Origin of the sequence: Oribacterium sp. KHPX15 (genome assembly GCF_900107835.1) — a bacterium.
In the GTDB taxonomy this organism is placed as follows: Bacteria; Bacillota; Clostridia; order Lachnospirales; family Lachnospiraceae; genus Oribacterium.
This window is the reverse complement of sequence record NZ_FNRG01000003.1, coordinates 57,672-115,342: the sequence shown is the minus strand read 5'-3', so window position 1 is coordinate 115,342 and position 57,671 is coordinate 57,672. Positions and strand designations below refer to the sequence as shown.

At 40.1% G+C, this 57,671-nt stretch carries 48 protein-coding genes (2 of these 48 cut by a window edge); 9 read left to right on the top strand and 39 right to left on the bottom strand.

All coding sequences use genetic code 11. The annotated features are described in order from the left end of the window. Positions 1-504: the 5' portion of a TIM44-like domain-containing protein gene (locus tag BLV86_RS03170; protein WP_175456427.1), read on the bottom strand. The gene continues 465 nt to the left of window position 1, outside the view; the window shows 504 of its 969 coding nt (coding positions 1-504); its start codon is at positions 502-504; the stop codon falls past the left edge of the window. Positions 505-656: 152 nt separating this feature from the next. Here BLV86_RS03170 and BLV86_RS03165 point away from each other — a divergent pair, with 152 nt between their 5' ends. Together BLV86_RS03165 and BLV86_RS03160 are read left to right on the top strand one after the other, a co-directional pair. Beyond that, positions 657-1,553 (top strand): tRNA modification radical SAM protein MnmL/YtqA, encoded by an 897-nt coding sequence (locus tag BLV86_RS03165; RefSeq protein ID WP_090815095.1) that lies wholly within the window; start codon positions 657-659, stop codon positions 1,551-1,553. A gap of 191 nt (positions 1,554-1,744) precedes the next feature. After that, positions 1,745-3,064, top strand: coding sequence for an EAL domain-containing protein (locus BLV86_RS03160; RefSeq protein ID WP_090815094.1), 1,320 nt, complete (start codon positions 1,745-1,747; stop codon positions 3,062-3,064). A gap of 122 nt (positions 3,065-3,186) precedes the next feature. On the opposite strand, the gene BLV86_RS03155 is transcribed toward BLV86_RS03160, so the two are convergent. Continuing rightward, positions 3,187-4,344 (bottom strand): hypothetical protein, encoded by a 1,158-nt coding sequence (locus BLV86_RS03155; RefSeq protein ID WP_049962163.1) that lies wholly within the window; start codon positions 4,342-4,344, stop codon positions 3,187-3,189. A 345-nt stretch (positions 4,345-4,689) separates the two neighbouring features. Here BLV86_RS03155 and BLV86_RS03150 point away from each other — a divergent pair, with 345 nt between their 5' ends. Next, positions 4,690-5,082 (top strand): barstar family protein, encoded by a 393-nt coding sequence (locus BLV86_RS03150; protein ID WP_031547469.1) that lies wholly within the window; start codon positions 4,690-4,692, stop codon positions 5,080-5,082. A gap of 367 nt (positions 5,083-5,449) precedes the next feature. Beyond that, on the top strand, positions 5,450-6,559 hold the full coding sequence (locus tag BLV86_RS03145) for a PspC-like choline-binding domain-containing protein (protein ID WP_031547471.1): 1,110 nt from the start codon (positions 5,450-5,452) through the stop codon (positions 6,557-6,559). A gap of 58 nt (positions 6,560-6,617) precedes the next feature. Here BLV86_RS03145 and deoC read toward each other — a convergent pair whose 3' ends face one another. Next, a complete protein-coding gene (deoC, locus tag BLV86_RS03140) occupies positions 6,618-7,259 on the bottom strand; it encodes a deoxyribose-phosphate aldolase (protein WP_090815093.1) in 642 nt (213 codons plus the stop codon). A gap of 232 nt (positions 7,260-7,491) precedes the next feature. Here deoC and BLV86_RS03135 point away from each other — a divergent pair, with 232 nt between their 5' ends. Together BLV86_RS03135 and BLV86_RS03130 are read left to right on the top strand one after the other, a co-directional pair. Further along, positions 7,492-8,532, top strand: coding sequence for a glycoside hydrolase family 5 protein (locus BLV86_RS03135; RefSeq protein ID WP_090815092.1), 1,041 nt, complete (start codon positions 7,492-7,494; stop codon positions 8,530-8,532). A 116-nt stretch (positions 8,533-8,648) separates the two neighbouring features. Then, a complete protein-coding gene (locus BLV86_RS03130; RefSeq protein WP_175456426.1) occupies positions 8,649-9,125 on the top strand; it encodes a zinc ribbon domain-containing protein in 477 nt (158 codons plus the stop codon). A gap of 18 nt (positions 9,126-9,143) precedes the next feature. Here BLV86_RS03130 and BLV86_RS03125 read toward each other — a convergent pair whose 3' ends face one another. From BLV86_RS03125 to BLV86_RS02980, 31 genes are all read right to left on the bottom strand, one after another. Continuing rightward, complete coding sequence (locus BLV86_RS03125) at positions 9,144-11,528, bottom strand: ABC transporter permease (protein WP_090815090.1); 2,385 nt, start codon at positions 11,526-11,528, stop codon at positions 9,144-9,146. Positions 11,529-11,608: 80 nt separating this feature from the next. Next, positions 11,609-12,247 carry an ABC transporter ATP-binding protein gene (locus BLV86_RS03120; RefSeq protein WP_090815089.1) on the bottom strand — a complete coding sequence of 213 codons (639 nt, stop codon included), beginning with the start codon at positions 12,245-12,247 and terminating at the stop codon, positions 11,609-11,611. An 11-nt stretch (positions 12,248-12,258) separates the two neighbouring features. Next, a complete protein-coding gene (locus tag BLV86_RS03115) occupies positions 12,259-14,274 on the bottom strand; it encodes a zinc-ribbon domain-containing protein (RefSeq protein ID WP_090815191.1) in 2,016 nt (671 codons plus the stop codon). A gap of 27 nt (positions 14,275-14,301) precedes the next feature. Beyond that, complete coding sequence (locus BLV86_RS03110) at positions 14,302-15,015, bottom strand: PP2C family protein-serine/threonine phosphatase (protein WP_242873228.1); 714 nt, start codon at positions 15,013-15,015, stop codon at positions 14,302-14,304. Positions 15,016-15,076: 61 nt separating this feature from the next. Further along, positions 15,077-16,615 carry an FHA domain-containing protein gene (locus tag BLV86_RS03105; RefSeq protein WP_049962165.1) on the bottom strand — a complete coding sequence of 513 codons (1,539 nt, stop codon included), beginning with the start codon at positions 16,613-16,615 and terminating at the stop codon, positions 15,077-15,079. 122 nt (positions 16,616-16,737) lie between these two features. Further along, complete coding sequence (locus tag BLV86_RS03100) at positions 16,738-17,052, bottom strand: WXG100 family type VII secretion target (RefSeq protein WP_044915706.1); 315 nt, start codon at positions 17,050-17,052, stop codon at positions 16,738-16,740. 151 nt (positions 17,053-17,203) lie between these two features. Next, positions 17,204-17,503 (bottom strand): WXG100 family type VII secretion target, encoded by a 300-nt coding sequence (locus BLV86_RS03095; RefSeq protein WP_031547486.1) that lies wholly within the window; start codon positions 17,501-17,503, stop codon positions 17,204-17,206. Between the two features lie 46 nt (positions 17,504-17,549). Further along, on the bottom strand, positions 17,550-17,858 hold the full coding sequence (locus tag BLV86_RS03090) for a WXG100 family type VII secretion target (RefSeq protein WP_031547488.1): 309 nt from the start codon (positions 17,856-17,858) through the stop codon (positions 17,550-17,552). Between the two features lie 13 nt (positions 17,859-17,871). Further along, complete coding sequence (locus tag BLV86_RS03085; protein ID WP_031547491.1) at positions 17,872-18,198, bottom strand: hypothetical protein; 327 nt, start codon at positions 18,196-18,198, stop codon at positions 17,872-17,874. Positions 18,199-18,216: 18 nt separating this feature from the next. After that, positions 18,217-18,516, bottom strand: a complete 300-nt coding sequence (locus BLV86_RS03080) for a WXG100 family type VII secretion target (protein WP_031547493.1) — start codon at positions 18,514-18,516, stop codon at positions 18,217-18,219. A 16-nt stretch (positions 18,517-18,532) separates the two neighbouring features. Continuing rightward, positions 18,533-18,886 carry a hypothetical protein gene (locus BLV86_RS03075; protein WP_031547495.1) on the bottom strand — a complete coding sequence of 118 codons (354 nt, stop codon included), beginning with the start codon at positions 18,884-18,886 and terminating at the stop codon, positions 18,533-18,535. Positions 18,887-18,989: 103 nt separating this feature from the next. Next, a complete protein-coding gene (locus BLV86_RS03070; protein WP_031547497.1) occupies positions 18,990-19,238 on the bottom strand; it encodes an EsaB/YukD family protein in 249 nt (82 codons plus the stop codon). A gap of 57 nt (positions 19,239-19,295) precedes the next feature. Continuing rightward, positions 19,296-20,057 (bottom strand): hypothetical protein, encoded by a 762-nt coding sequence (locus BLV86_RS03065; protein WP_090815087.1) that lies wholly within the window; start codon positions 20,055-20,057, stop codon positions 19,296-19,298. Positions 20,058-20,161: 104 nt separating this feature from the next. Beyond that, positions 20,162-20,881 carry a LytR/AlgR family response regulator transcription factor gene (locus BLV86_RS03060; protein ID WP_090815086.1) on the bottom strand — a complete coding sequence of 240 codons (720 nt, stop codon included), beginning with the start codon at positions 20,879-20,881 and terminating at the stop codon, positions 20,162-20,164. 93 nt (positions 20,882-20,974) lie between these two features. Then, the gene (essC, locus tag BLV86_RS03055; protein ID WP_090815085.1) at positions 20,975-26,014 is read right to left on the bottom strand and encodes a type VII secretion protein EssC; all 5,040 of its coding nucleotides are present in this window, start codon (positions 26,012-26,014) and stop codon (positions 20,975-20,977) included. Positions 26,015-26,095: 81 nt separating this feature from the next. After that, a complete protein-coding gene (locus tag BLV86_RS03050; protein ID WP_139297872.1) occupies positions 26,096-26,653 on the bottom strand; it encodes a hypothetical protein in 558 nt (185 codons plus the stop codon). A 52-nt stretch (positions 26,654-26,705) separates the two neighbouring features. Beyond that, positions 26,706-26,852 (bottom strand): hypothetical protein, encoded by a 147-nt coding sequence (locus tag BLV86_RS17725; protein WP_175456424.1) that lies wholly within the window; start codon positions 26,850-26,852, stop codon positions 26,706-26,708. Positions 26,853-26,887: 35 nt separating this feature from the next. Beyond that, on the bottom strand, positions 26,888-29,002 hold the full coding sequence (locus tag BLV86_RS03045) for a protein kinase domain-containing protein (RefSeq protein ID WP_090815083.1): 2,115 nt from the start codon (positions 29,000-29,002) through the stop codon (positions 26,888-26,890). Between the two features lie 31 nt (positions 29,003-29,033). Further along, entirely contained in the window at positions 29,034-30,095 is a 1,062-nt protein-coding gene (locus BLV86_RS03040; protein ID WP_175456423.1) for a M15 family metallopeptidase, read from the bottom strand. A gap of 100 nt (positions 30,096-30,195) precedes the next feature. Further along, the gene (locus tag BLV86_RS03035; protein ID WP_242873221.1) at positions 30,196-31,218 is read right to left on the bottom strand and encodes a M15 family metallopeptidase; all 1,023 of its coding nucleotides are present in this window, start codon (positions 31,216-31,218) and stop codon (positions 30,196-30,198) included. Continuing rightward, positions 31,215-32,528 (bottom strand): zinc ribbon domain-containing protein, encoded by a 1,314-nt coding sequence (locus BLV86_RS03030; RefSeq protein WP_175456422.1) that lies wholly within the window; start codon positions 32,526-32,528, stop codon positions 31,215-31,217. Before BLV86_RS03030 ends, BLV86_RS03035 begins: the two co-directional genes overlap by 4 nt. 124 nt (positions 32,529-32,652) lie before the next feature. Further along, the gene (locus tag BLV86_RS03025) at positions 32,653-35,127 is read right to left on the bottom strand and encodes a serine/threonine-protein kinase (protein WP_090815080.1); all 2,475 of its coding nucleotides are present in this window, start codon (positions 35,125-35,127) and stop codon (positions 32,653-32,655) included. A 154-nt stretch (positions 35,128-35,281) separates the two neighbouring features. Beyond that, the gene (locus tag BLV86_RS03020) at positions 35,282-36,046 is read right to left on the bottom strand and encodes a PP2C family protein-serine/threonine phosphatase (protein ID WP_090815079.1); all 765 of its coding nucleotides are present in this window, start codon (positions 36,044-36,046) and stop codon (positions 35,282-35,284) included. Between the two features lie 485 nt (positions 36,047-36,531). Further along, entirely contained in the window at positions 36,532-36,891 is a 360-nt protein-coding gene (locus BLV86_RS03015) for a hypothetical protein (RefSeq protein WP_090815078.1), read from the bottom strand. A gap of 81 nt (positions 36,892-36,972) precedes the next feature. After that, complete coding sequence (locus BLV86_RS03010) at positions 36,973-41,823, bottom strand: RHS repeat-associated core domain-containing protein (protein ID WP_090815077.1); 4,851 nt, start codon at positions 41,821-41,823, stop codon at positions 36,973-36,975. Between the two features lie 196 nt (positions 41,824-42,019). Further along, positions 42,020-42,457, bottom strand: a complete 438-nt coding sequence (locus BLV86_RS03005) for a hypothetical protein (RefSeq protein ID WP_031547523.1) — start codon at positions 42,455-42,457, stop codon at positions 42,020-42,022. Further along, on the bottom strand, positions 42,445-43,320 hold the full coding sequence (locus BLV86_RS03000; RefSeq protein ID WP_031547525.1) for a hypothetical protein: 876 nt from the start codon (positions 43,318-43,320) through the stop codon (positions 42,445-42,447). The genes BLV86_RS03005 and BLV86_RS03000 overlap by 13 nt, the downstream gene beginning before the upstream one ends. Then, positions 43,317-44,057 carry a hypothetical protein gene (locus tag BLV86_RS02995; RefSeq protein WP_031547527.1) on the bottom strand — a complete coding sequence of 247 codons (741 nt, stop codon included), beginning with the start codon at positions 44,055-44,057 and terminating at the stop codon, positions 43,317-43,319. Before BLV86_RS02995 ends, BLV86_RS03000 begins: the two co-directional genes overlap by 4 nt. Positions 44,058-44,352: 295 nt before the next feature. Continuing rightward, entirely contained in the window at positions 44,353-45,603 is a 1,251-nt protein-coding gene (locus BLV86_RS02990; protein ID WP_031547529.1) for a hypothetical protein, read from the bottom strand. A gap of 187 nt (positions 45,604-45,790) precedes the next feature. Continuing rightward, positions 45,791-46,105 (bottom strand): WXG100 family type VII secretion target, encoded by a 315-nt coding sequence (locus BLV86_RS02985; protein ID WP_031547531.1) that lies wholly within the window; start codon positions 46,103-46,105, stop codon positions 45,791-45,793. Positions 46,106-46,309: 204 nt separating this feature from the next. Beyond that, a complete protein-coding gene (locus BLV86_RS02980) occupies positions 46,310-46,609 on the bottom strand; it encodes a WXG100 family type VII secretion target (RefSeq protein WP_090815076.1) in 300 nt (99 codons plus the stop codon). Positions 46,610-46,983: 374 nt separating this feature from the next. Here BLV86_RS02980 and BLV86_RS02975 point away from each other — a divergent pair, with 374 nt between their 5' ends. Together BLV86_RS02975 and BLV86_RS02970 are read left to right on the top strand one after the other, a co-directional pair. Next, entirely contained in the window at positions 46,984-47,388 is a 405-nt protein-coding gene (locus BLV86_RS02975; RefSeq protein ID WP_175456421.1) for a helix-turn-helix domain-containing protein, read from the top strand. Between the two features lie 3 nt (positions 47,389-47,391). Continuing rightward, positions 47,392-48,591: a HipA domain-containing protein gene (locus BLV86_RS02970; RefSeq protein WP_090815075.1), complete on the top strand. Its 1,200-nt coding sequence runs from the start codon at positions 47,392-47,394 to the stop codon at positions 48,589-48,591. Between the two features lie 57 nt (positions 48,592-48,648). On the opposite strand, the gene BLV86_RS02965 is transcribed toward BLV86_RS02970, so the two are convergent. The 5 genes from BLV86_RS02965 to BLV86_RS02945 all read right to left on the bottom strand — a co-directional run bounded on the left by BLV86_RS02965 (position 48,649) and on the right by BLV86_RS02945 (position 56,303). Beyond that, the gene (locus tag BLV86_RS02965; RefSeq protein ID WP_090815074.1) at positions 48,649-49,980 is read right to left on the bottom strand and encodes a hypothetical protein; all 1,332 of its coding nucleotides are present in this window, start codon (positions 49,978-49,980) and stop codon (positions 48,649-48,651) included. A gap of 21 nt (positions 49,981-50,001) precedes the next feature. After that, entirely contained in the window at positions 50,002-50,538 is a 537-nt protein-coding gene (locus BLV86_RS02960) for a hypothetical protein (RefSeq protein WP_139297871.1), read from the bottom strand. Positions 50,539-50,562: 24 nt separating this feature from the next. Next, entirely contained in the window at positions 50,563-55,452 is a 4,890-nt protein-coding gene (locus tag BLV86_RS02955) for a DUF6531 domain-containing protein (protein WP_090815072.1), read from the bottom strand. 162 nt (positions 55,453-55,614) lie between these two features. Continuing rightward, positions 55,615-55,929, bottom strand: a complete 315-nt coding sequence (locus BLV86_RS02950) for a WXG100 family type VII secretion target (protein WP_090815071.1) — start codon at positions 55,927-55,929, stop codon at positions 55,615-55,617. 74 nt (positions 55,930-56,003) lie between these two features. Then, positions 56,004-56,303 carry a WXG100 family type VII secretion target gene (locus BLV86_RS02945; RefSeq protein WP_090815070.1) on the bottom strand — a complete coding sequence of 100 codons (300 nt, stop codon included), beginning with the start codon at positions 56,301-56,303 and terminating at the stop codon, positions 56,004-56,006. A gap of 532 nt (positions 56,304-56,835) precedes the next feature. Here BLV86_RS02945 and BLV86_RS02940 point away from each other — a divergent pair. Continuing rightward, positions 56,836-57,671 carry the 5' portion of a hypothetical protein gene (locus BLV86_RS02940; protein ID WP_090815069.1) on the top strand. 121 nt of this gene lie beyond the right edge of the window, so only the first 836 of its 957 coding nucleotides appear in the window; it begins with the start codon at positions 56,836-56,838; its stop codon lies beyond the right edge, outside the window.

Below are 57,671 nucleotides of genomic sequence, written 5' to 3'. Positions count from 1 at the left end.
ATCCTGCCATGCATTCTGAAGCTTCACATAGACATTGGAGAGTCTGGAAGCAAGCTCAGAGCTGTTAAAGTCAGGATCAATCTCTTTATAAGTATCGATAGGCTTACCCTTAGGTGCCTGTCTTCTTGTGTTAACATTGACAGATTTGTTGGCATGGATGGAATTCATCTTCGCATTCGCTCTCATAAAATATATCATAAGAATGATGAAGATGATTACAGCGATGATGATTATTGGGGGAACGTCATCTGATTCCGATCCGTAATAACCTGAACTGTAACCTCCCGAGCTGTAGCCGCTTGAACTTCCGCCCCAGCTTGAGCTTGAACCGCTGTCCCAGCTTGAGCCACTGTCCCAGCTTGAGCCACTGTCCCAGCCTCCCGAGCTGTAATCGGAATCACCGGAAAAGCTTCCAAAATCTGCGCGTCCGGTTAATGCAAATGCCGCTATAAGCAGTCCCACCAGGAAAAACCCTATCAGCTTTCGTCTAATCTTATTTTTCATAAATCTCATACTCCTGTATTATAATAAATGAAACATGTGCCCCGGATGATCCGGATAATGTTTACACCTAAAACAAATTTAAATCAAAGCCATTGTTAATTCACTTTTTAGTTTAGCATTTTTTCAGCATATTATATATAACGGTTTCATTAATGAATTATTTATCACTATCAGACTATTTAAAACAGACCTATGGTCAAAAAGTTTATAAAATCTCTCTTCAATCAGGCTGTACCTGTCCTAACCGGGACGGAACCGTATCAAGGGGAGGCTGCATATTCTGTTCAGAGGGAGGCTCCGGAGATTTTGCCGCACCGCTGCTTCCCATAAATGAACAGATAGATTTCGCCATAAAAAAAGTTGAGGCAAAGCTGCCTGCCGGGAAAGAGCATAAATATATAGCCTATTTCCAATCCTACACCAACACCTACGGTGACACAGGAAAGCTGAAGGCGATGTATGCAGAAGCACTTAGTGATCCACGGGTTGCTGCACTGTCCATCGGAACAAGACCCGACTCCATAAAGGACGATATGCTTGAGACATTGAAACTTCTGCAGGCACAGTATGGCAAGAAAATCTGGGTGGAGCTTGGCCTGCAGTCTATTCATGAAGACACCGCATCACGTATTAATCGGGGATATACTCTTCCGGTTTTTGAAAACACCTACAGGAAGCTTAAAGAAGCAGGTCTTACGGTAATCGTCCATGTTATTCTGGGATTTCCATGGGAAACTGAAGAAGATATGCTTGAAACCGTGAGATACCTCTCTTCTCTCTCCCCGGTGCTTGACGGTATCAAGCTGCAGCTTCTCCATGTACTGAAAGGAACCCGGCTTGGGGATGAATATCTCCGGCATCCGTTTCATGTGCTGGAGCTTCAGGAATACTGCGATCTTGTAGTCAGATGTTTAAAGCTTTTACCAAAAGAGACCGTTGTACACCGTATAACCGGAGACGGTCCCAAAAAGCTTCTTATAGCTCCATTATGGTCCGGTGATAAGAAAAAAGTTTTAAATACGCTAAATCGCGCGATAAAACTTTCATAAATAAATGAAGCTTTGGTATAGGCCATGGCTATATAGCAACCGCATGACATAAATATATTAAAAATTTCGAAGAATTCTGTTGCCTATTCCCAATTCCTTAAGCTAGAATGTAATTAAAATCTTAATTATGATACCTGGTTAGTGAATTTTTAATATTTGGGGGAATATTAAATATTCATTGGGGAAATAAAATGACTGAGAGTAAAATGAATAGTATGATTAATTTCGCAAAAATAGCCAGACATATCCTGGATAAAAACCCGGATAAAAGATATCTTTTGGTGCGCTCAAACATCAGGGATTTCAAGCTGGTCAATCAGATGTTCGGATTTCAAAAAGGGAATGAGATTCTCACCTGTATTGAGGATTTTCTGTATGATCACAGGAATTCTTATGCCGCCTACGGGCAGATAGCGGTAGATCAGTTTGTTCTTTTGGTGGATAAGGATAAGTTCTCAACCACAGATTTTTCGTGTTTACCTAAAATCTGTTCCGAAATCATAACCACAACAAACTTCCGTGTTCATATCCAGTTAGGCATCTATGAGATTGTCGATCCTCATATGGAAGTATATTCCATGTGTGACAGGGCAAAGCTTGCCCTTAAATCAATAAAGATAGATGAGCCTTTATCCGCAGCATGGTATAACGAATCCATTATGGAAAGCCGTATCTATAATAAAAAGATCATCAGCGAATTCGAAAGTGCTCTGGAGAACGAAGCTTTTGTCATGTATCTGCAGCCTCAGGCCAATACCAAGGGTGAGATCATGAGTGCGGAAGCATTAGCCAGATGGAACCTGGAGGACGGAACGATCCTTTCACCTTCACAGTTCATAAAGATACTGGAGGAATCAGAGCTTATCTGGAAACTGGATCTTTATATGTGGGAGAACGCCGCAAAGCTGCTGTCACAGTGGAAGAACGACCCGGAAAAGAAGAATCTGAGTATCTCGGTTAACATTTCTCCGAAGGATCTTTACTATGTTGATATAGAGAAAAAGCTTTTGGAACTGGTCGAGAAGTATGACATCTCACCTAAAAAAATGAATGTAGAGATAACTGAGTCCAGCTTCATTAACAATCCGGACCTTTACATTGACCTTATTGCAAAACTCCATAACGCGGGCTTTGCAATCGAAATCGATGATTTCGGAAGCGGATATTCTTCTTTAAACATGCTTAAGAACATCCGGGCGGATATCCTTAAACTTGATATGGGTTTTTTACACGACAGTAATGACCTCATCCGCTCCCAGATAATCATTGATTCCATTATCGAGATGGCAAAGCGTCTTGATATGCAGGTTATTTCCGAGGGCGTTGAGTCTCAGGAGCAGGCAGCCTTTTTGAAGATAAACGGCTGCGATCTTTTCCAGGGCTTCTATTTTTCAAGACCTGTCCCTGCAGATAAGTTCGAGTCAGTGCTTAAAGAATATAACCTTGAGAAGACTTCAACTCGCGGATCTCATCCGAAAACCACAAGAGATATTGTAGCGGAAACCGCATAAAAAGACTCTAAAAGATATCCGATTCAAAATCAGAGGGGACGGTTCTACTTGGCACTTTCCAAATATAGTGCCAAGTAGAACCGTCCCCTCTGGTTTTGGATTTCTTCCGGTGTTTCTTTCATTTATCCATTCTGATATCCGAGTATCATTTGAGATGTCACATCATAAGCCTCGTTCTGCCGGGTTCCATATGCAGCATTATGTCCCAGAGCCTCCAGCCATCTTCCGTCGTTTCCCACATAATAACCATCAGGAGTCCATGAATTGGTCAGCATTCCATAGTCTCCCAGGTAATAGTAAGCTCCCTGCCATGCCACCCATCCGGTCTGCATGTAGCCGTATTGATTGAAATAATACCACTTGTCTCCTATCTGCTGCCAGTTATTAACGGTATAGCTTCCATCGGAATTGAGATACCACCATCCATTCTGATCCAGCTGCCAGCTGCCGTTTGCATCTGCTGTAGGCGATAATGTTGTATAGGATGAGTTTACGGTACTATCTTCAGTCACTGTTTCCGTTCCAAAAATATTGGCTTTGATGGCGGCAGCCTGTTCTGATGTAAGGTTCAACACATTGGAGATAGCATAATTTCCCTTGTTGTCGGATCCGTTGTCCGCACGGACAGCCACGGAATAAATGCCGGCATCGGAGAAATAGTTGTGAAAATCATATTTTTCCTTCTTGGTTGATACCTTTGCAAGGTTCACACCATCCTTATAAAAAATAATGTCGTACTCATCGGCATTACCGCTCCAGGTCACCCGGCCGGTTTCCGCATTCAAGGTTACATCCGTCACCTTTGTGCTCTTGGAAGATTTTTTGCTGCTTGAAGAGCTGCTTGAAGAACTGCTCGACTTCTTTGAACTTGCAGTGCCTGAAACATTGGCAGAATCTTTGTCGGTGGTTTCCACGTATGAAGAGACACCCGATTCTTCGGAAACATCCAGCTTTATAGTTATCTGAGAGCTTGAAACCCTTTCAAATTCCTCGATGTCAGAGTTGGTGTAATCCCCATAAATTGAAACATTACTCTTTTTCATTTTATCGGACCAGGAATTTCCGGATCCGGAACTCATCTTTATAGTAAGGATGTCATCGCTCTTACTGGAAGAAGAAACTTTATACCCGGAAAGGGCCGAATAATTCGACACAGAAAAACTGCTTCCGTTTTTTGTAACTGTTATGGATACACTGTTGTATTCCTGTGCCAATGCTGTGATGGAACACAGTATAAGCCCGGACAAAAGTCCTATGAAGCTGTAAAATCTCTTTTTCATATAAATCTCCATTCCACCGCTTTTGACCGGTGGCACAATTTGTGACGAAAAATATTTTTCACACTAATCTCCTCTGTAAACAAAGTGACAATCTGTCACTTATAAAGTTATTTTAACATAAAGCTGGCTTTATTCCATGTCTTTTAGGGTACGGTAATCTGACTTTTTATTACGAAATGATAAATAGCCTATAATTTTTTTAATCCAGGTATAATCATTTTCAGATTTTTGCCGTTAATAACTATATGTGTAGTGAATTTTTAGTGTGGCCTGTTAAAGGCACATTTATCATTATTGTATTATAGTAGTTTTAGCAAGGATGCTAATATTTTTACGGAGGAACCCATGAAGTATGTTCTTGACCTTAGCGACGTAACAGACCGAGATGAATTATATGACGCCATCGTTGATCAGCTCCCGGTGTCTGATTATTTCGAAAGAAGTCTGGATTCTTTATATGAAGATTTAAGTGAAGTCCTGGAGGATTGCGAGCTTATAGTAAAAAATTTTGAAGAGCTTGCAGAATCAGAGCCACAGTTCTTTAAAAAGTTCAAGCATACACTTAAGGATCTGATGGTAGATATACCTGATTTCGAAGTACGTTTCTCTTCCGAAGAAGAATCGGATGATGAATACGACAATTCCGAAGAGGCAGAATATGATTCCAGTGGAGACGACTATTCCGATCCGGATGACAATTACAGTGACAGCGACAATTATGACAAGATAGATATGTAAATGAGACTTTGCAGGGTGCCCTGACCGGCATCCTGCTTTTATATTGTAGATCAAAACCACGTGCCACCCACTGCATCCTCTGCTTCAGGCCTTGATTCCAGCGGAGACGGTTAGCTCCGGCGATAAGAGTCCACGTTGGAATTTTCTGTGGTTTCAATGGTTTTCCGAAAAAGGTTGTAATAATCTTCATGTTTTCTTAAAATCTGAGTAAATTTTTTTCAGTTTCGCTTCAGCGTGCATTGTTATCATGATGCCATCAGTTACAAAACCTGCGCGGGATTGCAGATCACTTTCCTGTATAGGACTATCGACTGAAAACAAATAGGTTAGATTTAAGAATAAAAGATACAACCTAAGGAGGCTTAAAATGAATACAAAATATGCATTGGCAGCTTTAGCTGCTGCTTCTATGATCGCTACTGTATCAGTACCCGCATACGCGGACGACAGAACAGCGATCTCATCTGTAACCATCAATGTGGCAACCGATCTATCCATTGGTTCAACTTCCAGTGATGTAGAGGTTACAACAAATTCATCTTTATATGATGTTTACAGTGCTACTATAACCAATACACCAAGTGATGGATGGGATGAAGATGACAACCCAAAGGTACAGATCAAGCTGGCCCTTGAAGACAGTGATGAATATAAGTGGAATATAACAAAATCCACTGTAACGGTAACCGGTGATGACGGTACAGTAACATCAGTTTCAGGCGGCAGCGGCCATGGATACCTCACAATCGTTTATACTCTTAAGGATCTTGATGAAGTATACACCAACTGGTCAAGTTCTCTTGACCTTGATATCGATGATGCAGACTGGCAGTCCGGAAACGGTATTGCAGACTGGACAGCCGCCGAAAGTGCGAAAAAATATGAAGTAAAGCTTTACAGAGGAAGCTCCCTTCTTACAACCGTAACAACCACCAATACTTATTACAGCTTTGCAAACTATTTCACATCCGCAGGTACTTACAGTTACAAGGTACGTGCAATATACACAAGTTCCTATAAGGGTGACTGGGAAGAGTCCGATGACATTTACGTAACAGAAACAGAGGCAAGCTACATTAGCTCAAGCTATAACTCAAGTGTCAACAGCACTACTTCTTCTACCTCAAGTTCCTATGTGACAGGTCTTACCGGTTCAACTGTATATGGTCCGACAACATTGGCCAATACTTTGGCAAATTCCACAAACGGTCAGTGGATACAGGATCAGTACGGCTGGTGGTACAGAAATCCCGACGGTTCCTGGACATCAAACGGCTGGCAGCAGATAAACGGCAAGTTCTATTATTTCAATTCCTACGGCTACATGCAGACCGGATGGATCCTCTGGGACTACCAGTACTACTACTGCGGTGCTGACGGTGCCATGCTCACAAACACAACAACACCTGACGGCTATTATGTAAACTCCGCAGGTGTCTGGGTTTCAAACTACAGCCCGTATAGCTATACTGCTTAAATAATAAATATAAATGCCGGAGGGCATCCGTTTAAAAACGGATGCCCTCCGGCTCTTATTATTTGGATAGAAGTATCACACCATTTCCCGCACCGATTCGATCAGCTCCGGCATTAATAAGCTCCATAGCCTGCTCATAGGTTCTGATTCCGCCGCTGGCCTTTACCTTTGCACGGTCGCCAACAGTCTTTTTCATAAGAGCAACATCCGATGCAAGGGCTCCGCCGGTGGAGAAACCTGTTGAAGTCTTTACAAAAGCTGCTCCGGCTTCAACCGAAAGCTCACAGGCCTTCACGATTTCATCCTTTGTGAGCAGGCAGGTTTCGATTATAACCTTCACGGTTCTGCCTTCACTTGCATCAACCACTGCCTTGATATCGGCTTTCACCATTTCATAGTTTCTGTCTTTCATGCCACCGACATTTATGACCATGTCAACCTCATCAGCTCCATCCTGAACCGCTGTCTTTGCCTCAAATGCCTTTGCCGCAGTACTCATGGCTCCCAGAGGGAAACCCACAACGCAGCAAACCTTTACGTCGCTGCCCTTAAGCTCTTCAGCCACAAGAGGAACGTGACATGTATTTACACATACAGAAGCAAAACCATACTCCTTTGCTTCACTGCAGTATTTTTTGATAGTTTCAGTAGTTGCATCCGCCTTAAGCATTGTATGATCGATTATTTTTGCTATATTCATAATTTCCTCCTAAAGGTCGCATATAATAATTCTCATGAATCTCATTCTATCATATTCTCCGTAATGCATAAAAGGTCAGGTCTTCAATATAATGAAATTTTGAGATCAGCTTATGAAACAGCGATGATTTATCGACTAATATGATAGTGAAGACAGTTTATTTTATTTTTATTACTTATTTATGCCCTAATATATCTGCAGCCAAAGTGCCCACAAACCGAAAGGAATCAATATGCAAAAAAGATTCTATTTTATATTAATAACTTTATCCATCATCTTTTTTACAGTTTCCATATCCCCGGCTTCAACTGTTCCAGGTAATACTTATCAGGTCATTGACGCGCAAAACCAAACGACGGCCTCCGCATCTCTTCAGGTCATCGGTCCGAATCTCTGTGACAGTACCGGAGCAAAGAAACAGCTGAAGGGCATCTCCACCCATGGCATCCAGTGGTTTCCTGAATATATCAATACCGACTGCTTCAGATTCTTCCGGGATAACTGGGGCTGTAATCTCATACGTTTTGCCATGTACACAGAGGAAGGCGGATATCTCAGTTCCAACGAAAAAGCAGTACAGCTGAAAGCCTTAATTGAAAACGGCGTCCAAAGCTGCACCTCTCTTGGCATGTATTCTATTATTGACTGGCACATACTGAGCGATGGAAATCCTCTAAGCCACGTCGAAGAAGCAAAAAGCTTTTTCAACGGCATGTCAGCCCTATACAATGATAACCCTTATGTCATCTACGAAATCTGTAACGAGCCAAACGGCGGAACCTCCTGGAACGATATAAAGGCATATGCTGAGCAGGTGATTCCCGTTATCAGGGCCAATGCTCCCGACGCCATCATCCTCGTTGGAACCCCTACCTGGTCTCAGGATGTAGATCAGGCAGCTGCAAATCCCATATCTCCTGAGCTAAGTCACAATGTGATGTATACTCTTCATTTTTATGCAGCCACTCATAGAGATGATCTCCGAAACAAGCTTATGGCTGCAAGAGCCGCAGGCCTTCCGGTTTTCATCAGCGAGTTCTCCACATGCGATGCCTCCGGAAACGGAGCTGTTGATTATAACTCTGCAAATAAATGGTTCAGTCTCATAAAGGAAAATAATCTCTCCTTTGCCGGTTGGAACCTTTCAAACAAGGCTGAGTCCTCTGCCATTTTAAAACCCGGAACCATAAGCACTACGGGTGCCTGGACTGATGGAGATTTCTCAGAAAGCGGAATTCTTTTAAAGAGTCTTATGGCTGATGAAAATAACTAAAATTTCACTATTCGTAACATATACTATATTTTAATTAATATTTTATATATAATAAGATTAATTAATTAGTTAGTTATTGCATTCTATATTAATTGCAGGAGGTAATGAAAATTTCTATGAGTTTTTTCAATAATCTTGGCGACAAAATCAGTGGGGCAGGAAACGTTCTTGCTAATAAAACCAAAAACATGGGACAGGTCATGGATCTGGAATCCAAAATAAGCAGTTGTCAAAAACAGCTGACTGAAGATTTCAGTAAATTAGGTTTATTCGTTTATGAAAATAATTTCAAGATTGATAATCCTGAATACGAGAGCATGATAAACCGGATTCATATGGTTCGCAACACCATTGCTGAAGCTCAGCAAAAAATCGCCGAATTAAAAACACAAAAGGTATGTCCTTATTGCGGTAATGTTCTCGATGGTTCACCTACTTTTTGTACATCCTGCGGCAAAGCTCTTAATGTTACTGTTGTTGAACTCCCTAAACAGTTCTGTCCAAAGTGCGGAAGTGAAGTAGAGAACGGTTCTGCATTCTGTACAAAATGTGGTACCAACCTGGAATCTTTCAAACCGGGCGGTACCAACTAAAACTTAAAGATATTCTTTTTAATAAATACTAAAAAACAACAGAATATTTTCTATGCATAGGAGGATGGCAGCCTGCCATTCTCCTTTTATTGTGCTTTGAGCCAATCCTACAGGAGATAACCATGTAACATAATGCACTGCTCCCTCTATGTCATTTATGTTGATAAAACAACCTCCGAGAAGGCATAAGAACATAGCGATAAAGCAGGCCAGGCCATCAACTCTCCCTTCTGTATGTGTTTTACCTGCAACAAGCAGTCCCAGCATAGTGATGAGCAAAGTGTATAAAATGCATGCTGCAAAAACAGATATGGATAAGTAATCACAGTACCTGAGACAACTAAACTGAATCAAACAAAGAACCACCTGAACAGGTATAACATCACCATAAAGTGACAAATTCCGTCCGTTTAACAGATGTTTGATACGAATCGATGCAGCTTTTGCGTCCCTGTTTCCATAAACAGCAGTTAATGTAAAAGAAAATAATGTGACCACCAAAAATGACAGCGCCATGGCATCGGGAATAAAAGGATCAGGCTTTTCCTCTCCTCCCATGCTGCTCATTGTATATATAGCCGGCATATGCTTTCTGAAATCTTCTATAGCTAAAGCAAGTTGATGAGATTCTGAGGTGCTGAGTTTTTTACCCAACTTTTCTTCTGCCATTTTACGTGCCTTATAAAAACTCTGCTCTGCAATAATTTCACTTGCTATGATTTCTCTGGTACTCTGTGTTGAAAAGACCTTTCCTTCAGATTCATAATGTACTGTAAATTCTTCAACATTGCTGATGGAGTTCCCAAAACCCGGTTCTATAATGAGATGTCCCTCAGGCAGCACATTTCCGTTTCTGTAAATATCCTTTATTCTGTCTAAAAACCCTGAATGATCACTTTGACCATTATCCTGAATGGTCAGGGAATCACAATTTTTTAATCTGGCTAACAAGGCCTGTGACTCAGGTGTATTATCTTTATCTTCTACTGTAATTACAACAGATTCAGCTCTGTAATTCACAGCATTATCCACTATACCGAACAGCAAAAAAGCAACTAAAATGATGGCAGCCGGACAGAATATGTTTCCATAAACATATTTAACCCTAATCAAAAGCATATTCAATAAAGCATGATTGAATAATCGTCCATCCTTGTTTTCGTTTTTGACATTATCAATATATCCGGGACCGGTTATCATATCTCCTGATTTTTTGATGATACGGATAAAAACCAGAACCATGATAAGCACTATAAGCGTAACTGCCAGTTCGGTTACAGATGAAATAAATTTAAATCTATTGATATCTTCCAAAGAACCGGGTGTAATTGTTAAAGCATTTGCCATATGATATGAAATCGAAACAAATGACAATCTCCTTAACACACCCGGTAAAGCTGCGCGGGACCATAAGGTACCGCCTGCAATTAATGATAAAAGAAGAAATATATTCCCGCATAACTGGATAGAGCGGCTATCTTTAAAGATCTCCGTAATGATATATATTTCAATAAATCCCATAAATATCAATGCGACCATAAATGGGATTAAAATGATAAATAAACCATGAGGCACCAACAGGAAAATACCGATGATCACAGGCAGCAGCATCAAAAACACCGTGATAAATTTTGACACTAAAAAGCACCTGGAACTACCACCCATAGCTTCTATTCTGGGGATAATTCCAAGTTTTCTTTCTTCAGGAATAGTTTTTAATCCGGTGATCATCATTCCCAGGACAACTATCAGGAATAAACTTGAAATAATAGAATATATCTCATTATTTGTTTCTTTTGATTTTTCCGTGATTTGGGAATCAAAAATGCGCTGTCTTCCCAATGCGTCATCTAACAATAATAATGAGGACTTTTCGTTGATTTCACTTCTAATTACATCGTCTATCTCATCTTTATATATATAATTATACGCCCCGCGCATAGCACTTTCATCTGAAGCAACTATGCCCATAATAGATGTAAAAACCGATGTAAATAACTTAGATCCAATGGGATTATTATAATTAACCAAACACTGTACAGGACAGTCTTCAACTGTATATAAAGCGTAGAAATAATCCTTGGGTATGGTTACCACCGCAACCACCCCACTGTCAAAAGCAGATTCCGGAGATGCACCATCCCTTAAGACCTTTACCTCAGAGAATAGTTCAACCTTCTTCATCTGCTTTATCAAAGTGCGGGACATTATCGTTTGATCCTGATCCTGAATAGCGATCGGAAAGGGTTGTATAACATTGGCTCCCGAAAAATCTTTGAACCCGAAAAACATTCCGATATACAGCACGATAGGAAACAACAAAGTAATGATTCCTGCTTTATTTATAAATAGTTTTATGTCCTTATACAGGTATGCACTGATTGAGTTGATTCCATGCAGCATAATAATCTTCACTCCATCGTTTACAGTCGAAAGCACAGCCGATAATGAGATATTTTTTCACCGGCCCATCTTCTTAATGTCTAGGTCAGATGTCCTTCATGCAAGGTTAATATACGATCACAAATCTGCTCCAGCTCTCCCTTTCGATGGCTTATTATAAGTGTACTGATACCCAGAGATTTCAAATGCATTATATTATGTAAAATCAAACCTGCAGACTCATCGTCAGCTCCAACCGACGGCTCATCCAGCAGCAAAACTTTAGGCAAACGCATAAGTGCAGTAGCGAGATGAAGGCGTCTTTTTGTTCCTCCGGAACACTCAGAAACCTGTTGATCTGACCAGAAAGTCAGATTCAGTTCCTTCATCAGCCACTCACTGCGTATCATTACCTGCTCCTTATTCAGTCCTGCTACACTCCCCCAGAAAATGAGGTTGTCTTTGCAGGATAATGCTTCATAAAGAGACAACTCCTGTGGTACATATGCAATATGTTTTTCGACTTCAGGATTATATATTATGTTACCTTTATCCGGCTTAAGGATGCCGGCAATCATACGAAACAACGTACTTTTGCCGGCACCGTTAATCCCCCGGATTCCTACCACTTCACCTCTTTTAATATCAAGTGATACTGGACCGATGCTTACGCCTGATTTTGCAAAACTTTTTTCAACATTTTGCAATGAGCAGTAAGTCAGGGATTCTTCATGAGTCATATCATTGCCTCTTAGAAGTAGTAACCCAGATTACCGAATAACTCGGCAAAATCCTTATTTTCATCCATATAATCAGATAAATCCTGACTTAAATCATTCGATAACTGATCAAAATCTGAAGCATCGTAGTCACTTACGTCCACCTTATTTCCGGAAGGTTTCTTAACGCTGCTTCCCTTGGTAGCATTTATAACAAATTTGTACTTTCCGTTACTGTAATTTTCACCTCTTATAATGTGATCTGTACCGCGTTCACCATCCTCAACATTCAAAACAACGCCATCCATACTATACTTACCATAATAAATACCGAATGGAGACTGCTTCTTTAAATTTACATCTTCATATCGTAAATCACTGATTCTGCCAGAAATGGTACCATCCTTATTCTTTTCATACTGGTTTTCATATATAGGGCTGTAACCCATAGATATAGCATCGTGATGCTCATCCTTATCTTCAAAAACTCCCATTGAGAGGACGTTGTAACCACCGTTACTTATAGTTATAAACTTTGCCTTGCCTCCGTCTGCATATACTGCCCATTCCAGATCATCAAGTCCGAAAGCTATATCATCAATGCTGTCCATATATTCACTTACGAATTCATCATAATCAGTATCCCCGAATGAGCCGTAGCCATATCTGTATTTATTGATACCACCGGAAGCAGCTGATGTAAGCATAATGGCCTCATATAATTCCTTGAGCTCCTTATCCTTCTTCATAGTATCGCCGACTTCCTTCAGGAAGTTCTTTATATCTTTTTCAGTGGGCTTAAAGATATATTCTGTATATCTGCCCTTCATATCATTGCTAAGACAAGACAGTCCTACGCTATCAGCATCGATTTTACGATCCTTCTTTACAGTCAGATTCTTACTATTCATTTGTTTCATGAACAGTTTACCGTAGCGTGTGAGTATCTTTGAATATTTCTTTGTATCTGAAACATCATTCAACACATTAGGATTGTATGCATCAAGGTCGATATCCATATCAAGACTTGATGTGAGCTTCTTAAGATCAGCATAGTAATAATCGCCATTCAATGAAGGGAAACTAACAGATACCGATTTCTTATCAGCAAAAAGATATACATCAAATGCTGTTTCATCATCGTAATTCAAAAGACCATTCAAAGTAATTGAATCCTTCTTTAAATCTGTCTTCAAAACTGCACTTGTATTTTTGAATGCCTGTCCTGAATTCTCTGAATTGCCGGAAAAAGTAATGTCAGATGAGAACTCTTTGGTATAAGGTTTAACCAGTTTATTAAACGGTTCAATATAGGTCTTATTTATAAGATCTGCCTGCATCTTAAAGAAACGAACTTTCGGAGAGAAGAATGCGTTATATAAGAAGAATCCCGCAACTCCCAAAATCACCAAAAGACAAGCTATAAGCGGAATGAATTTCTTTGGAGATTTCTTTAAGATATCAGCGTTAATACCGGTACCTTCTGTATTGTTCTGAGCATTAAATCCCGGATTAACTGTATCTGTGTACTTGTAACCGCATTTTGGACAGAACATACTTGTTCCGTCTTTACGAGGCGTTCCGCAATTTGGACATACGCTGTCTCCACCTGACTGAGCAGTACTGCCGGCGGTATTGTTTCCGGTTAAACTAAAGCCGCACTTTCCGCAGAATACAGCACCTTCAGGAAGCATATTTCCGCAATTGGGGCATGTCTTACCGCCTTCAGGTCTCATTTTCTCAACTTTTACCTCAGCTTCTGAATTAGCAACATTCTCCTCAGAAGTGCTGCTTTCAGTGCCTGATGCTTCAGAAGCAAATACATCCTTTACTTCATTGCTGCCGGCGTTACTGAAAAACTCACTTGCATCAGCTACGCTTTCCTGAACGTCGCTCACGCCATTCTCTGCTTTTGCTTCGGTAGTGTCTGTTCCTTCATCTACAGAAGTGTTAACACTTTTTTCCTGTAGATCTCCAAGACTCAATCCGCATTTTCCGCAGAAAACCGCATTATCCGGTAATTCTGTTCCACAATTAGGACATTTCATACTACTTACCTCTCTCAAAAAAATTATTTATTGCTTAGATTCAGCTACAAGGATAATTGAATAATTATCCGGTGCGCCATTTCTATCAACAATCTCTTTAATAAGCCGAATACTGTTATTCACATCTTCATGTAATGCAGTCTGCATACATTTATTAAAGTCATTTCTGTTTATATATTTATATATTCCATCACTCATAAGAGCAAATAGTGTACCGGCAGCAACAGTTCCGGTCCTGATATTTAAAGCAACGCTCTTTCTGATTCCTATAGCATTTGTTAAATGACCATAGTTCTTGTCACTTCTTATCTCAGACTCTGTTTTACGGGCAATATTTTCTGCTTTATTTTCCCATACGTCATCAACCGTCAACTGTTTAACATCCAGACCAAATAAGCGTTTATGAATTTCATAAATCCTGCTGTCTCCTGCCCAGATGATCCCGTAATTATCATTCTTTACCAGTAAAGCTGCAATGGTAGAACCGCAGAACTCATTTTCTCTGGTTGTTTCCCATATATAATTACTTGTTTCGGTGATGCACTGCCTTATACCGTCAATTATATCATTAAATGATAAAATATCGCATATTCTGTTAATGTTATTATCCCACCATTCCGTTATATGGTTTACAAGTGTTTCACTGGCTCTTTCTCCATGATCACTTCCTCCCATACCGTCACAAACAACGAATAAACAACAGTCCGGATGAGATAGTATACATATACGGTCCTGATTCATCTTCACAGGACTGTTTCCCTGATCGGATAATCCCTGAAATATATATTTCATAGACTTTTATTTACCGCACTTCTATTTTAAATACATTATTTCCAAGTTTCAATGAACTTGGCAGGCTTAGTTTAACCTGGCCGACTATTCTGGCCCCATTAACATTTGTTCCATTACGTGAGCCAAGATCGCTGATATATAACTCACCGTTCATGTCATAAATCTCACAATGTCTGTGTGATACTGACTTTTCATCTATCACCAGCTGACAATCGCCTTTCTGGCTTCTTCCGATTACTACTTTACCTGTAAGCGGAACTTCATAATGTCTTACCGGATTTGAAATGTCCTCAAGCACCAGAGTTTTTACCGGAGATTCCGATAAAAACATCGCAGTGCGGTCTCCCTGTAACCCGTAAGAATCATCCACCATAACTGTTTTTTCATCTTCTGTTGAGTATGAGGGTGCAAGTCCGCTTCCGAATGATCCGGCACCTTCAGGAGTCGGCACCACCTTGTCTCTTTCTGCTTTTTTCTTACTGCTTGCAACAAAAAAGACAATGCCGGCAACGATCAGCAATACCGCAAAGAAAGCAGCGCCAATGTAAGGGATATACTTCATTATATCCATCTGACCTTCATCTTCAGCTTCGGTTTCTTCTATCGTTTCCCGGGTTTCTTTTTCAGTCTCCCGGACTGTGGTTTCTTCCACAACCTGTTTTCCTTCTGAAAATGGCATATTCATGCGAGTTTCGGATGTGATGGCCTGACCACCTATATTCATGGAAAGAAGGACACCTTTTTCCGAACCATCCATAACATCATCAGGCAGAGTAAGTGAAATCCGGGCGATATCATTATCCAAACTTATTTCCTTAACCGGGTCCATAACAGACTGGATATCATCCATTTTCCAGATCTTTCCATTGGTCTGTCTGGAAAGTGAAAACATATTTTCCAGTTCATTTTTATTGTTTTTTCCACTGCATCCGAAAGCATAAATAGGATACTGGGTTTTATTGATGAGGTCTTTAACCTCCTGCATTGTATATCCTAAATCTTCTTCACTTGCGCCATCAGATACAACAATTATTCTGTGGAATATCCCATCCGGATTAGCAGACAAACTTGAAAAAATATTATACAGACAATCTGTAAGATATGTATCCTGATTCTGGAATTCAATCCCATCGATAGCACTCTTTACCGCAGTATAATCATTACTTTTTTCAACGAGGTAATTAATGTTGTTAGAAAAAGTCGCAACTGTTATTGTCTCGTTGGAAATGTGATTTGCTGCTATATTGGTTGCAAGTTCTATAATCTGCGGTCGATATTTTTTTGAAATTGAAAGCGAATTATCAATCAAAATCAATGTATCGATAGGAACCTCTCCGTTTTTTGAGAGCTTAACATCAACCGATGATGCCTTGACAGTTCCCACCTGAGCTTCCACGCTTTCGATATCACCTGTACTCTGAACGTATAAAACCAGATTCTGCCCGTCTGTTTCTTTGGCCAGAATAGTTCCATTTTCCGCAGCAAATGCTTCTGTCACGCATAACAAAAGCATAAAAAACGTAATAAGAAAAACCTGCAACTTTTTCATAACTGATTCTTTCCCCGTAACTATGATCAATTTCCTTTAATATGGTATCAATCTTAAAATCCCTTAAAGGGCTGCAGCCCATATCATGACCTGCAACCCCTGATATACCATTAATTTTATTTTTAATTTATGAGATTGGACGAAACTGCCTGATTTGCTGCGGTTGTTGTCTTTTCAGCATTGGTATATACTGTTGCCATATCAGCAAGATCCTGAGAGTGCTCCTGAATCTTTGCATGTATCTTCTGCATATCATCCTCTAGTTCATTAAACTTGTTGATGTATGCCTGTGATGACTCACCTTCCCATGCTGATGTAAGATTTCTTACCAGTGTCATCATTTCCGATGTTGTGTTTTGTACTGTACTATCTATTCCAGCAAACTCTGATGATGCGTTCTGAAGCTCCTCCGGTGTTACTTTTAACTGTCCTTCCATTTTAATTCCTCCGTTAAATATTTTATTTATTTCGATTTGATTCTGATTCAGATCCTACCGGTATCGTCTATTCTTTTCTGTAAATACTATCCGGCACCTTTATGAAGATCCGATTATTTTTAAAAATATTTTTTTTTTTCAGTTTTTAATATTAAGCTTTTCTTGTCTGTGCCGTACTGAGATTCTGTGCCTCTGCCTTGTCATACTCATTGGCATCATTTTCAAGTGTAGTGATAAAGTTCTTTATTCCCTGATAAAATACATCAAACTGATCCTTATCCTGCTGGAAAGCATTATGGAAAGCATTTCTTGCTTCACCTTCCCACATGTTTGAAAGGGCATTCTCCTTATCACTAAGATTGTTCACCTGAGTCTTGAAAGTCTCATTTAAATTTGATAACTGTTCTGCCTGACTCTTAAGTGTACTTGTGTTTACTCTGAACATTGACATTTTTTTGTTCCTCCTTGGAATTATATATTAATTAAATTATAAACCATTAATCGCGTTCATGTGCGATACGCCATGCTTCCATTTCAGCTTCGTATATGATTCTTGCTGTCCTTCGTATATCTGAAGCAATACTGTGCAGATCCTGCACCTCTCTGTTTGTTTTTTCCTTTACTTTATTAACTTTAACCAGATACGCACTGGCGCTTTCACCCTTCCATCCGGAGCTCAATGTTGTCATGGCCTGTTCCAGATCTCTCTCTGCAACATTATGCAGATTATCGGCTATTTCATCAAGTTCATCTGCCTGCTTTCTTGCCTCTCTGAAATCCATTTTGATTTTGTGTTTACTTGCCATCTGTATCTCCCTCCTAACTTATCAGGTCGCTTGAAATAGCCTGATTTGCTGCAGCAGTAGTTTTTTCTGCTGTATCATAAACCCCTGCCATCTGTAAAAGATCCTGTGGATGCTCTGAAAGTCGCTGCAATATCTTTTCTATGTTTGGCTTTTCTTCCGTAAATAATTTTCTGTGATGATCTCCCGCGAGACCCACCCAGTAATAATTGGAATGTTCAACCAACTCCAGTACGTTTTCGAACAATTCTTTTGTCTTATTAATATAACCGGTTACTTCTGAAGACTTTGCAACCAGTTCTTCGGTTTTTACTTTAAATTCTACATTACCATTGATTGCCATTGCCACAACTCCTTATACCTAAATACTCATAACGAGACTATAGACCTTACTTTCACACTTATCATACTCATCCGCAGCATGTTTCAACGCATTATTCAACTCATTCAGCGTTCCTATCATTTCTTCGAAGGATTCCAGATCCTGCGAAAACTGAGCATCAAACTGACTGTGTGCCGGTCCTTCCCATGTGCGATCAAGATCACGCATGGAGTTGAACATATTTCTCATTTGTGTTTCCAGCTGTGTGATATTACCGTTTAATGTTTCAACATCTGCCTTTAGTCTGTCCGTACTGATTTCAATCTCTTTTACATTCATAATCAAACCTCACTATTTATATATCAAAAAACTTATTTGCCCATGAAACAGTCTGTGCTCTCATTCTCTGTATCTGATTCTTGTGACTTCCTGCTTCCTCTGCATAATCGATTATGGCATTTTCCGTATGACTGTAGTTTTCCAGTATCAACTGACAGGTGCGTTTCATCCTGTTGACCGTTTCAGCTTTCTCAAGTAAACCATCTGCTTTTCTTGCAAGCATATAGCTTTCGTTTTCATACTCTGAGGAAATTCTTCTCAACTTGTTTGAAATACGCTCAACTTCATCACTAAGATGTATCAGCTCTTTTGAGACGAAATTCATTTTTTCATCATGATCCATAAAGGATCTTTGGATTACACGAAACATATTTTTTTCTCCTTAACTTGTATCTAAATAATATCTTATCCGTGTCAGAAATATCCAAAAAGCTGATAAAATACCAGTTTTCATGATGAACTGCACTTTTTTCCTATACCAACAGCAAATGACTTCCGTTTCTTATATTATATTGGCTTAAAGACAGATTTTCATTCATTAATCTGCCCTTATCCACATCACACAGGCACAATTCGGACTTTTTATTATCCAGATAGCAGTTTTCCTTCTGACAGATGACTTCATTTATCTCCTGTATCAAAGTGTGTATGGACATCTGCTCATCCAGACTGAAATTGTATTTTCTTCCAACCGATGGTACTTCTATGTCTACAATGATCATCTTTATTACCTCTCTGCCATACCGGCATCGGATCTTTAATTATAAATGTATCAATCTTTACATATTCAGCAACTGACTGATCAATTGACTCTGTTTTTCTTCAGTATAAATATTTATCTCAGCATTCACATCATCATCAAAGATGATATATTTGTATACTCCCTGCTCCATTATCACAAAACGAAGACATTTATCCTTGTTATCGTGTTTCAATTCAATATAACCCTTGAACTCTTCATGATACGAATAGGTGTCACTCAGGAAATCATGTGCCGGTTCACTTAACGGAACTCTTCCTTTTAACATATTCTGTCCGGTTTCATATACTTCCGGTGATATCTTAAGGTATTTCTGAGCTTCTTCCTCTTTAAGGAGGTTCTCTGCACCAAAGGAAGACGGCATATCCGATAACAGGTCTTCAAATTCCGGGGCAGTTACCGTCCGTAAGCGAAAACGGTCTTCCTCTTTATCATTAAACTTCTCTTCTCTTTCAATCATTGTAAAGCTGTCTCCGGCTTTATAGAAAATCATCTGACGTTCATCATCCGGTGATACAGCTTCAATGGTACACTCTGCATTTTTAATAATTGAAAAAAAAGGATATATCTGTTCTCCCAAATCATAGGGCTTACCCGGGATGTTTCCGGAAATCAGAAATTTTTTTGAGATAAGACTGTGCAGCGAATGTATCATCTCTTCTCTTGTAACATCACCCTCTTTGGGCAGCTCAAAGCCATAAATACATTCAATTCCCGAAGTCGCCAGCAGGATCAAGAGTTCTCTGTCTGTAAAAATATAACTCTGTTCAATTAAGTCCATATAAATCTCCATTATTCCGCTATCGCTCAACGGTACAAATAGCGATGAAAAGTTTTTTCACACCAATGGCCTGACATTCAAAATATGTAGAAATCTTATAAGCCCTAAACCAGATTAAACTCTTTTACAGTTTTTTTGTAACTCCTGGAAACAGGCACAGCAAATTTTCCCGGCATCTCAATTATATTATCTGCAGATATAAATCTGACAGCCTTTTTCATATTCACGATAAAGCTGCGATGACATCTGATAAAGTATTCAGGCAGCTTATTCATCATTTCATCGATAGTATCATAAAAGCCAAATTCCTCGGATTGTGTCCTTATATATATCTTTTTATCTCTGGCTTCGATGTAATAAATCTGAGAGTACGGAACTCGCTGGGATCCTTCTCTCGTCTCTATCAGAAATGATTCCTCCATGGAATCCTTATAGAATTCTCCCATATACGCGTCAATCAGTTCTCCGACTACGGTATGCAGCTGATCCTCATTATAAGGAGTTAGCAGCAATGCATTGGGCGCTATAGCCGGGCGCAGGTACTTCATGGGAGAAATACGGGAATCAGTAATCAGAAGGATGAAGCTTGATTTATGACCTGACCTGAAGCCGGCCAATGTTTCAAACTTTTCTTCAGACAGGATATGCCACCCTGCCAGATCCACAACAGGATCCCTGCTCAAAAAATCCTCCAGTTCCGGAACATTGAAAAAACTATGCAGCTCCCACTTTTCATCAGATGAAACTGCTGCAAAATGGTGTATCGCATTTTCTATATTCTGTTTTTCATTCTCATTTTCAAACAGGGATACTACTTTTACCATCTAAATCTCCGATTATTACATCATAAATCGTTCCCGGTAACAGTTCAGCAGTAAGACCATGGGACGGAGCTAGTGGCTGAACTGTTATCGTTTTTACTTTTTAGTTTTAATATAAGGGATCACGAGCTTGTGATATGAGTCAACACCGTCTCCCGGAGTCAGACCGATTCCAGGTTTTGTTACCAGGCTCTGCTCACTCATAGGCATACCTGCAAACTCAAAGGTACGCTGCTGAATTACATTGCCGCCCAGGTGGCATCCGGTTCTGAACTTCATATACTTCTCAAATACATCCTTCGCGATAACTTCCTGTCTTCTGTCCTGATCGAGACATGTGAAGAAGTAGATATTGTGCAGGAATCCCTTATCAAGAAGGTTAGCCATTCCTCCATGCAAATTCGTACTCTTGTTTTCATCGCTGTACAGCATCTTTGTGAAGTCACAGATATCAGCTATGAATACACAGTATTCCTGCTCCTGATGCATATTCTGATAGATTTCCTCTTCCTCCATGCCCTGGTCGATGAAAGATTTCTTCAGAGCATTTCTGGACTTAAAAACAGGGATAAAGTCATTAAGCATGAAGTCATAGAATGCTTTAAAGTTATCAATGTAATCAGCATCCAGCTTCTTGGCTATCTTCTGAAGAGTCTGGCCTTCATTCTCTATGACAACAATCTTTGCCTTTCTCATAGCAGCAGACTGCATAAGTATCTTAAGCAGGTTGGTCTTTCCTGTTCTTGACTTGCCCTGGATCGTATATGTATATACTCTCGAAAGATCAATTGAGAATATGTCTGCCGTATCCATATCATATGCAAACGGCATGTGGCGATCATCAGCCAGAAGTTCAAGTACTTCCTCACGTTCAACAAATTCATCCCATGAAGGTTCTCTCGGAATGATCGGAATATGACGAACCTTATCGCCATTCCAGCAGCCTGCCATGGCAGCACACATCTCTGCTACCTTATCATTACGATCGTAATCATTTTCAGCCACAGCCGAAACAGCAGCCTGGAATTCCAGTGTCCTTCCGTCTATCAATATAAGTCCGCGGCCATGGATTCCCGGTTCCGGAATCACATTGATTGCCATGGTATTGAGAACATCCGCATATGCAAATTTATCCGACATCTCCAGTGAAACAACATAATGGATATTGTCACGCATACGGTTAGGAATCTCTGTGGAATTGAAACCCGCTCCGGAAATGAGGAAATAAATACCGTAGGAATTTGCCTCTCTTGTAAGCTGAAGCACTTCATCATCATATTTATTCTCTGTTTTTTCACGGAATGCGGCAATATTATCAATTGCGATGACAACAGCAGCTTCCCTTACACCGTTTTTCTTGATGAACTCAACATAATTTCCACCTTCAAACAGCGCCTTACGCTTTTCGATCATCTTACGAACCATGCGGAAGAACTTACCTATATTATCGAGGTCATTTTCTCTTATTATTCCGCCGCAATGTACATCCTTCTCCAGTGCATTCATGGAAGCACCTGAGAAATTCAGACCATAGAAATTGAAGTACTGAGGTGAAAACTTCTCACACAAACCAAACAGTATAGTCTGCATCAGGATACTCTTTCCACTCATGGCTATACCGATTATGCCAATGTTTCCATACTGTGTGAAATCAACATCTATAGGGAATTGTATCTGATTTTCAGGATCATCCACAAGTCCTATCATGGTCTTAAGCTCAAAATTCTCATCATACTTCGGCCATTCTGCTCCATTGAAGACAGAATCGGTAAATCCGGCAAGCTCTGTAAGTCCAAGCATCTTGGGAAGAACCGGAAGCCATAACTTGCGTACAGGTCTGTACTTCTCGGCAACGGCAACTTTTCCGAGATATTCAACAATAGCATCAAGCTGTGTACGGTCTTTTCGCTCAGGAAGCTTAAGGTTATCCGACTGACCGAAACTTATCATTGTCTCTGCACGTTCCTCAGGATTCGCAGCAGCGAAATTATCCATAGTGTTTTTAAGTTTCAGATATAAACCTCTGAAGCTCCTGAGAGCTCTGGTATTGTAATCATTCTTTTGATATTCAATATTATGCTTCTCGAAACAATCATACATTGTCTCGATGATCTTGTTTTCATCCTCCTGTGTCAGATCATTTTCGCTAAGTATCGCGTCTTCATCCATTACACGGCCAACCGCTTCGGTCATAACCGCTTCAAGTTCCTTGAACCATTTAAGCTTCTGCTGTTCTTTCTGAACCTTCTTCTGGTGACTTCCTACAAGAGCAGCTTTACCTGTAGTTGTAAGCATGGTAGCTATGATCTGTTTCTGGTTTCCTTCTTCTTCATCATAGGAAGCTCCTGACCATCCTGACTGGAACAGTTCATAAAGCTCATCATTACCAACCTGGAGATAACATCTTCCGGCCTGTGTAAGGAATGCAGCATCCGGCTTGTGGAGCATGTCCATGGAGTCCTGACGATCCTGAACTCTGAGACAGAGTCTGAATTTAGAGTTGGACCAGATGTTGTCATCTACGGTTCCTGCCGGTTTCTGGGTAGCAAGAATCAGATGAACACCCAGAGATCTACCAACCTGGGCAACAGAAATAAGCTCTCTCATGAAATCAGGCTGATCTCTTTTCAGCTCGGCAAATTCATCAATGATGATGAACAGGTGCGGAATCGGCTCATCTGCTTCACCATTCTTGTAAAGCTGGGTGTATGCGTTGATGTTGTTAACACCGTTTTCGTTGAAAACACGCTGTCTTCGTCTGTTTTCACTCTTTATAGATACCATGGCTCTGAATACCTGGTTTCCCGAAAGGTTGGAAATAGTACCGAGAACATGAGGCATGCCGTTAAAAAGGTTAGCCATTCCTCCGCCCTTATAGTCGATGATAAAGAAACCAATATCATCCGGGCTGAAATTCAGTGCAAGTGAAAGCATGTAAGTCTGCAGAGTTTCGGATTTACCTGAACCTGTAGTACCGGCAACAAGTCCGTGGGGTCCGTGATACTTCTCATGTACATCAAGATAACATGGAGTTCCGCCGGCCATCTGTCCAACCAGTGCCTTCATTGACTTAAATACGCGGTTCTTCTTCCATCTTTCCCCGACATTAAAGTCTTCAAGCTTTTTTGCATTGTACATGTCAAAGAAAGTGATGGCATTTGGAATGTCTCCGCCCTGTTCTGTCTCCGTAACCTCCAGATTACTGATCCTCTTGGCAAATGCTTCCAATTCTTCTTTTTCAACGTGGTCAAAGTTTATGGCAACCTTTTCTCCGGTTCTTACATTATATAAGCCATGGAACTCCGCATCATTTTGAATTATGCTTTCACAGGTATTGGGCAGACTCTCATAGTTCTCAGACATGAGTACCACCGTGATACCCATAGGATTCTCACGATCGTTGATATATTTGGCAATTAACTCTCCCTCAAGAATAGAAGGATCTTCCACGAACATGATAAAGTGCGGCTTGTAAACGCCTTCATGCTTTCTGCTCAGGCCACTCATCTCTTCACTTCGTTCTCTGAGAACCTTTGCTATCTCATAGAAAACATCACTGGCCTCTCCGGCAGAAGCAGCTACATATCTTACCTTTTTATCCGGTGACCATGCATGAGGAAGCCACTTGGCAAATTCCCACGCGTTATTGCTTTCTCCCTGATCCTCCTGATAGATATATGCGAGCTTTACATCTGTGTAGCAGTTCTGAGATGCAATCTGGGCAGTGAGATTGTACACAACATCATAAGCGCCTGCTTTTCTTTCGCCGCCTATGATACCAACTATATTGTTTTCAAACAGATCTGCGAGCACAGGTACGCTTTTAAGCATACTATAACTTTCTTTTATCAGCTTTGGTCTGTCAGATAATGAATCATTTACAAGAGTAAATTTCTCTTTCGGAATACTGATATCAACCTGGAACGGAATATCGCCGAGTCCCAGTCTGTAAGAAAGTACATCCCTGTGTGTAGCATTTCTGTTCCACATATGGTTCTGCACCTGCATTTCCGGTGAGATGCATTGCTTTGGACCCGGATACATCTTGAGTAATGCTACGGCATTGTTCTCATATTTTTGTTTTACCTCATCTGCACACTTGATAAGGTATTCACTGTATGCCTCAAATCTGTGATTCTCCTCACTCTGAATGCGTTTTTTATTCATACGCATATTTACGATGGACCAGGTTGCACCGATAAGAGCAGAACAAACAGCGGTTATGATACCTGTATACATAAACATGCTTCCGGTAGATCCCGAAGCTCTGCTTCCTATGATGGCAATTCCGGAACTTAACGCCATAGGCACTGCCATGGTGAGAGCCGGTCCTATCATCATGAATAAAGGCATCTCCGCTATCTCCTTGGGATTTGGCGGTGCCTCTATTTCAACAGGTTCTGTATTGATCTTTTCGATATTTCTGGGAGCACGGTGATATACGTATTTATGAACTTCATGATTTTCTACAATATCAGTCTGGTCATCCGTGTATCCGCCCCATTCCATAAGATTCTTTATCTTAATGTTTGCATCCGGACGGACTGCCAGAATATTTCCGAGAAAGATCATATCCAGGCCCCAGATGTGGATGTGATCGCCAAATTTCAAATTAGCTCTGCCATTTACATGGACATCATTCAGGAAGATACCGTTTCTTCCCACATCTTCAAGAACGGCCCCGCTCCGTAAAAGATGGATGATGGCCATTCTGTGTGAAATATATTCATTACCCTGGAATTTGTAGGAATATTGGATCAGGTTATTTTCATCACTACCGATACTTATATCCTGAATACCGTTAAGCACAACTTTTGTGTAGCTTTGGAAGGAAGTCTCTTTGACAGAAGTAATGATACTTAACTTGCTTCCGTTGGATGCCAGAATCTTGTAGTTGGCATCAGGGCGTATAACTGTTCTGGAATCAGTTTTAACTTCTGTTCCATACTGAATCCTGTATTTATCCGAAGTCTGAAAATACCATTTTCCATCTGTTTCCTCCAGATGTATCTCCAGATCTTTAGCCAGTTTAAACAGTCTGCTGTCAATAACTATAACATGATCCTGATCGCGGACTGCCGGGAGTACATACTCCTTATATGCCGCCATACTGTATACTGATAAAACTACACTCATACCTGCCTCTCAATCTCTATACGATCATTAAACTTCAAACTATTGAGAACCTGAACCAAATCGATCATTGTTTTCATGGACTTATACAAACGAAATAATATAACTTGTGGAATTAATGAGGATCATATCCTCATCATGTATTTCCATTCCCTTCTGATCGATTGCATATTTCTTTTTATGTCTTTCAAGTACGACTTCTTTAAGCCCCGAAGTTCTTATATAATTCGAGCCCTTATAAAAAAATATTTCACAGTAAGGAACTTCCCCGTCTCCTCCCAGAGAAGACAGGATAGCTATCTTTCCGAATTGAGTTCCGATTATGATACCCTGCTCTCTCGGGTACATATATTTTCTGTTTACGAAATCACTTTGCTCTGTTAACTGGAGCATTTGCTTTTTACCGGATTTTGCATATTCCCTGCTGCTGTTTTCCTGCTGCTGCATGGAATCACCGGTATTATAAGATACGGAATACGGTCTCTGAGTGTAATTTCCCTTATTCTTTATTTCGGAAATGTCTGTCCTCGGATTTATGATTGCCTGGTCCAATGCCTTCTCACGAACCGCACGAATCGCATATCTTTCTTCCTCTTTCTTTGCTTTTCTCTTCTTGAAATATCCGGAGATCAAGCGTATCAAAAAGACAATAACAAATCCTATAAGGACTCTTATCCCGTATACCTTTAGAAAATCAATTATCCTGTCCATAATTCTTATTTAAATACTCTTCCAGTCTTCTTTTTCTTATACCTGAAGTAACCAATGAAACCAGCGTAATGATAATAGAAATAGTTATCATGGCTAATCCGGCAAAAAACATAATATTTCCAATAGTCATATCCATCCTTCTTTCCCTGTTCGTTTTCCGGACAATTAGTTAAACCATCCGCCATCCCTTGCCTGTTGGATCATATTATCAAGCTGCAGCATCTGCTGATCCTGTTCTCCTGATTTACGGTACAGCTCACTGGCTTTCTCGTAATATCCCAGCATAGTGTTATAGTTACGCTGATCATTTGCAAACCGCATCTGTTTCTGACTCTCTATGAAGGAAAGATTCCTGTATATCTCATACCTGTCAGGAAATGCCTTTGCAGCTTCCAGGAGAGTATTTTCGGCTGCATCCAACTGCCCCATTTGTTCATAACAGCTTGCAAGATTTATTCTTGTTTCAATCTGAGTATCCCCCAGACTTATGGATTTATTGAACATCTCAGCAGCTTTATCGTACTGTCCCGCTTGAAAATATGCGCTGGCAAGATACAAAATACTTGATCTGGAAGAATCCGGCTGATTTACATTTTGCTCCAAAAACTGAATTTGAGACGTAAAATCACCAAGTTTGCTGTAACAGTCACTTATAAACGATATAGACCTGCGCTTGATGATCGCGTCTTTAGTGTATTCAAGAGTATTCATGAAATCTTCTATAGCTTTACTGTAGTCCTTCTTAATGTAGGAAACCTCAGCTTCTATCATGTATATGGAATCTTTTCCAAGTCTCAGTTTTTTTGCCATTTCAAGACACTTCTGGGCCTCTTCCAGATTACCTTCTTTTGCCAATGCTGCGGCATAGTCACGAAAATAATCACCATTTTCATCATTACGTTCGATGGCTGACTTGAAACAGCTTGCCGCATCGGCATACTCTTCTTTTTCGTAGTAGGCATTTCCCATAAGGAAAACTATATCCCCTGAAGACCGCTGATCCTCCTCTGTTTTTACATCAAAACGGGGACCATTGATGGCAGACATTCCATATTCTATGACTCCATCATAATCCTCAGTCATATAAAGTCTCTTTGTCTCCGACACATACGCTTCTACGCGTTTAGGCCTCTTTCTCATTGCCTCTTTTATGAGTATTTCCGCGTCATCATAATTACCCTCGGAAATCTCCTGATCCGCAACAAGCAGCTCGTCCACATAATCTATATCGGTCTCACGTTTCATGGTGATACCGCCCGCAACACACAGACCAACACCGCCCAAAAACAGCAGAGTTGTAAGAAAAGTACGTACGCTGTTACGGTGACGGTAGCTTCTGTATACCGAATCCAGTTCGTAAATATTATCAAAAGCGGCCTTAAGCTCCATACCGTTTTGATAACGTTCCTCCGGATCCAGGGCCATCATCTTCAGGATGATATGAGAAAAACCTTCACTTAACTTTATATCATACTGAGTTATAGGCGGGTTTTCCCAATAGTGGGAACTGGGCTTAACACCTGTCAATACATAATAAAGTGTGGCACCAAGACTGTATATATCGGAACGCTCATCGATACCACGTCCGACTGTTCGCTCCAGAATCTGAGAGGTTTCCTCATCTATAGTGGATACAGCCGTATAGGAACGTCCGCTGTTGTCCGTGAAGACATTTTGTGTCAGATTTCCTGCATTGACCCGTGACTGGGTGTTGCCCGTCATCTTGTCATACATCATCTTGTTTCTGTACTGCTCGGGCGGAGAAAAGCCTTCACTTATGCTGGTGAGTTTTCTTTTATTTTCATCAAATACCAGCGAAACGTTAAAGTCTATAAGGCAAATGCTTCCATCGGGCTGCAGCATGATATTGGCAGGCTTTATATCTCCATGGATGATAGGCGGCTCAGAACTATGCAGATAGCTTAAAGCTTCCGCCAGCTGCCTTGCCCAATTCAACACTAAATCCTGCGGGTAATAACCGTTTGTCTGAACAGCTTTACGTAAATCCATACCGGCTATAAAGTCCATTACGGTATAGATTTCACCATCAATTTCCAGAAAATCATAGACTCTCGGCAGGTAGGTATGATGGAGTCTTTTCAAAACATCAGCCTCGGATATTACGCTTTGTACACCTTTGGCTTCATCCTTTACCTGCTTAACCACAACATCGATATTGAGTCTGAGATGTCTTGCGCGGTAAATGATACCACCGCCTCCGGAGCCAAGCTCATCCAATATCTGATATGTATTGTTCAGAATTTCACCTTGTCTAATCATTCTACTCTTCCCTTAAAAACACGTTCTGAAACTATTTTCTATCGAAATGCTGGTAGTCCTTCAGACTGCTCCAGTCTCCACCCCACCTGAAACCTTTCGACTTAAACAGTCTTACGCACAGGTCATCATTGGTCATCATATGTGGTCTCAGGTTACTGCGATCCATATATGTCACCGCCTGTTCATCCTGAGTTGTATATGCATGTCCCGACCCGTCATAAAGAATATAAGGATTCTCCCTTGGATTAATGTCTATGGCCATACCATAACTATGTCTCGATGTACTTCCGCTATAATCAACTTTACGATCATTGAAAGACGAAGTGTTATTGGCATTCATAGAGGCTGTATCAGTATCATTGGGATCACCGGTCCAGAAATTGTCCACCAGTTTCATAGAGTATATTTCATATTTTTGGAGGTAAAGATTCTTGAAAATATCAATTACGTCCCCGGCAATGGATTTATTTACGATGATCTCCCCCACCTGAGGCATCCCTTCATAATTCCAGTGAAGCAGCTTTAAGTATCTGAGATTCCCAAGAGGTATACTTGTCTGTACTCTGTAGCTTTTCCCGTTTATAAAAGCGAAAACATCTGAATCCTCTGTGATTTCAGAAACTGTAAAGTACTTGTCGATGTCCTGAGGATCCAGTTGCTCTTCAGTCAGGACATCACCTGCAGAAAGACCGTCAAGCGTGTCGATAACCTCTATTGCAGGTTCGGTAAACTCTTTTATTTCAGTGGATCCCGTTTCAATGGATCCTGCACCGGTATATTCTGTACCGGCAGATTCTTTTCCGGCAAATTCTGCTTCGGCGGATTCTGTTCCGACGGATCCCAGAGTATCACTCTCTTTCTCACCGGAAGTTCCCGAAACAAAATCAGTCGCTCCGGTTGAATCCAGAGCGACCGTTTCATCTTCAATTGAAGATTCTGTAATTTCTTCTGCAACATCATTCTGAACTATCTTTTCTTTACTGCCTTTATCTTCAGGTATTTCCGGTTTTTTATGACAAGCCGTCATCATAACAACATATGTACAAACCGGTATTATCAGTTTAAACATTCGTAAAGCGCATTGCTTTCTCATGCTGATCTCCTCTAAAAAACGCATTTTTTCGCCGCTTATTTCTGACATACATATGCAGATCTAATCGGCCTCATTCTATGTAAAGATCCAGGTTCAAAAATCAGTTTTTGTCAAAATGCTGGTAATCCTTTACCGAATTCCAGTCTCCACCCCAGCTGAAGCCATACTCTGTAAATACTTTGTATGCAAGATCATCATGTGTAATTACATGAGCAAGACCCGTATCACGCTTGATGTAGTCATTAGCATTGCTGTGAGACCACTTAGGTGATCCCGACTTATATGATACGTATGGGTTTTGCTGAGGGTTAATGTCTATGGCCTTACCGTAAGCATGATTGGAAAGCTTTGAGCTTCCCGTTGCAGTTCTGTAGTTAAAGGCCGATGTGTTGTTAACATCGATGGAAGCAGAATCGGTAGAATCCGGGTCACCTGTCCAGTAATTGTCAACCAGATGCATGGAGTAAATCTCATACTTGTTTCTGAAAAGTGTCTCGAAAACTCCTATAACATCATCGGCAACGTCCTTACTCACTATTATTTCACCCATTTGCACTACGCCATTAAAGTTGTAATGGGGCATGGTGATGTAAGTCAGTGAACTAAGCGGAACATAATTGTTCTCCCTGTATGACTTTCCGATGATCCTGTTGTAAACATCATCTCCCACAGTGATGTCATGCATCACAAAATACTTTTCCGGATTATCAAAATCAAAGTAATCCATATTTATCAGATCGCCGGCACTGTAATCGTTAAGATTATCAAGATATACCGGTTCTGTAGGTGCCTCGGTAGTGATCTCCTCCTGAGTAGTTTCTTCTGTTGTTTCCTCAGTTGTTTCTACCGGAGTTTCAGCCTCTGTAATGGTGACCGGTTCGGTTCCGGGAAGGAATTCTTCCATCTGCTCGTTATTCTCAGATTCTGCTGCAAATTCCTCTTCCGAAATATCATTTTCCACTACTATTTCTGTGGATTCTTTATTTTTATCCCGATTGATAACAAATAATAAACTAGCCAGAAGTATCACTGACAGGAGTAAGAGTCCACACGCCAGCATTAATATGATTTTTATTGATTCTTCATTGTACCCTTCAGGCTTTTTTCTTGACCTGTTACTCAATTTCCATATACTCCAATCTCAGCAATAGTCATATCATTGTATTTAGTTCCCGGATAACAGCCTCCGATTCCAACCAGAATAAAATCAGAAGGAATCGGCTCAGAGAACTCCACGACGAATTCTTCGTACTGATCAGGGAATACGATATCATAGTAACATTCTCCCACAGTGATGCAAAGAATAGAAGGACGGTTGTTCTTTAAATACCAATCCTTTGATCTGTGATTTCCCAAAGCAAATGAAATTGCCTTAACGTTATATGTTCTGTCAAATTTACCATGGATCCACTCATTTAAGCCGTTTCCGCTTACTCCATCCTGCCAGCTGGTTTTCAGATCTCCGTCAAATGCATTTTTTCCATAGTTTATATAACCGGTATCCTTCTGAACAAGGTATGAAGACTCGGTTACATTTAACATAGGTACCTGCATAAGTCCTGCAAAGCTGTAATTTGTTTTGTAATTGAGAGAATAAACAGGCTGAACAAAAGCTGCGGTTGTTTCTGCGGTAGTCTCTATAACAGTGGTCTCTGCTACAGCGGCTTCGGTTTCAGCGGCATCTGCGGCACCTGCGGCAGAATCCTTATCATCTTCCTCTTCTTCTGTTTCGGATTTCTTGCTTGACTTCTTACCGGATGAAGACTTACTATCCTTATCTTTATCCTTATCCTTCTTTTTACTGGTAGCACTTAATTCATCATCGATGGACACTGCCTCATACTGGGAATCAGCGAAGAAGGTTTGATATGCAAAATATCCGCCCACACCAAGCACTGCCAGGATAGACAAAACCAGGAAAATGATGGCAACCACAAGTCCTGCGGAGCCTTTCTTCTTTTGCTTTGCTTCCTTTGGCTGCTTGCCTTTATGGTTGCCGGCATTGGCAGCATTGTTCATGTTATTAAAGCCTGAATTTAACGGAGCCTGAGGGCCATTATAAGTGTTCACGGAAGGAACAGTCCGGTTAAAGTTGTTCTGTGGATGGTTTACATTCTGGCCCTGGCCCATCCCGCTAAGCTGTCCCTTAAAACCGGAAGAATTGTTAGGACCGGGAGCATTGTTATAGCCGGAATTATTGTTATAGCCGGAAGCATTGTTATAGCCGGAATTATTGTTAAAACCGGATGAACCGTCAAGATTGGGAGCCTGATAAAACGGATTGTCCGCCATCACGGTTCTGTCATCATCAACATCAGTTCTGCCGGGCGCATTTCCGGGCACATTGGGCTGCATCTTAGGGGCTTTGGCACCGCACTTCATGCAAAATGCATTGCCTTCTTCAATTTGTGCCCCACACTTCATACAAAACATTTCTAATCCTCCAAAAAATCCAACCATTGTGAATAATGTCTTAAATTCACAAAGAAATTATACAAGATATTGTTTCTTTTTTCTACAGTAACGAAGTGTTAACTTTATTTCATACAATAAAGCTTTAGGTCCCGGCTTCGCGGGCTTTTTCATACCACTCTTTAGCTTTTGCTGCGTCTTTTTCGACACCAAGTCCGTTTTCATATATAATTCCTAAATTATTCATGGCATTTGTTTCTCCGGCTTCGGCGGCTTTTTCATACCACTCTTTGGCTTTTAAATAATCCTGGTCGACGCCTTCTCCATATTCATACATATCTCCCAAGTTACACATGCCAGCTGTACTTCCACCTTCAACGGCTTTTTCATACCACTCTTTGGCTTTGGCATAATCTTGAGAGACACCGTCTCCATTTTCATACATTACTCCCAAATTATTCATGGCATATGTGTTTCCACCTTCGGCGGCTTTTTCATACCACTCTTTGGCTTTTAAATAATCCTGGTCGACGCCTTCTCCAAAAGCATACATTCCACCTAACCTAAACATTGCACCTGCGTATCCACCTTCAGCGGCTTTTTCAAACCACTCTTTGGCTTTGGTATAATCCTGAGAGACACCTTCTCCGAGAGCATACAATACGCCCAAATTATACATAGAATCTGCGGTTCCACTTTCGGCGGATTTTTCATACCACTCTTTGGCTTTGGCATAATCTTGAGAGACGCCTTCTCCATTCTGATACATTACTCCTAAATTATTCATGGCACCTGCGTATCCACCTTCAGCGGCTTTTTCAAACCACTCTTTGGCTTTGGCATAATCTTGAGAGACGCCTTCTCCATCATGATACATATCTCCCAAGTTAAACATGCCAGATGTACTTCCACCTTCGGCGGCTTTTTCATACCACTCTTTGGCTTTGACATAATCTTGAGAGACACCTTCTCCATTTCTATACATATCTCCCAAATTATTCATGGCACCTACGTATCCACCTTCGGCGGCTTTTTCATACCACTCTTTGGCTTTGGCATAATCTTGAGAGACGCCTTCTCCATCATGATACATTAATCCCAACCAGTACATGGAATCTGTGTTTCCATCTTCGGCAGCTTTTTCGAACAATTCTTTTGCTTTTGTATAATCCCCCTCTAAATAATACTCCATAGCATGCTCATACTTTGAAATAGCATTTCCACTAAATTTAATAAAAAGGCCCGCTGCGATTATCAATACTGCTATGGCTATTAATATACCGAAAATTACTTTTTTCATCTTCTTCGGCGCGGGATCACTTTTAGGAGTTTTATCTTCTATCTTATTCCCAAATCCATGAGCTATCTCTGTCTTGTTTTCAATTACCGTATCCGTCACTTTTTCAACAGGCTTAGTGTATTGATCTTGCGATTTTACATCGCTATTATGGGATAACGGTAATGTTTCAAACATTGCGATAGTTCTGTCAGAATCTGAATCATAGTCTATTATTTCTTCAGGTTTTTCCGGTTCTTCACGATTTACTAATTCTCCAGATTTTATCTGTCCCTCATGTTTTTCTTGAACTACATTCAAATTATCTATATTTTCTGTGCTTACCGACTGTGCCTCAGGACGGTTTTCTTTGCAGCTTTCTATGTGTGATGATTCCCATGTCTGTTCATCCTGTTTTTGATTTATGATGATCAGTTTGCTGAGATCATCTGCCATTTCTTTTGCAGAATGATATCTGTTTTCCTGGTTGAAATCGCACGCTTTCAAAATAATCTCTGCCAATGCTTTGTCAGCAAAGGTAGGCGCAGGGATTCTTTCTCCTGACATACGTCTGTTCAGGCACTCTTCTCTGACTCGGAAACTTAAGCCTTTACTTTCAAAGGGCTGAAATGGTATCTTACGCGCATTCATGAGAAAATACATTACCATTCCGAGGGAGTATATGTCCGCCGCTACTCCGTAGCTTTCGCCTTTATATACTTCCGGTGCCATAAAGCTGTAGGTTCCCTTTTTGGACATGAATCCCTGGGTCTTCTCCATGGCTCTGGACACACCAAAATCACCTAGCTTATAATTTCCATTCTTGTCAATGAAAATATTAGCTGGTTTTATATCTCGGTGTATGATGCCGTATTTCTGGCAGACGGTTAATGCATTACATATATCGATTCCGAGTTTGACAACCTCATCTCTTTTCAGGTTACGCTCTCTGAGAAGATTTGTAAGAGATGTCAGTAATTCCATCCTGATCAGTATATCCCAGCCCACTTCATTTTTATGTTCATTGACAACATGATCCTGGTACTCAACGATATTTTTATTACCGCGTAATGCTGCCATAAGGAGAGTCTCTTTGTTCAGGTTCATGACCGCATCCTTAAAGTAGGCATTAACAGTGTGTTCATCAGATTCATATGACAGCATCTCAGAGTATTCCGAGTTGTTTTGAGGGATAGTTATGGCTTTTAATGCCGCTTCCTCCTGCCCTGACGAAGTATTTCTGATAATTCTAAATACTTTACCAAAACTTCCCTCACCTATAAGTTTGTCGATGTACCATTCACCCCAAAAAGGTTCCAATCCCTTGTAATAAGAATTCTCCATGCTCTTCCCCTATAATAACCTTATATTTATCTCAGAGTTTTTCCAATTTTCACATCAATCTGGAAATTCTCTGAAAATACTCTTAGTGTACAATATTTTTGTTTCAACGTTTCCCGGATTTCTCAACAATCCACAGACACTCCGAAACTACCCTTTATTCACAAAATGCCAAAATAATGGTTATATTATCTTTGCCACCGGAATCCAATGCATCTCTGAGAAGATTCCATATCTTTTCTTCTGCAGTGACGTTTTCCATTAAACGTTCTGAAATCCGCTCGTCCGAAACCATGTCCGTAAGTCCATCACTGCACAAAAGTATACAATCACCGGTTTTTAAAGATATATCATCCGAAGCAAATGGCTCTATCATCATTTCTTCAGGATCTATTCCTAAGTGCTGTGTTAAAACATGTCCATACTTGCTGTTTCTTGCCTCTTCTTTACTCATGGCCCCGATAGAAACCAGTCTGTCAGCCTCCGTATGATCCTGACTGATCTGTTTAAGTTCATTATCATGCCAGTGATATATCCTGCTGTCGCCAATGTTAAAGCATTTCATCTTGTCACCATCTAACTCGGCGCAGCAAAATGTACATCCCATGCTTCCTTCACCTCTATGGGATATTTCATCACATATTTTTTGATTGGCAGCTTCAACATATTCTTGGTATTTTTCAGTGAAGCCTTCCTGATAATCTTTCATGGCCTTGGCCGCAATAAATGATGCTATCTCGCCATTCTCAATGCCACCCATTCCATCAAAGACACCAAGTAAAGCACGATCATTTGCAACAAGGTCATTTGCATCCCTGTTTCTGCCTGTGTCGGTTTTGTACAGGCCGTTTAAATAGTAATTGTCTTCGTTGTTTTGAAGAACATTACCTTCATATGTAAGTTGATATATTTTATATTCCATAATAATCACCACTCATATTCTTCTATACATTATTGGTCACATTTTTTCTAAAAGCTGTAGGTTCCTTTATAAGTATTTTCCATACTCTCCACCCCCTGTATTTCTGAGTACATCCAGGATTCTCTGCGATGTATCCATTCTTGTATAGTATTAATCTTCAAAAGTACAACTTCTTTTATATGTATCATTCTATCATCAGTTTTAATATTTATGTAAAAAAATGATAAAATACATTAAATATTGATAAAATAACATAAAACAAAATGGGCTGTCACTTTAAGAAAAAAACTCCACCTCTGCTATTCGCAGTAGATAGAGCTACATGTAAGCGAACAGTCCGCCCTGCCTTCTCCAAAAGTGACATTATAAGTGACATTTGAAGCTGCCCATTCCGATATACTTAGTGTAAAAGTACCTAATCCCATGTAGATAAGAATTCAAGTGTTGACCTGTTTCTTAACCGGCTTTTAACAAGCACACAATGTTTAAAGGTGCGTAGTTTGAGTCATTAACGCAAGCAGCCTCGGTGTGCTTTCAGGATAGCATCCATTACACTCCGTAACTATAACAGACATATTGGCGTCGTAGAAATTTGCCCCGTTGATAGTACCTTCTGCTTTGAGATTCTCGAGGCTGTCATATTCACTTTTATCCAGGTAAAAGATCACATTCTTTTTCGTTTCCCCATTATCGCCCCAAGCTCCGAAGCGGTGCTTATGACCTTCAACGGTAAAAAAAATATCTGTACAGAGACCATCATTCAAGTCGTCAGCCAGGATGTCAAACAAGAGCCGAGAAGAACATACCACGGTCTTACTTTTTTTTGAGAATAATTTTGAGAACATGAGAACCCTCCTGATTTACTAAAGGCTGGAAATGCAGGCACATTACATCAGTGCCTGCATTCCCGTTTTTGATCTGTCCGATTAAGCAGTCGCACAAGTTGCAGCCTTTGCGCCGCCGAGTACTCCGCACAGGCTTGTCGGTGCAATGCCGTTTACGCCTGCAGTATCCTTATTTGAGATATACTTAATTAAATCGATAGCTTTGTTCTTAACAAACTTCTTTGCTTCCTCTTTTACTGTACTGATCCCCTTGCTGATAATGGTGTCAGCTGTTTTGACAACGCCGTAACTGAGAAGACCCTTACCAAGTGTTTTCATTGTCACATTTGCAATGATACCTCTTTGTGCTTTTGTCATGACCTGCTTCCAAACTGCAACCATGCTCCCACGTCCTGAGGTTATACCCGGTATCTTGAGATACTTGGCAGCTGCGCCCCACGTAAAGCCTGCAGCTGCGCCTTTTACTCCGGAAACAATGGTATCACCCGCAAGCCTTCCTATACCGTATCCGTCTTCCTTACGATATCCTTCTCTTCCGGTTATCATACTGAGTCCGTTGGTCACAAGCGTTTCTGTTACCGCTCCGGCGGCGCCTGCTGCTGCCGGCCCGGCAACGACAAATACGCTTCCTTGGACAAAACCTCCGGCTGCCGCGCCGACATAGCTCTCCCAAGAGCTTCCTGTCCACTTACCATTCTTGACCGAATTTACAACATCGCCGGCAAATTTAGTCCCGACGTTTACTACTGCACCAACAATTCCTCCCGCAAGCCATGCAACAATCATTCCGGTCGGGTCAACGATATTAACAGGGTCAGACAGACAATATAGATACGGATTCAAGGTAATAGGCGTCATAAGTCCGCCTGCAATCGGGTCTTGGCTTATGAATCGACCGTTTGTCGGATCATATTGCCGCCATCCGGCATCATAATACCCTGTAATCGGGTCATATCGATAACCGGAAAAACCAAATCCACTTCGAGGTGCAGGGTCATCCCCAAATCCGCCGAAGGCGTCATATGCAAATACTCTTGTCGCAGCCCCATCCAATGCAGCACGGTTAGACATTCTCTCATCCATGAGCAGAATTGTCTGTACATCTGCGTTCTTAGCAGCAACCAACTGAGTGTCCCAAACATAATCTTCCCACTTGTCATCACACGATGAAGCAAGAAGACGATTCTGTGTATCCGCATAGTCAAATAGATACCGAGTCTCTTTGTTCGCTCCACCCATCACACATGACACTTTTGAAAGCATTGCCATGCCATTATACTGATACTCCGCCTCCCCGGCTTCTGATGCCGCTCTTGTCAGGCGATTGAGCGCATCAAAGTGCATTGTGAGCTTTTTGACGCCATTGACTGATTCACCGGTGAGATTGCCTCTTCTGTCATATGTATATGTGTGCTTTTCGCCGTTGGTAGATCTACACTGCAAGCGATTGAGATTGTCATATGAATACAACGTCTCCTGACCATTTGCTGTCATTTTACTGCGATTTCCGAAAACATCGTATTCAAACGACTGCATCAGAGAGCCATTGCGAAGAACTCTTTCCAGACTGCCTCTCGGATCATATTTGAATGTGTAATCTGATTCCGGTCCTCCGGTAAGCTTCTCGACGATACGGCTTTTCCGCTCGCAGGCATCATACTCATATGTAAACCTTGCTATTTCCCCGCTTTCTCTGTGGTGGGTAAGCGATGACACTCTTCCTGCTATGTCATATTCATAATCTGTATGTGTTCCATCATTGAAAGAACGACTGCGAAGCTGGCCATTATCAAAGTAATCATATGCAATTTGGGCATCCCCCACTCTGCTGTGGGCAAGCCGTCCAAATGCATCATAACCATACTTAACACTACTGCCGTCAGGATAGGCAAGCTGAATACACTTTCCTCTCTCATCCCATTCGTAGGTTGTATGCTTTCCATCATGTTCAGTTACTTCAACAATACGTCCTGCAGCATCCCGCTCTATTCTAGTGATGCCAAGCCAGTCCTCAATCTGAACGAGTCTCTTAAGAGCATCATATTCGTATTGAACTGTTCGTCCGTCAGCAAATCTCAACACATCCTCTGTGCCGTCAGCCCTGTATGTGCATGATGTGCTGTTTCCCTCCTGATCCTTCCTGGAAATGATTCTTCCGCAACCGTCATAAGAGAACTCCATACTGCCGGAACCGCTATCCGTCATCGCAACCATATTTCCGTCCAAATCCCATTGGTAAGACGTTGTGCGAACCTGCTGCTCCTTATTGAATTCGTTTAATGCGGCTGCATCAAAATGCCCACTTTCAGGCTGTAGAATCTCCTTAAGTCGATAGCAGGGGTCATATTGATAGCCTGTTTCATTTCCCAGAGGATCGGTTACCTTAAGGAGCGCACCTGCCTTTGAGTATTCATATGTTGTCTTATTTCCTTCTCCGTCAATCACTGCGCAAATATTTCCTATGGCATCGTATTCGTAGCTCTCTACCCCACTGCCAACATGCTCAGCGCGGACAACACGATTAAGTGAATCGTATTGGAATTTCCATTTACCCCGTATACTATCAGCAACATCGATAACATTACCAGCTATATCATATTGATATGCCAATGAAGCACCATCCATATGCTTTTCAGCAAGCAGCTGTCCGCCCGCTCCATATGTGAATGTTGCGATAACTCCCTGAGAATCCGAAATTTCGGTTATCATGCGAAGTGAATTATATTTGAAATTGCGTGTGTAACCGGTCTGGTTTGTGTGCGACAGGCGATTTCCTTCCAAATCAAATGTAAAGTGTTCGCTTGTCCCATCCTCGTATTTTATATCCGTAACATTTCCGAGCTTATCATACACCGCTGTTCTGGTGCCCTTAACAGGATCTGTTACTGAAACAGGCCTATCCAGTTCATCGTAAGCAAGAACAAATTCCCCGCCGCTTGCGTCGACCCGTCGGATAAGATTTCCTACCGCGTCGTACTCGGCTGTTTCAATGCCTCCCATAGGATGCTTGATGGAAGTCATTCTGCTTTCTGTATCATATGTATACTCTGTAACGCCTCCGTCAGCTGCTTTTTTCGAAACAAGGTTCGACATCAGGTCGTATTCAAATGTTGTGACATTTCCGTCTGCATCCTTGATCTCAACGGGCTTATTCATCGAGTTGTAGCGAACGGTAATCTCACCGCCGTTAAAATCTTTTACTTTGACAAGATTTCCACGGCTATCATACTCATAATCACGGCTCTTTCCCTCTGCATTGGTCACTTTCGTGAGCTGATCCATGGCGTCGTACTCATAATGTGTCTCATGACCCAATGCATCGATGGAACAGATAACGCGTTTAGCCTTATCATATTCATATTTCGTTGTTCCGGTAACAGGATCATTAACGCTGATCACATTTCCGGACTCGTCATACTGAAGAGCAGTAACGCTGTCATCCTCATGCTTAACCGATATTACACGGCCCAACTTATCATATTCAAATTCAACTGCCGCTCCGTTTGCATCAGTATGTCTGATTTGATGCCCTTTATCATCATAATCAGCTTTTCCGAGTATTTCCCCGTCCATCGCAACTTCATTGAGCTGTCCACGCTGATTATATCCGAATGTAAGCTGACTGCCGGACGGATTTGTAAAAGCTTCAAGCCGTCCACCTGCATCATAAGCATAACGGCTTTTTCGGCCCAGCCTATCAGTAAAGGAAACACGTTTGTTTTCTGAATTGTACTCAATATTTTCCTCGCCAACCGGATAGACTGTGCGCGTATTTCGATAAAGTGTATCGTGGTAATATACCACCTCGGAACCATTTTGGCGCCGCATAACGATGCTTTGATTTGCATCGTCATATTGATATGTGACAGTACCTCCATCAGCAAACCTTTGCTGAAGCGTTCTGCCCAAATCATCATAAGTGTTCTGTACTGACAAGTCGCCCGTCGGAGAAATAATGCGGGTCAGTCGGTTTTTCTCATCATATTCATATGCAGTGATGTAACCATTCGGGTCGGTCAATTCCGTAAGATTACCATCAACATAGCGGAATTTCACCTTCCTGCTCGTATTATCTTCCAATCCAACAAGATGCCCGTCCTCATCATAAGCAAAGCTAATTCCAATTCCATCAGTGCAAGAAACATGCTTCACCTTATCTCCATCGTATGAAAGATCAATGCACCAGCCGTCAATAGTTTCTTCCCTTATGAGCTTTCCTTCATTGGAAAAGAAATAGTATTCATGCTCGTCATTTGTATATTTGTATCCATCCTTAATTTTTTCAAGCGAGCCAACCGCTCCGTGAACTGCCTGATAACCTTCGTCCCCATTTCTAAAAATCTGTGCAGAGGCATCTTCATTAATAAAACTTATGGTATCTTTTTCAATAACGATAAACTTGTCGAATGAATGACGCCAGCCTTTGCCAAGAGAACCATTTATGCTTCCACACGCGTTATAGAACATTCTAAAAGTCAGCGGCATTGGCGTGTCATAGTCAAAGAAGTTCTTTTCATAGACATAATTACCGTTGCCCAAATTGACCGGGTCACTACTAAAAACAGCCGCAGAATCCATGCCCAAAGATCCTTTTACATCTTCAATTTGATTTCGGATGTTCTCCAACATCTTCCCAATGGTTGTTCCGGTCGCCTCGCTATTCCCTATTATACGGTTCTCCGTATTCACATATTCGTTTGTGATTTGTTCCAGAGCTTTTGAAAGGTATCTAACTTTTTCAGTCTTTGAATTTAGAGCCGACACTGCTGCATTCAGATTCCTGCGTACTCTATCATACCCAGAAGATTTCATATTCATTTTACGCACCACGGCTTCAATTTGATTTTTGAGGCTGATGATCTTTCTTGATACGTTATCCATCTGACCACCGGCAGCATCCATCGCACTCTTTTTAACATGAAAATTGGACATAGTTCTTCCTCCAGCATATTTTTACTCAAACTTAGCACATTGCAAAATAGAGTCTTTGCAAACAGCATTATATAAATCGCGATAATATTAGTTTAAACCTTCCCACATCTTTATGGATAGACATGTGTCATTGTATCATCAGTTACATGATTTATGTTAAAAACCGACTAAGTGTAACACTATTGCTATGAAATTTTTAAAAAATAATCTGATACAAGACTTTTCCTGTTTCAGAATCCTCACTGATTTTTTGCAATAGCTTTGATTTCCCAATGGTAAGGTAATAATTTTTATCCGCAGTTTTTACTTTTAACAACAAATACTGCTTATTTACAGAAACCTCCTCCGCATTATCTAGTTTATGACCTGTAACATCCTCAAATATTGCTGCAATTTTAATTGCCTGTGTTTCATCACAGGAGGCTATTTCTTGTAAAAATGCGAATTCACCCTCTATTCCTGTTTCCTTTAATTCCTCTGTTGAATGTTCTTCATGGTTTACGTTATTTTCTACAATCTCTACAGGTTCAACCGGCATATGTGCCTTTTTTGTTGATAATATCCCAATAATACTTCCGATTCCCATAAGTAACATCACCCCTATAATTATTATTTTCTTCATCATATCACCCATGACGCAAACTGCCTTGCATCCTTTTCTATAGGCTGATCACGATATGCACTATACCCGTCTTTAGCTGTGGTCTTATAATTCTCAAAATTATCACTCCATTCCTTAACGGTCTCTTCATCAACCATAAAATTCTTGGGATTACGTACCACTTCATGTTGATATGCATGTCTCATTTCATGCACCATAGTATTCATAATCTTATTATAATGTGACGGATCGGATAACAAATCCTCATTGATCCACACGCCTCTATAGAAATCGCTATAATATCCATTAGTAGTATATCCTGGATCTGAAGGTATAGGTTCGATTGTTAACAGACTGAGGGAAACTCCATAGATTGCCTGCATTTCATTAAATAAATCCCTCAGTATCTGTTTTCTTTCTTCAACAGATGCTTTTTTCCAGTTTTTTTGGGAATAACGATCTGACTTTATCATGGTTTTCAGCTCTTTTGCCATGGCTTTATCCCTGCGAACGCGATCTGCTTTCTCACGATTACCCCATATGCCAGTCTGAAACCAATCTTGAAGATTCTCAAAAAAAGAATTTTTTTTAGTAGAATTCTCTTCTGCCTTAAGAGCATTCGGTAGATCACCCATTAGCTTCTTTTCGCAGCTGAGATATAACTCTACAGCCTTTTCAATGCCATCCTCCATGGTTGACAATTTCGAGATCAATGTTTCCAGACTGTCAGCTTTTTTTTCAAGAACCTTTGAGATATAAAGATAAGAGTCAGAAACATTATTTATCTGACGACTTATATTACTTATTTCCATCTGTACATTCCTTAAGTTCCTATCAACATTTTTCATATCAGCTGCTGCATTATTTACTAAATTTGGTCGAATATTGAATCTCATACCTCTTTCTCCTGCATTTGTACTATCAACTCTCTATGCTGAAACAACATCCATTTTCCGATAATATTCACAATCGTGGAGCGGTCTGCACAGCCATAACAGAATCCTGAATTATCCTGATAAAAATAAAATGCGCAATGGTTTTTGAATATCACATATGCAAAACAGTTCTCCCCTTTTATCGATGAAATACCCCTGATCCACAGATACTCGTCCTGTGAGCGATCTTCTTTCAATAGATTCTGGTACCTCTCTTCAGTGACACCTTTAATAAGGCAATCCATGTAGTTACCTTCATTGACCTGAACCTTCAAACTTCCTTTGAATTCCTCATTTCCGCACTCTATAATCTGATCACTAATCATATATGCCAGAGATCCCATCAGGTTTTTTATAGTCGGAAGCCATAAGAATTCCCCACCATCACGATACGCTTCTAGCAAGACAATCAGATCATCATCAAAGTAATAGCCTCTTTTTACAATTTTGTGTTTTTTATGAAACTCAACTACTACCCTTACAGAACTCCTTATATAGGTTTCTATCAATATCTGAGACATACTAACAGATGATTCATATTCGTTGTCATCCTGATTGTTATTGGCATCACCCTCGGTCTTGAAGATTTCTTCTAGCTTTTTACTATTCCGCAAGATAGTTTCTTTATCGATTTCTTTCCTTGCATAAATGTCAGCAAGAAAAGATATTGTTTCGTTGTCCAGAAAAACAGAATTCATTGCCTCATCCTCCATATATGTTTTAAATTTGCAACTACTCAATGCCCTCGAGCATTTTTTCAAAGTTATCCGAAGAAAAATATTGCCGCAATATATAGACTTTTATTAACTGATAGTAATTATACATGACCCTAGAATTTAATGCGTGTATCCTGACGAAATGCAGGAAAAACAGGATGAATGGATTAATTTAAACATTTCCTTCCGGTAAATAGGTGACTCCTCATGTAACCTACAGATGATTATCTATTTTGCCCAAAAAGTAGTTTGCAATGATAACACCCAGTAATCAAATTTAATAATTATAGGTTGTGACAGTGGTGTATTGATATTGATCACGAATACTTGATTCTGTCTCTTTGATTATTCTGTTTTGTTCGTCATATTCATAGGATGTAGATATTTTATACCATTCGTCTTCGTAAAGCTCAGTTTTGATGCGATTCTTTTCGTCGTATTCATATTTGTATGAAAACGGATACTGAACTTGCGTAGTGACTGTTACACCTTGATATATACCACCTTCATCATATTCATGTTTATAATTAATAGGATCTTGAGGTTCATGCAAGTTATGATATACAGAATTAGTTAATCTAGCTTCATTATCATAGAAGTATTCTTCTGAATAATCATCTGCTAGTTCATGAAGTTCCATATAATTTGGATACCCGTTAATATCATATTGATACTTAATAGTTCTTTCTGTTTTATTATCCAATACAACAGTAATGGGCAGCGTTCCTGTCTCATCATATGTATAGTTGCAATTAGTGTGATAGGATCCATTCCTCCCTGGGCCAGTGTATACTGTGTCAAAACTTTTAGGCTGATAAACCTGAAACACATCAATGATAATTGCTCGTGCATTCTCATTATAAAGAAGTTGATTTGATTTCCGATTATTCCCTTCATCAGTTTTAGCTTCCGATTTTTCCTGATTTTCTACTTCTTCAAGTTCAGATTTCAGTTCATCCTGCTCAGTGATTTCAAAGCCTTGATTCAATATGTTTTTGGCCATTTCGTAGTCTTTAAGATCTATGTAGATTTGCGCCCAGTTAAGATAGAATTCATTAATTGTCTTTACTAACCTCGCATCATCTTCTCCAGCGTAGTACATGGCATATTCATAGTTTTCATTCGCTGTTTCATAAAGATTCAGTTTTTCTTCTTCTGAAATATGATCAGCCTTAACAACATAAACTTCAGCAAGATTTGAATAAAGCAGAGAATTCTTTGGATCTATTCTTAGTGCCTTTTCCAATGTGATTATGGATTGGTCGTAATCCAACTCAGCAAGATACTTTTGACCGAGATCTAATAATCTCTGAACCCTTTTTGCCGGATGATTCCACCAGATGAATCCGCCGACTGCCATGGACAGAATGATAAGAATGACTACCAGGACTATAAGCAAACCCTTTAATGGATTTTTGCCGGATGAAGCATTATTTTTAAGAGTTCCTTCTTCGAAATAAAATCCGCAGACAGAACAAAACAGTGTATCATCATTTACTTTAGATTTGCAATTAGGACAAGTCTTCATAGTTGGTCTCTTGTGTGATTTTCATGTTGGGTTGTTATATGAGTCTAAGAATGATAAAACATTCATACCTGTTTAAGTACTCGTTTGATATACTGCGCCCTTTAGATATTATACATCTTCCCAAAAATAAAAAACGCCAAAAATCTTTAGGATCCTTAGCGTTTTTAAACATCTCATTTTTTGTCGATCAGCTTATCAGATTTGATGAAACTGCCTGGTTTGCTGCAGTTGTTGTCTTTTCAGCATTGGAATATACTGTTGCCATTTCGGAAAGATCCTGAACATGCTCATCAATCTTCGCATGGATCTTCTGCATATCATCCTCAAGTTCGTTGAATTTATTGATATAAGCCTGTGATGACTCACCTTCCCAGGCTGATGTAAGATTTCTTACAAGTGTCATCATTTCCTGTGTTGTATTTGATACTGTTTTATCAATGCCTGAAAACTCTGCTGATGCGTTCTGAAGCTCCTCCGGTGTTACTTTTAACTGTCCTTCCATGTTTATTTCCTCCGTTTAATTATTATTTCGTTAATGTTTAATTCTGGTTCAGATCTAACCGGTACTCTCCATGCTATTTTCTGTATATATTATCCGGTACCTGTATTGAGATCTAATTGGTTTCAAGTATTAATCCTTGTTTCTCTTATTCTATATTTGTTATTAAGCTTATCTGGTCTGGTTTCTCTTATTCTGTAAATGTTATTATGCTTTTCTGGTCTGTGCAGTGCTGAGGTTCTGCGCTTCTGCCTTCTCATACTCAGCTGCGTCATTTTCAAGTGTTGTGATGAAGTTCTTTATTCCCTGATAGAATACATCAAACTGTGCTTTGTCTGCCTGGAAAGCATTGTGAAAAGCATTTCTTGCTTCGCCTTCCCACATGTTTGAAAGAGCATTTTCCTTATCATTAAGGTTGGAAATCTGAGTCTTGAAGGACTCGTTTAAAGTTGATAACTGCTCTGCTTGACTTCTAAGTGTGCTTGCGTTTACTCTGAACATTGACATGATTTTTTCTCTCCTTGAATGTTTTTATTATCTTGTGGTTTTGTTTTCTTTGTTATGTACACATATTATCATCGGCGGCTATGTATAGGTTGATATTCTGATAAAAAGCGTTTTTTGCTGATGAATGGTAAATATTTTTTGATTTACAGGTATAACTCGGTCTGTGTACTCCTGAGTACATAGACTTAACTGTTACTGTAAATCCCTCATACTTCCCACACCAAAAAGTGCCCACTATTTATATGGGAAGTTTAAAGAGATTCCTTTTAATATTTAGTTGATTTGTGTATCCAATTAGATTAGTATATATTTAATTATAACCATATTGGTTAGTTATCTTCTTACTTTATTTTGTTTTGCGAAGAGGCCCTAAAATGAGCATTAACATCAAAGAATACAGAAAAACAACCGGTCTTTCTCAAACTCAGTTTGCTGATCACTTCGGTATCCCTGTCAGCACGTTACGCAAATGGGAACAGGGAGAGGCAAAGCCTGCACCATATATCATCAAAATGATTTCCATGCTGTTGCCGGTCTCGAAAGACATCACTAGAGAAATCGTTACCCAAAACGGCACGGCTTACTACTATGAAGAGAGTTCCGGTACTTTGTATGATTCAGTTGGAAACTCTATACAAATCAAATGTGATATCGAAAGCGTTAAACCTAAAAATCTGCCGCTTTATGTATCGGATCTATTTGAATCATTTTATGAGATTAAAGAGAAGTTCGAACAGGATTGCAGTTGGGACAAGGACGAAGACATTATCTGGAGTTAAATCATGACAAGAAACAATGTGAAAGAATACTTCCTAATGCATAAGGATATTCCCGTATGCCTCATGGAAATATCTGAGGACGGAAGTCTGAAAAAATACAGAAAAAACCTGGACGCCTGGGAACATTTCCCTTTGGGCGGACAAATGAACGAAATGAAATTCCATGACTGGTGGAAGGACAGAGCCATTCCCAAGACCCGTGCCGGTGCCAAGTCTGCCCTCCAACGCCTTGGATATGTTTCAACAAACAGTGCTTTAGTTGATAATCTTGCTCTTAGTCTATCCGACTGCTATTGGATCAAACCTCGTGGCGAAGACTTGTCCTGGAAAGATGTGAATCTATTTTCAAATGATTTTGTTGATACATTTGGCGAATTGACCATAAACAAAGACCATGTCATAGATATCAGAAAAGAAACCAAGTTCAAATTTGCCACCTCTCAAGGTGAACTTCAAAAGAAATGGTGCATTGACAACACCGGTAAACGTTACATGATCAAGGGAAATTATGGACAGTCCTACCAGCAAAGCCTGAATGAACTATTCGCAACCAATCTTCATAAACAGCAGGGCTTCGACAATTTTACCGAATATTCACTCACACTCCTCAAGGTTGAGGGGGACTTAGAAGGAATTGGCTGTTTATCATACGATTACTGCAGTGAAAACATCGAAAGCATTAGTGCCTGGGAATTGCTGCAAACCGTAAAGGTACGTCAAAATGAATCCTTCTATTTCCCCCTAAAAGATGTCTGCATTAAATTAGGTATGTCGGAAGAATATTTCACAAGGTTCATGGACTACGAAATAATGACCGATTATCTCCTGTCCAACACTGACAGGCATATGAATAATATATCGGTATTGCGGAATCCCGATACTTTGGAGTTATTAGGCTTTGCACCAATATATGATTCCGGTAATTCCATGTTTTATAATATTCCCTACGATCAGATGTATAAAATCAGGATTGATGAGATCAAAACACATTCTTTCGTTGAACGGGAAATCAAGTTGCTTTCATATGTTCATGACCGAAACGCTGTGGATCTCAATAAGGCTCAGATGGATTTTGATATCTATACTAAAGATCTTTACGAGCGACAGGTCCGCATCCCTAAATTGAAAGAATTTTATAAAAAAAAGATTTCTATGCTTTCGTCATTCCAGGATGGCAAAGACTTGTGGAAAACTTATAGGTAAATGCATAAAATAAAACGCTAAAAATCTTCCGGATCTTTAGCGTTTTATTTTATCTCATTATTGCCGGCTTATTCCGAGCTTCTGCACCTGCTCATCCCAATGTGGTCTGAAGCATTCCTGATTCAGCTCCGGATACGGAGTTGATAATTCAGCAATATGGAAGTAAATGTCATCCCAGAAAGCATTCCATTCCTTCTCTGTTTCCTCGTAAGTCATATCTGGGGTTAAATGAGTTGCGGTGTAATTTACTGTTATTGCTTTAAACATATCTTCAAAACTGTTGTAAGCCGGTTCATCGTAATCTTTGTAATGAATAGTTGCATATGCATCTACGAGATTAACAAAGTGATATGCAGGAATCTCGACTCCGATTTTATCAAACTTTTCCTGGAGCTTTTCGATAAAGTAGTTAACTGAATGATTCATATAATCGGCACCGTCGTAATCCATTCCTTCCAGCATCTGCCTGTAAATATTCGTTTGGAATGTATAATAAATCGACTTATTTCCTAACCCCTGCATCTCATATGCAAATTGAGTGATCAATGCTTCATCTTCATACAATCCCATATCTGAATCATCATAGAATTTTACGTTTATCTGTTTTCCGTTAATATCCTTTGATTTGCAGATTCTGCAGGCATGCATTAGTTCATGGGTCAGGACTACATAATCATTTGTTGTTGTATCCATGGCTTCATTATCTTGTCTGACGCAGATGGTGTTTTCATTGTTCAAATAGCAGGCAACGGTGCCGAAAGACATTGCCTTCATTTGTATCTCTCTTTCAGTCAATTCATCAACAACAAGTGTTTCCAGGTTATGTTTGAAAACCGAAAAGTCGGTTTCGGGATATAAGGTTAAGAATTTATGTATGAAGTCCCGGATAAATTCTTTGTATTTTTGAGATATGTTATTGTTTGATTCCAGAATCGCATATAATTCCTGTTCCGTAGGTTTGGGATATCCAAATATCTCTTCATTTGCTTTTGCGTCTCTCGCATATATAAATTTAATAATATCAGATGACTCATGATCGTTGGCCCATTTAAAATCATATTCATCATCTGCAGGCAAAAGCAGCGCCAGACTCTTTTGAGCGACCGGATCAGTTGCTTCATCCCAGTGTTCCGTGGATGCGCCGGTACCCAGTATTACCACTTCTTTGTTATCTGATACACTATCTCCTGCCAATGTTTCGTCCATTCTGCTTGTGATGCTAGGGGTTGTGATTCTATCTGACGAACCGTATTTCATTCCCCATGCAATTGTTCCCGGTTTGGGATCCTGTAATGGATCAACCGCCGGGGTTTTTGTTTTTTTAGCGCATCCCATCAGGAGTAATGCAGAAAGAAGCGCTATAGCTCCTGCAATTTTGACTTTATTCATCAATACCACCTTTGCATCTTTTTAACCAAAAAGATACATATATCCCTTATTTTCTTCATCCTCTGTCAAAAATACTTCAACAGACCTTGTCATAGCATTTCCCTTACCCTTTAAAAAAAAGGTATACCAGCCCAGGATCGTTTCACTTTTCATTTTTTTAGCCAATTCATGACCATTAAATCCCGGAACAGTAAAAGATCCCTTCAATGCTTCTTTTCCTGCAGCATCAAGCCTTTCTTCTAATGTTTTTATTCCACCATCCTGTAAATCCAGACAGATGTATGCATACTCATCCCTTGATTGCGACTCGATTTCGCCGCTTTCTTTTAAACATATATCTTTTAATGTAAGTCCGGTCAAGTCTTCTGCATAAGTAGTCAGCTTTTTAGCGTCTTCTTCATAGGCAGTCAAGGTTTTTGTATCTTCTGTATTTTTTTCAGTTGTCTTATTTTCAGTTGTTTTTTTTCGGAATAAATTCATATCCTTACCGCATCCCCCTATTATCGTAACAATAATAATCAATAGAACTATAGTGCTGAAGTTTCGAATTTTAATCATTATTCCTCCACCGGGTCCTCCGTATCAACCACTGCAGCTGCTTTTTGTTTTTGGATATTTTCTCAGTTCCGTTAGCATTTTTTTAATGTTCATTTTTTTCTTTCCAACCTTGTGAGTGGTTATTTCTCCGTTCTCATCCGCCTGATAAACTACCCATCCGTCTGCTTTTCGGTTGCTGCCTTCAGGGCGATAAGACTTGAAGTGTTTATCATCTTTCGGATCATACCACGCCTTAGACCATGGGAAGATGGATTTACCATAATACACCGTTCCATCCGCTGCCAGTACAGGAGCACCATTGGTTTTATGTGCAAATGCTGTTGCAACATTTTCTTCAACATAATCCATATGACCTGTATTGCATCCCTCTAAAATAAGATTATCCATATCTTTATTCTGAAGATTCTGTATATCGGCGGTGGTCATAGTGAAATTTTCGTTATCACTTATAACATAAGGATTTGCATGTGATTCGATAATAACCGTATCGATATCTACCTTCTCGCCATTCACAGTTCCCATTGAATTCCAGTCTTCCATAAAAGCTGCTTTATCCGAAAACGGTATCATGTGGACATGAGAAATATCATAACCATATTGTTTAGCAAGTTGTTTCTGTTGGTTAAATGAGCAGTCTGCAGAATCAGCCTTATAGAATATATAGCAGTCTGTTCCTGCCGGATCGATCCATATTATAGGATTTGCAAAACAATACTGATACAGATTAAGGGTTTCGGGACGCTTTATCTTCACATAACGATCATCATCCCTTGCCATGAATCTTCCGATTCCGGGATCATATTCACGACTTCCTGTACGCCATGTGTCCCCTGTTAAAGGTTTATACAATCCGGTATATCCGAATGGTGACCCGCTTTCTGCGAATGCGGCACCTGTCTCAACATTTCCAAAGGAATCATAGCGTATCCTTCCTCCTCCGCACGAAGGAAGTCCATCCATATCAAAAATCCGATTAACACTTCCTTTTTCATCGCATACAAAAGCATTACTGTTCTTTCCGTTAAAGCTTCCCAGGATTTTAGAATCACGAATATAACCGGTCCATCCACCACCATCATTTATACCCATGATCGGAAGTGCGTCCAGACTGTAATCAACCCAGAATTTTTTCACTGAGCCTTCTTTATCTTCTTCGCTAATGATATGTCCCAGACTGTTGACATTTAACCTTAGTAAATCATCTCCCTCCCGGATTTCTGTCAGGTGACCTGCTGTGTCATATTTTCGCTCGGACCGGTGATTTCCCTTGGTACGGATCAAACGTCCTGTTTTATCATAGAAGTACGATGTAGTTCCTTGTGTATCACCGCCGGAGGAACAACATTCTGTAAGTTGTCCCTCTGCATTGTACATGCTCTTAGTTGTGATTCCGTTCCTGTAACCGATTATCCGATTACCATAATCATCATATTCATAACTTTCAGCAGTGGATAATTTTCCCTCCTGATCCTTTACAGATACTTTTGTCAGGCGATTCATGGGATCATATTCATAAGCTATGTCGGTTTCACTCTTATTTCCATTGTCCCAAAATACTTCCTGCCTTGAAATCATGTTTCCGATTTCATCGTAACGATATGCGTACTCCGAAATCAGTTCGGAATCCTTTGTTTGTGTCATTCCGGAAAGCTTTCCGGAAGGCAGATACGTATACTTTTCTGTAAGCGAATGCCTATGCTCCGCATCATTCTTTGCCCATTCAATTATTTTAGAAGAAACTCTTCCAAAATCATCATAATGGTATCCGGCTGCAAAACCGGCGTCATCAATATTCGCTAACTGTCCTTTTTCATTGTATCCGAAGGATAGCTTTGTTCCGTCGGGATAAACAAGTCCTTTTCTCCGACCGGCTGCGTCCAGCTCATATACAAATTTCTGATTATTTGGATCAGTTGAAGCAGTCATACGTCCATAAGCATCATATTCAAACGAAGTGCAGCCAGTCCGGTCAGTCACTCCTGTCATCCAGCCCATAGCATTATATGTATACTCCGTTTTTTTCTCATCCGGGTATATTACCGAAGAAAGCCTCTTAGCCTCATCATATCTATATTCGGTGCATCTGTTTTCTTCATCCCAGATCTTATAAACCTGACCGTCATCGTAATACTGCCATTTTTTGACATTACCAAGCGCATCAGTTCTGGCTGTAATCTGACCATCTCTGTTTCTCTTCCATGTTGTAAGGTGAATGTCTTTGTTTTCGGGATTCTGGTATGATTCAGGCTTTTCAAATATCTCAGCAGCTTTTTCGTCAGAGACATTAGCCTGAAGCACAGCAATCAGCCGGTTCATGGGATCGTAGTCGTATCGAATCACATTTCCGAGAGGATCTTTTACAAAAAGCAGATTCCCAACCGGTGAATATCTGTATTCTGTTTTACGCCCGAGGCTATCCGTTATTTCTGTAGGATTGCCGTCTGCATCATAATTCCAACTCTTTTTACGACCATCCGTATCGGTTGTGCTTAACCGCCTTCCCAGAGCATCATACTCATACCTTAATCCATAACCATCAGAACGTGTTTCACTGATAAGCCTGCCTTCAGGATCATACTCGTTTTGAAGGAATGTTCCGTTCTGATATAACACCTTGCTGATCTGACCGTTTGAATAATATTCGTATCCGGTTATATCGCTGATTCCATTTGATGTGTAAACCAGACGGCCACGCACGTCATATTCATACTTGTAGACGAGATTTCCGGGTTTACGGGCTGATACGACTTTTCCATTTGGCAAATGCTGATATTCGAAGATTTCTCCGTCCTCCCGCTCAACACATTTTATCCTGCCGGCCTTGTCGTATGTGAATTTGCGAAGATGACCGTTTTCCTTTATCTCTGACACATGATTCATGGAATCATATACATACTCATGGATAAATCCATCTTCATCTCTGCAAATGCAGTTTCCATCGCCGTCATATTCCATACGGAGAGTGCTTTTTTCCGGACCTTTTACTTCTACCAACCGGTTCATATCATCATAACGGCGGGTTACTACTCCTCCATCAGGGAAATGAATTTCGGAGACATTACCCATACTGTCATAAGAGTATCCGGTTATCCTTCCGGCCTTGTCCGTATGAGTGGATATCTGCCCCATAGAATCATATGTCCAGCTTTCTGAAAAGCCGTCGAAATCCTTTACACTTACAAGTCGACCGTTTTCATAGTGATAAGTCTTATCCTGTCCAAGCTCATTCCGGATAGTTTTTATACGATCGGCTGCATCATAAGTATAGGTGGTTTTTGCATGGCAGCCATCTTCAAAAAGAGTACGGCGTCCAAGATCATCGTACTCAAATCTCTGGGTGAAACCTCTTTCGTCAGTTGCCTGCACCATCCTTCCTTTTTCGTCATATGCAAATGAAACCTGATTACCGTCTGCATACTTCGCCTGTGCCAAAAGACCATCCTTGTAGGTAAAAAGGGTTTTAATGTTCATGCTGTCTACAAGAGATATAAGATTCCCTTGCTCATCATATTCGGCAAAGGTCGTTCCGCAATCAGGAACCTCTGTCATAATGGTGTTCCCGTTATCATCGTAGGCATATCTGCTTATATTTCCTGCCGCATCAACATATTCTGAGATATTACCTTTCTCGTCATATTTTCTGATGTAAACATTGCCATTCAGATCTAAATACGAGATGCGTCTTCCACACTCGTCATAGCCAAATCGCTCTGTGCCTTTTGGATATCTGTTTTCAAGAATTCTGCCTTTGTCATCATGAACATAGATTGTTTGCGCACCGTTTCTATCTGTAAACAGAACTTCTTCACCATTGTAAGCGTAAAATGCTTCAGAGCCGTCCGCCATCTTTTGATATGTCACGCGATTCGCGGCATCATATTCATTATGTAAGCGCACAATGCCATCAGGTCCGACAGTTTCATTCAGATGTCCGGCCTCATCATAGCGATATTCAATTGAAAGATTGTCCGATGCCACAGCGCGAGCAAGCATGGATTTGTCGTACTCAAATGAGACTTTTCTCCCGGTATGATCTGCCGCCGATTCCAAAAGTCCATCTTCATTGTAGGTATATGTAAGGAAATTTCCGTAATGATCCTCTACGCGTGACAACTTGTTTTCATCGTAGGTAAAAGAAAGATTCCGGATGACGGAAAGGTACCGGATTTCCGTAAGATGCCCATTATGATCAAAGCGATAGGTTGTCTTTCCGGTAGTATGTAAATCTATCTCGGATTCTGTCACAGTCAGATAATCTGTTCCGCCATCGATACTTTTATATAGACTATCTGTTTCCTTGACAAAGCCCTCCTTCGTCTGATCTCCCCATATCACGATCAGGAGATCTTCATCTTTCAACAACGAAATCTCATAATTATGCGACCACCCTATACCCATGGTTCCGGTATTAAGATACCGGGAATTGTAGTGGCGGATGAACTTAAGATCAGAAGGTCCGTAAATCTTCAGTTCTTCTACATCATCCACATAGTTTCCGTTTGTCATATCAACCGGATCTCCATCATATGAAGAATTCAGAGAAGAAGTACCTCCGGCAATTCTGATCCCGTCACGTATTAAATTCTGTATAGTTTCCCGTGCTTTACTTACCGCTTCTTTTATCTTCTCAGGAATATCACTGTTACCGGCAAGCCTGGTTTCTGTCTGAATATATACGGATGCAATAGAAGACAGAACAGACGCCAACTGTCTAAATGAAATCGAGTTATCCTCTATCCTTTCCGCCGTCTGTGTAAGTGCCCGGCTGGCTTGTGACAAAGACGTAGAATGATTTAACAGACGTTTTGAAAGATTGTTGATATTCCCGGAATAATTCATTATGTCTTTTTCGACTTTTTTGATGTCCTCTGCTATTTGCTTTAATTGCTCCGGTTTGACATTGAATTCACTCATATATTGTCTCCTGTGTTTATTGCTTCGTATATATCCTAAGAATTAGAAGTATCCAATTCGACTTAATCTGTACCTTCCAAATATTATACATCTTCAGTAAAACAAAAACGCTAAAAATCATATAGATCCTTAGCGTTTTTAAACATCTCATTTTTTAATCAATCAGTTAATCAGATTTGATGAAACCGCCTGATTTGATGCGGTTGTTGTCTTTTCTGCATTGGTATATACTGTTGCCATTTCTGCAAGATCCTGAGAATGCTCCTGTATCTTTGCATGTATCTTCTGCATATCATCCTCAAGCTCATTGAACTTGCTGATGTATGATTGTGATGACTCACCTTCCCATGCTGATGTAAGGTTCTTTACAAGTGTCATCATTTCTGATGTGGTGTTTAACACTGTATTGTCTATATTTGAAAACTCTGATGATGCGTTCTGAAGCTCCTCCGGTGTTACTTTTAACTGTCCTTCCATGTTTATTTCCTCCGTTAATTGTATATTTGTTATTAAGTTTATCTGGTCTGGTTTTTCTTATTCTGTACCTTTTATCATGCTTTTCTTGTCTGTGCAGTGCTGAGATTCTGTGCCTCTGCCTTGTCGTACTCGGCTGCATCGTTTTCAAGTGTAGTGATGAAGTTCTTGATTCCCTGATAAAATACATCAAACTGTTCCTTATCCTGCTGGAAAGCATTATGGAAAGCATTTCTTGCTTCACCTTCCCACATGTTTGAAAGAGCATTCTCCTTATCGCTAAGATTGGTCACCTGAGTCTTGAAAGTCTCATTTAAGGTTGATAACTGCTCTGCCTGGCTTCTAAGTGTACTTGTGTTTACTCTGAACATTGACATAATTACTTTTCTCCTTGATTTTGTTTTTTGTTTTGCTTTTCTTTTGTATGTACAAATATTACCATCGAAATATATGTAATGGTTTAAAGTCTGATAAAAAGCATTATTCGCTGATGAATGGTATATATAATCGAAATAATCTTTATAGTATGTCCCCCTCAGATATTATACATCTTCCCAAAGAAGAAAAGGGCTAAATCATTTCCTTATTTAGAAATTGATCTGACGTTTACGAAATATCGTAACAGCTCAGCCGTCATTCTTATATCAAAACATCATATAGTCTGAATTTAGACGATATGCAAATGTATCATGTTGTGATATGATGCTCACATCTAAAAAATATGCAGTTCTTTTCAATCTTAAAATATCCTATTCATCATCTTAGATTTGTACATCATTAAAAAGATTCCAGATTTAAATCCATCCTTAATTAAAACGCTAAGACACGACCATAAAACATAACGGCTGTCTTTTGCATAATGAAATGAACTGCATCTCATTATTTTTCCGGAGGTGAAATTGTAAATATATGGGAAAGAAAGATGTTCTTACAAAAATGTATCTTGCACAGAATGAAATCTTTGCTGATGCCTTTAACTATTATTTGTTTGATGGAAAACCCTTGATCAAACCAACGGATCTGGCAGAAAAGGATATCACAGAATTATCTGCCATCTATAAAACCGGCAAATTATTTGCAAATCAAAAATTCAGAGATGTTTTGAAACTTTGCAATATCAAGCGTTACGGGCAAACAACCCTTGTCCTTCTTGGCATTGAAGGTCAGGCAGATGTGCATTATGCCATGCCGGTGAGGGATTATCTGTACGATGCATTGAACTATACGGCTCAAGTTGACGATATAAAGAGGAATCACGAAAAAGCAAAGGATCTAAATGGTGCTGAGAAGATCTCAGGTTTTTCAAAAGAAGATCATTTATTGCCGGTGATCACACTTTGTATAAGTTTTGATAACAACGCCTGGGACGGTCCCAGATCTCTTTATGATATGTTTGGCGATATTCCAGAGGAACTACTGAAATATGTGAATAACTATAAACTCAATCTTATAACCCCAAATGAAATCAGTGATTTTGGCAGATTCAACAGCGAACTCGGTACCGTATTAAAATTCATACAGATTTCAGATAATAAAACCGCAACTCGTGATATACTGAATTCAGGTGGATACGAAAATATCAGTACAGATACTGTTAATATGATAAATGAATATGCCGGTGCAAAGATTTCAACAGAAAACGCAATAGGAGGTCATGTCAATATGGGTAATGCATGGAAAGAATTAATGGATGACATACGCATCGAAGGTCGTAATGAAGGCCGCATTGAAGGTCAATCCAAGGG

What these genes read in the sequence shown, in the direction of transcription:
- BLV86_RS03165 (WP_090815095.1), top strand. Translation starts at nt 657, where the DNA reads ATGAATTATTTATCACTATCAGACTATTTAAAACAGACCTATGGTCAA.
- BLV86_RS03160 (WP_090815094.1), top strand. Translation starts at nt 1,745, where the DNA reads ATGACTGAGAGTAAAATGAATAGTATGATTAATTTCGCAAAAATAGCC.
- BLV86_RS03155 (WP_049962163.1), bottom strand. Translation starts at nt 4,344, where the DNA reads ATGAAAAAGAGATTTTACAGCTTCATAGGACTTTTGTCCGGGCTTATA.
- BLV86_RS03150 (WP_031547469.1), top strand. Translation starts at nt 4,690, where the DNA reads ATGAAGTATGTTCTTGACCTTAGCGACGTAACAGACCGAGATGAATTA.
- BLV86_RS03145 (WP_031547471.1), top strand. Translation starts at nt 5,450, where the DNA reads ATGAATACAAAATATGCATTGGCAGCTTTAGCTGCTGCTTCTATGATC.
- deoC (WP_090815093.1), bottom strand. Translation starts at nt 7,259, where the DNA reads ATGAATATAGCAAAAATAATCGATCATACAATGCTTAAGGCGGATGCA.
- BLV86_RS03135 (WP_090815092.1), top strand. Translation starts at nt 7,492, where the DNA reads ATGCAAAAAAGATTCTATTTTATATTAATAACTTTATCCATCATCTTT.
- BLV86_RS03130 (WP_175456426.1), top strand. Translation starts at nt 8,649, where the DNA reads ATGAGTTTTTTCAATAATCTTGGCGACAAAATCAGTGGGGCAGGAAAC.
- BLV86_RS03125 (WP_090815090.1), bottom strand. Translation starts at nt 11,528, where the DNA reads ATGCTGCATGGAATCAACTCAATCAGTGCATACCTGTATAAGGACATA.
- BLV86_RS03120 (WP_090815089.1), bottom strand. Translation starts at nt 12,247, where the DNA reads ATGACTCATGAAGAATCCCTGACTTACTGCTCATTGCAAAATGTTGAA.
- BLV86_RS03115 (WP_090815191.1), bottom strand. Translation starts at nt 14,274, where the DNA reads ATGAAATGTCCTAATTGTGGAACAGAATTACCGGATAATGCGGTTTTC.
- BLV86_RS03110 (WP_242873228.1), bottom strand. Translation starts at nt 15,015, where the DNA reads ATGAATCAGGACCGTATATGTATACTATCTCATCCGGACTGTTGTTTA.
- BLV86_RS03105 (WP_049962165.1), bottom strand. Translation starts at nt 16,615, where the DNA reads ATGAAAAAGTTGCAGGTTTTTCTTATTACGTTTTTTATGCTTTTGTTA.
- BLV86_RS03100 (WP_044915706.1), bottom strand. Translation starts at nt 17,052, where the DNA reads ATGGAAGGACAGTTAAAAGTAACACCGGAGGAGCTTCAGAACGCATCA.
- BLV86_RS03095 (WP_031547486.1), bottom strand. Translation starts at nt 17,503, where the DNA reads ATGTCAATGTTCAGAGTAAACACAAGTACACTTAAGAGTCAGGCAGAA.
- BLV86_RS03090 (WP_031547488.1), bottom strand. Translation starts at nt 17,858, where the DNA reads ATGGCAAGTAAACACAAAATCAAAATGGATTTCAGAGAGGCAAGAAAG.
- BLV86_RS03085 (WP_031547491.1), bottom strand. Translation starts at nt 18,198, where the DNA reads ATGGCAATCAATGGTAATGTAGAATTTAAAGTAAAAACCGAAGAACTG.
- BLV86_RS03080 (WP_031547493.1), bottom strand. Translation starts at nt 18,516, where the DNA reads ATGAATGTAAAAGAGATTGAAATCAGTACGGACAGACTAAAGGCAGAT.
- BLV86_RS03075 (WP_031547495.1), bottom strand. Translation starts at nt 18,886, where the DNA reads ATGTTTCGTGTAATCCAAAGATCCTTTATGGATCATGATGAAAAAATG.
- BLV86_RS03070 (WP_031547497.1), bottom strand. Translation starts at nt 19,238, where the DNA reads ATGATCATTGTAGACATAGAAGTACCATCGGTTGGAAGAAAATACAAT.
- BLV86_RS03065 (WP_090815087.1), bottom strand. Translation starts at nt 20,057, where the DNA reads ATGGACTTAATTGAACAGAGTTATATTTTTACAGACAGAGAACTCTTG.
- BLV86_RS03060 (WP_090815086.1), bottom strand. Translation starts at nt 20,881, where the DNA reads ATGGTAAAAGTAGTATCCCTGTTTGAAAATGAGAATGAAAAACAGAAT.
- essC (WP_090815085.1), bottom strand. Translation starts at nt 26,014, where the DNA reads ATGAGTGTAGTTTTATCAGTATACAGTATGGCGGCATATAAGGAGTAT.
- BLV86_RS17725 (WP_175456424.1), bottom strand. Translation starts at nt 26,852, where the DNA reads ATGACTATTGGAAATATTATGTTTTTTGCCGGATTAGCCATGATAACT.
- BLV86_RS03045 (WP_090815083.1), bottom strand. Translation starts at nt 29,002, where the DNA reads ATGATTAGACAAGGTGAAATTCTGAACAATACATATCAGATATTGGAT.
- BLV86_RS03040 (WP_175456423.1), bottom strand. Translation starts at nt 30,095, where the DNA reads ATGAGAAAGCAATGCGCTTTACGAATGTTTAAACTGATAATACCGGTT.
- BLV86_RS03030 (WP_175456422.1), bottom strand. Translation starts at nt 32,528, where the DNA reads ATGTTTTGTATGAAGTGTGGGGCACAAATTGAAGAAGGCAATGCATTT.
- BLV86_RS03025 (WP_090815080.1), bottom strand. Translation starts at nt 35,127, where the DNA reads ATGGAGAATTCTTATTACAAGGGATTGGAACCTTTTTGGGGTGAATGG.
- BLV86_RS03020 (WP_090815079.1), bottom strand. Translation starts at nt 36,046, where the DNA reads ATGGAATATAAAATATATCAACTTACATATGAAGGTAATGTTCTTCAA.
- BLV86_RS03015 (WP_090815078.1), bottom strand. Translation starts at nt 36,891, where the DNA reads ATGTTCTCAAAATTATTCTCAAAAAAAAGTAAGACCGTGGTATGTTCT.
- BLV86_RS03010 (WP_090815077.1), bottom strand. Translation starts at nt 41,823, where the DNA reads ATGTCCAATTTTCATGTTAAAAAGAGTGCGATGGATGCTGCCGGTGGT.
- BLV86_RS03005 (WP_031547523.1), bottom strand. Translation starts at nt 42,457, where the DNA reads ATGGGTGATATGATGAAGAAAATAATAATTATAGGGGTGATGTTACTT.
- BLV86_RS03000 (WP_031547525.1), bottom strand. Translation starts at nt 43,320, where the DNA reads ATGAGATTCAATATTCGACCAAATTTAGTAAATAATGCAGCAGCTGAT.
- BLV86_RS02995 (WP_031547527.1), bottom strand. Translation starts at nt 44,057, where the DNA reads ATGAATTCTGTTTTTCTGGACAACGAAACAATATCTTTTCTTGCTGAC.
- BLV86_RS02990 (WP_031547529.1), bottom strand. Translation starts at nt 45,603, where the DNA reads ATGAAGACTTGTCCTAATTGCAAATCTAAAGTAAATGATGATACACTG.
- BLV86_RS02985 (WP_031547531.1), bottom strand. Translation starts at nt 46,105, where the DNA reads ATGGAAGGACAGTTAAAAGTAACACCGGAGGAGCTTCAGAACGCATCA.
- BLV86_RS02980 (WP_090815076.1), bottom strand. Translation starts at nt 46,609, where the DNA reads ATGTCAATGTTCAGAGTAAACGCAAGCACACTTAGAAGTCAAGCAGAG.
- BLV86_RS02975 (WP_175456421.1), top strand. Translation starts at nt 46,984, where the DNA reads ATGAGCATTAACATCAAAGAATACAGAAAAACAACCGGTCTTTCTCAA.
- BLV86_RS02970 (WP_090815075.1), top strand. Translation starts at nt 47,392, where the DNA reads ATGACAAGAAACAATGTGAAAGAATACTTCCTAATGCATAAGGATATT.
- BLV86_RS02965 (WP_090815074.1), bottom strand. Translation starts at nt 49,980, where the DNA reads ATGAATAAAGTCAAAATTGCAGGAGCTATAGCGCTTCTTTCTGCATTA.
- BLV86_RS02960 (WP_139297871.1), bottom strand. Translation starts at nt 50,538, where the DNA reads ATGATTAAAATTCGAAACTTCAGCACTATAGTTCTATTGATTATTATT.
- BLV86_RS02955 (WP_090815072.1), bottom strand. Translation starts at nt 55,452, where the DNA reads ATGAGTGAATTCAATGTCAAACCGGAGCAATTAAAGCAAATAGCAGAG.
- BLV86_RS02950 (WP_090815071.1), bottom strand. Translation starts at nt 55,929, where the DNA reads ATGGAAGGACAGTTAAAAGTAACACCGGAGGAGCTTCAGAACGCATCA.
- BLV86_RS02945 (WP_090815070.1), bottom strand. Translation starts at nt 56,303, where the DNA reads ATGTCAATGTTCAGAGTAAACACAAGTACACTTAGAAGCCAGGCAGAG.